Below are 46331 nucleotides of genomic sequence, written 5' to 3'. Positions count from 1 at the left end.
ACCCGGGCTCGACCCTGACGATCGAGGAGCAGCAGTGGGAGGGCCTGGTGGAGCGCCTCACCACCTCGCTGTCCAGCGAGTCCGAGACGCCCGACGTCGTCGAGATCGGCAACACCCAGGCGCCGACGTTCACCTCGGCGGGCGCGTTCTCCGACCTGACCGACGAGCTCGACGACCTCGGCGGCGACGACCTGCTGCCGGGCTTCGTCGAGGGCGCGACGGTGGACGGCAAGACGTACGCCGTCCCGTACTACGCGGGCTCGAAGTACATCTTCTACCGCAAGGACCTCTTCGAGAAGGCGGGCCTGTCGGTCCCGACGACCATGGACGAGTTCGTCCAGGACGCCATCGCCCTCAAGGAGGCCAACCGCGAGCCGGCCAACTTCTCCGGCTTCTGGTTCCCCGGCCAGGACTGGCGCAACGGCGTGGCCTTCGTCTGGGACGCCGGTGGTGACCTCGCGGTCGAGGACGGCGGGGAGTGGCAGGGACACCTCTCGGCGCCCGAGTCGGTCGCCGGGCTCGAGACCGTCCAGACCTTGATGGAGCAGGCGTCCGGTGCGGCCAAGGACGGCAACGAGGAGAACCCGCAGACCCCGTTCTGTGCCGGCGAGGTCGGCATGATGTCGACTCCCGGCTGGGTGAAGGGGCTCATCGAGGACCCCGACTCCGGCTGCCCGGACATGATGGCCAACGTCGGCGTCTTCGCCCTCCCGGGTACCGACGGCCAGCCGGCTCCGGTGCTGCTCGGCGGCTCGGACATCGCGATCTCGGCCAAGTCGAAGAACCAGGACCTCGCCAGGGACGTCGTCGGCCTGATGCTCAGCGACGACTACCAGAAGCTCCTGGCCGCGGCCGGGCTCACCCCGGCAAAGGAGTCGCTGTCCAGCGAGCTGGGCACCGACGAGTTCGCCCAGGCCACGATCGCGGCGGCGTCCAACGCCAAGCTCACCCCGGCCGCGCCGGGCTGGGCCACGGTGGAGGGTTCGCGGGTGCTCGAGGACCTGTTCGTCGACATCGCCAAGGGCGGCGACGTCGAGGAGCTGGCCAAGGCCGCCGACGAGAAGATCACCGAGCAGCTCAGCCAGGGCTGAGCCACGACGTCGCTGCAGCTCCGTCACTGCACGACACAGATCGGCCGGGGCGGCGTCCCGGTGGAACCGACGCCGCCCCGGCCGCTCCATGCCCGACGATGATCGGACCCCGGGCAGTGCAGGACGCAACAGGCTCGAGAGGAGGAGGGGGTGAGTACGACGACCAGCGCACCGACCACCGCGCCCCCGGACATCGGGGTCCCCGCCGAGCGGCCGCCCCGGAGCCGCGGCGCCGGCGGGCTGCCGTACGCGCTCGCGCTCCCGGCGGCGTTCCTGCTCGCGCTCTCGCTCGGCTACCCGCTGGTGCGCCAGGTGGTGCTCTCCTTCCACGAGTACGGCCTGGCCCAGCAGTTCGGCCGCCCGGCCGACTTCGTCGGCCTCGACAACTACGAGGCCCTGGTCACCGACAGCTACCTGTGGAAGGTGCTGGTCCGCACCATCGTCTTCTGCCTGGTCAACGCGGCCGTGACAATGGTGCTGGGCATGGCCGTAGCGCTCCTGATGCGGCTGATGTCGGGTCCGGTCCGGGTCCTGGTGCAGGCCGGGCTGCTCCTGGCCTGGGCGATGCCGGTCGTGGCCTCGCTGACGGTGTGGCAGTGGCTCTTCGACACCCAGTACGGCGTCGTCAACTGGACGCTGACCCGCCTGGGCGCCGACTACGAGGGACACGCGTGGCTGCTGGAGCCACTGTCGTTCTTCTTCGTCGCCACGGTGATCGTGGTCTGGATGAGCGTCCCGTTCGTGGCCTTCACCGGCTACGCCGCGCTCACCCAGGTCAGCGAGGACCTCACCGAGGCCGCCGAGCTCGACGGCGCCGGCGCCTGGCAGCGGCTGCGCCACGTCGTACTCCCCGCGATCCGCCCGGTCCTGCTGATCATGGGGCTGCTGCAGATCATCTGGGACCTGCGCGTCTTCACCCAGATCTACGTGCTCCAGCAGGCCGGCGGCGTCACTCGCGACACCAACCTGCTCGGCACCTACATCTACCGGCTCGGGATCGGCGGCGGCGACTTCGGTACGGCGGCCGCGGTCGCGATGTTCATGCTCGCGCTCACCGTGATCCTGACCGCGCCGTACGTCGTCACCATGCTCCGGGCCGAGGAGGACTGACCCATGCCGCGACCACCCGCGCGATCGGCCCGGATCGGCGCCAACCTGGCCGGACTGGTGATCTTCCTGCTCTGCACGTTCCCGGTGTACTGGATGGTCAACACCTCGCTCCTGCCGCGCCGCGAGATCATCGCGCCGGACCCGACCTGGCTCCCGCTGGGCGGCTCGCTCGACAACTACCGCCGGGTGCTCTCCGGGGGGCGGTTCTTCGACGCGCTCTGGATGAGCCTCGGCGTGACGGTCGCGACGGTCGCCATCTCCCTGGTCTTCGCGTTCTTCGCGGCGCTCGCGGTGACGAGGTTCCGCTTCCCGGGCCGCATGGGGTTCATCGTCGCCCTGCTGCTGATCCAGATGATCCCGGTCGAGGGGCTGTTCATCAGCCAGTACAAGATGCTGGAGGGGTTCCATCTCCTCAACACGGTCGCCGGGCTCACCCTGGTCTACGTCGCCACCGTGCTCCCGTTCACGGTCTGGACGCTGCGCGGCTTCGTGGCCGGGGTGCCCTACGAGCTCGAGGAGGCCGCGATGATCGACGGCTGCTCGCGGCTCCAGGCCTTCCGCAAGGTGACCTTCCCATTGCTGGCGCCCGGGCTGGTCGCGACCGGCGTCTTCGGCTTCATCCAGGCGTGGAACGAGTTCACCCTCGCGGTCGTCGTGATGACGCGCGAGGACAAGAAGACGCTGCCGGTGTGGCTGGCCGGCTTCCTCGACGTCAACCGCGGCATCGACTGGGGCGGCGTGATGGCCGGCTCCACGCTGATCGCCATCCCGGTGATCGTGTTCTTCCTCCTGGTGCAGGGCCGCATGGTCTCCGGGCTCACCTCCGGGGCGGTGAAGGGGTGACGCCCCTCATGACGCTGGAGTCCACCGCCCTGCGCGTCCTGCTGCCGTCGTTCGCCGGCACGAGGCTGCCCGCCGAGGTCGAGCCGCTGCTGGAGGAGGGGCTGGGCGGGCTGTGCCTGTTCGGGTCCAACACCGCGGACGGGCCGGACGCGCTGGCGGCGTACACCGCCGCGGTGCGCTCGGTCTCGCCCGGTGCCGTCATCGCGATCGACGAGGAGGGCGGCGACGTCACCCGGCTGCACGTCACCGACGGCAGCCCGGTGCTCGGGCCGCTGGCCCTCGGCGAGGCCGACGACCTCGCGCTGACCCGGTCGGTGGGCCGCGCGATCGGCCTCGAGCTCGCGGCGGTGGGCATCAACCTCGACCTGGGGCCGGTCGCCGACGTCAACTCCAACCCGGACAACCCGGTCATCGGCACCCGCAGCTTCGGCTCGTCGGCGCCCGCCGTGGCCGCGCACGTGGCGGCCTGGACGATCGGCCTGCAGTCCGCGGGGGTCGCCGCCTGCGCCAAGCACTTCCCGGGCCACGGGGACACCGGCGAGGACAGCCATCTCGCCCTGCCGGCGCTCGACGCCGGCCTGGCGACGCTGGCCGAGCGGGAGCTGGTGCCCTTCGCGGCCGCCGTCGAGGCCGGTACGGCGGCGGTGATGACCTCGCACATCGTCGTGCGGGCCTTCGACCCCGAGCTCCCGGCGACGCTGAGCGCGCCGGTGGTGGGGCTGCTCCGCGGCCGGCTCGGGTTCCGGGGCGTCGTCGTCAGCGACGCCCTCGACATGGCCGGCGCCTCCGCGACCCGCGGGATCCCGGAGGCGGCGGTGCTCGCGGTCGCCGCGGGCGCGGACCTGCTGTGCATCGGCGCCGACAACTCCGTCGAGCAGGTGCGCGAGCTCCAGTGCGCGCTGGTCGAGGCGGTGCGCTCGGGCCGTCTCTCCGAGGAGCGACTGGACGACGCCGCCAAGGCCGTGTCCGCACTGGCCGTCACCTCGGTTCACGAAGAGCTCGACAGTCGAGCATTCTCCGAAGCCCTGGCAGCAGGCGCTGCACGCGCCGTGACCGTCGCCGGCGCGCTGCCCTCGCTCGCGGGAGCGCGGGTGGTCCGCGTCGACTCGCGCCCCAACATCGCCGTCGGCCAGACGTCCTGGGGGCTGCCCGCCGACCACGTCCTCGCGCCGGGCACCACCGACCTGCCGCCCGGGCCGCTGGTCCTCCAGGTCCGCGACGCGCACCGGCAGCCCGACGTGCTCGCCACCCTGGCCGGCGCCCCGGCCGGCTCCGTCGTGGTCGAGTGGGGCTGGCCGGCCGACCGGCGCACCGACGACCTGCCGACCATCCACGCACGCGGCTGGTCCCGCCCCGGCGCGGTGGCGGTGGCCGACGTACTCAGGAAGGCAGGCTTGAACCAGTGACCGGCACCATCGGCCTCGACATCGGGGCCACGAAGACTCTCGGCGTGCTGGTCGACGCCGACGGCCGGGTGCTGGAGCAGGTCCGGGAGGCGACCGAGCCCGGACCCGACGGCGTGGTTCGGACCGTCGAGCTCGTGGTGGCCCACCTCGGCGCCGCCACCGACGGTGCCCCGGCCACCTCGGTCGGCCTCGGCATCCCGGGGCTGGTCGACGTCGAGCGCGGGGCGGTCAAGCACGCGGTGAACCTCGGCGTCGACGGCGACTGGGTGCCGCTGCGGGCCGAGCTCGAGGCCCGGCTCGGGGTGCGCGTCGCGGTCGAGAACGACGTCAACGTCGCCACGCTCGGTGCGGTGGCGCTCAGCGGGATCCAGGACCTCGTCTACCTCTCGATCGGCACCGGCCTCGCCGCGGGCCTCGTGCTCGACGGTGTGCTCCGCCGGGGCGCGACCGGTGCGGCCGGCGAGATCGGCCACGTCCCCATCGACCCTCACGGCGCGGTCTGCCAGTGCGGCCAGCGCGGCTGCCTGGAGACCGTCGCGTCCGGCCGCGCGCTGGAGGAGGCCTGGCCGTCGGGCGAGGTCCCCCCCGCCCAGGCGCTCTTCGCGGCCGCAGCCGCGGGGGACGCGCGGGCCGTCGAGGTGCGCGGCCGGTTCGCGGCCGGCGTGGCCGACGCCGTTCGCACCCTCTGCCTGTCGGTCGACCCGGCCACGATCGTGCTCGGGGGTGGCGTGGCCCACCTCGGTCCGCCGCTGGTGGAGGCGGTGTCGGACGCGCTGCGCGCCCAGGCCGCGACGTCGCCGTTCCTGGCCTCGCTCGACCTCGCCGCCCGGATCAGGGTCGTGCCCGTCGACCAGCCGGTTGCGGCGATCGGAGCGGCCCTGTTGGGTCGTCAATGATGGAACGGCCATGGAAGTAGTCCCCCTCTCCTCGGCCGACGCGGTGGCGGCGCTGGCCGCCGACACGATCGAGGCGCTCGTCCGCAGCCGGCCGGCGTGCGTGCTCGGGGTGGCCACGGGGTCCACGCCGGTCCCGACGTACGCCGAGCTCGTCGCTCGGCACCGGGCCGGCACCGGCCCGTCGTACGGCGAGGTGCGGGCCTTCCTCCTCGACGAGTACGTCGGTCTCCCGGCCGGCCACCCGCAGTCCTACCGCGCCACCATCGCCCGTGAGCTGACCGACGACCTCGGCATCGCGGCCGAGCGCGTGCACGGTCCGGACCCGACCGACCCGGCGACCGCAGGCGCGTCCTACGAGCAGGCGCTGCTCGACGCCGGCGGGGTCGACCTGCAGGTGCTCGGCATCGGCTCGGACGGGCACCTCGCGTTCAACGAGCCCGGCTCCTCGCTCGCCTCGGCCACCCGGATCAAGACCCTCACCGAGACCACCCGGCGGGACAACGCGCGCTTCTTCGGCTCCGTGGACGACGTCCCCCGCCACGTGCTCACGCAGGGGCTCGGCACCATCCTGCGCGCCCGCCACCTGCTGTTCATCGCCACCGGCAGCGGCAAGGCCGACGCTGTCGCCGCGGCGGTCGAGGGCCCTCTCACCGCCTCCTGCCCGGCCTCGATCCTCCAGCTGCATCCGCACGCCACGGTGCTCCTCGACCCCGACGCCGCCGCCGGCCTCGCCCGGCTCGACCACTACCGCGAGGTCTACGCCGCGAAGCCGGACTGGCAGGGGCTGTAGCCGCCCGGCCGGGGAATCCGGCCCCCGAGGTCAGCCCCTCAGGTAGGCGAGCACCGCGGAGACCCGGCGGTCGGACGCAGGATCGAGGTCGAGCTTGGCGAAGATGTTGCCGACGTGCTTGCGGACCGCGGCCTCGCTGACCACCAGCTCCTCCGCGATCGAGCCGTTGGTGCGACCCTCGGCCATCAGCGCCAGCACCTCGCGCTCGCGGTCGGTGAGCGAGCCGAGCGGGCCGTCGGCGCGGCGCCGACCGAGCAGCTGGCGGACCACCTCGGGGTCGACCACGGTCTCGCCGGCTGCCACCCGGTCCACCGAGGCGAGGAACTCGCGGACGTGTCCGACCCGGTCCTTGAGCAGGTAGCCGATCCCGGCGGAGCCGGCTGTCGCCTCGAGCAGCTCGGGGACGTAGGCCTCCGCGACGTACGCCGAGAGCACCATGATCGCGATGGCCGGGTGCTCGGCACGGATCCGGGCGGCCGCGCGCAGCCCCTCGTCGGTGTGCGTCGGTGGCATCCGGATGTCGGTGACGACCAGGTCCGGCTGGTGCCGCGCGGTGAAGGCCAGCAGCGCATCCGCGTCCTCGACCGCCGCCACGACCTCGTGGCCGGCCCGCTCGAGGATGCCGACCAGCCCCTCGCGGAGCAGCGCCGCGTCCTCGGCGAGGACGATCCTCAGACCGGGCACTCCATCCTCACCTCCGTCGGCCCGCCGGGCGGGCTGGTCACCCGCAGCGTGCCACCGAGCGCGTCCAGCCGGACGGCCAGCCCCGCCAGCCCGGTGCCGGCCCCGGCGGCCGTGGCCCCTCCGACGCCGTCGTCGTCGACGGTGAGGACGAATGTCGAGTCCCGCACCCAGCCGTGCACGCCGGCCCGGCGCGCCCGGGAGTGCCGGGCCACGTTGGTGAGCGCCTCGCTGACCACGAAGTACGCCGCCTGCTCGACCGGTGCCGGCAGCCGCTCGGCCAGCGTGATGTCGACCGACACCGGCACGGGGGAGCGGTCGGCCAGCTCGTGCACCGCGGCGGCCAGCCCGTGGTCGACCAGCACCCGCGGGTGGATGCCGCGGATCGTGCTGCGCAGGTCGGCCAGCGCCTCCTCCGCCTGCCGGTGCGCGTCCTGGACCGCGACCAGACCGGGGCCGTCCGGCACGTCGAGCTCGGCCCGGCCCAGGGTCATGGTGAGCGCCACCAGCCGTTGCTGCACCCCGTCGTGCAGGTCCCGCTCGATCCGGCGCCGCTCGGTCTCGAAGGCGTCGACCAGGTCGACCCGCGACCGGCGCAGGTTCGCGACCTCCGCGACCAGCTGCGCCTCGCGCGGGTCCAGCAGCAGCCGCGCCAGGGCCCCCTGCGCGACGGCGGCCAGCGTGAGGGCGTACGCCGCGACCACGCAGAGCGCGACACCGACCAGGGCCGCCAGCCACGCCTCTGAGCCCGGGTCGACGTGCCAGCCGAGCATCACCAGGTCGCCGGTCTCGGCCAGGACCGGAGCGAGCACCAGCGTGACGGGCACGGTCACCAGGAAGACCAGCACCAGGAAGTCCAGCGGGAACAGCACGACGGCCAACAGGAAGGCATAGCCGACCTCGGGCCACGACATCGGCAGCCGCCGCCGCGCCTGCCGGCGCTCGCGCCTGGTGAGGGCCGAGGCGGGGCGGGACTGGACGAGCCCCAGCCGCCGGCGTTCGAGAGTGCCGAGCTGGCGGACCAGCGCGAGCAGCAGGACGACGAGCGGGATGCCGACCAGGAGGCTCGTGAGCAGGTAGGCCAGCGACCGCCACGGCCAGCGCGAGCGGAGGAAGCGCGCCGGGTGCCCGCGCAGGGCCGACCACGCGTCCATGACGTCGAGGCTAGGTGGCCTCGGGCGCAGATGGGGTAGCGCACGCGCTACCACCGGTGTCGCGCCGGGACCAGTGAGCGGGCCGCCGATCGCCGGTGTGCTGGATGGCATGACCACCACCGACGTCCTCGCCCCTCCCGTCGCGGTCACCCTCGACGGCGTCTCCCGCACCTACCGGTCGCGCGCCGGCGACGTGCACGCCCTGCGCGGCGTGACCCACACCTTCCTGCGCGGCACCTTCACCGCCGTGATGGGGCCGTCCGGCTCCGGCAAGACCACGCTCCTCCAGGTCGCCGCCGGCCTCGACCGGCCCACCGCCGGCGAGGTCGTGGTCGGCGACGTGCCCATCGGCCGGCTCAAGGAGACCGAGCTGACCAAGCTGCGGCGTACGTCGATGGCCTTCGTGTTCCAGGCCTACAACCTGCTCGACGCGCTGACGGCCTACGAGAACGTCGCCCTCCCCGCCCGGCTGGCCGGCCTGCGGGTCGACCGCGGTGCGGTGATGGACGCGCTGCGCCAGGTCGGGCTCGAGGAGAAGGCGAAGCGGCGTCCGCCGGAACTCTCCGGCGGTCAGCAGCAGCGCGTCGCGATCGCCCGGGCGCTGCACCTGCGGCCCGACGTGCTCTACGCCGACGAGCCGACCGGCGCGCTGGACCGCGCGTCGGGACGCCGGGTCCTCGAGCTGATGCGGAAGGCGTCGGACGAGAGCGGCCACACCGTCGTGATGGTCACCCACGACCCGCTCGCGGCGTCGTACGCGCACACCACGCTGTTCCTCGAGGACGGGCGGGTCGTGGGCCGGCTGGACCGAGCCGACGCCGCCACCATCGCGGCCACGATGAGCGAGCTCGAGCGATGATGCTGAAGCTCAGCCGGCAGACAGTCCGGCACTCGTGGCAGCCGTACGTCGGGGCGCTGGTCGCGCTCGTCTTCGGCATCGCCCTGCTGTCGGTGGCCGTCACCGTCGGCGGGGCGGTCGACACCACTGGCCACCGGGCCGGCCTCTCGGTCGAGGAGCGCGCCCAGCTGTCGGACCTGGCGTCGCTGTTCGGCCTCATGTCCGGCGTCGCGCTGTTCATGGCGATCTTCGTGGTCGGCAGCACCTTCGGCTTCGTCGTCGCCACCCGGCGCCGCCAACTCGGGCTGCTGAGGCTGGTCGGTGCGACGCCGCGGCAGGTGCGCCGGATGGTGCTGGGCGAGTCGGCGGTGGTCGCGGTGGTGGCCGCCGTGGTCGGGTCACTGGTCGGCATGCTGGCGGCGCCGGCCTTCCTGGAGGTGATGCGGTGGAAGGGGCTGCTGACCGTCGACCTCGACCTGCCCGCCCCCTGGCTGGCGTGGACGATCGCGGCGCCCATCGGGATCGCGGTCGCGCTGCTCGGCGCCTGGCGGTCGTCCAAGCGGGCCTCGCGGGTCTCGCCGGTCGCGGTGTTCCAGGAGGCCGGGCTGGAGCGGCGCCGGCCGGGCCTGTGGCAGCTCGTCATCGGCGTGCTCTGCCTCGGCGGCACGGTCGCGGCACTGGTCCTGGCGCACGCGCTGGACCCCGTCTTCGCACTGGTCATGTCGATCCTGGTGCCGGAGGTGGCGGTGATCGGCCTCTACTGCCTCGGCGGCTGGATCTTCCCCGGGCTGGCGGGGCTGGTGGCGCGTCCCTTCGTGCGCCGCGACGTCTCGGCCCGGCTCGCGCGCGACCACGTCCGGACCGCGGTCCGCACCCCGGTCGCGCTGGCCGCGCCGATCCTCGCGATCTCCGCGGTGGCCGGCTCGATGATCCTGGCGCTCAGCTTCACCGCCGACTGGGTGACCGCGCTCGACCGCGAGCAGCTCGCGACGCCGTACGTCGTCGAGACCAACGGCGACGCATCGGTCGGCGACCGGCTGGCCGACGTACCCCTGGCCGACCCGCGGGTCTCGGTCGTCCTCCCGGTGGGCGCCGAGCACGACCTGCAGGACGTGGACGTGGTCGACCCGGCGACCGCACCCGAGGCGCGGACCATGAAGGTGGTCAAGGGCGACCTCTCCGAGCTCGACCACGGCGTGGTCATCACCAGGGGTTGGTCCAGCGACTCCGGCGTGCACCTCGGTGACAAGCTGCTGGGCGCGCGCGTGGTGGCGGTCGTGCAGGACGCGCCCGACCTCTACTCCGACGTCATCGTGCCGCCGTCGCTGGTGCCCCAGAAGCTTCGTGACACGACGCCCCAGGAGTGGTTCGTCGACCCCGGGAGCGACGACCTCGCGGGGCTGCTGGAGGGCACCGACGCGGACGTGCTCACCAAGGACGCCTGGCTCGACCAGGTGGACCAGCAGACCAGGGAGAACAACAACCTCGGGCTGTGGATCCTGCTCGGACCGGCGGGGCTCTACGCCGCCATCGCGATCGTGAACTCGGTCCTGGTCGGTGCCTCCCAGCGCCGCGCGCAGCTGCGCACCATCGCCCTGCTCGGCGCCACCCGCGACCAGCTGCGCCGGATGGCCCTCTGGGAGGCCGGACTGGTCGGCGCGGCCGCGCTGCTCGTGGGCGGGGTCGTCACCGCCGTCGTCGGCTGGACCGTCCGGTCGGCGACCGCGGGCGACGTAGCGAACCAGCCCCTCACCTTCCCCTGGCTGCCGCTCAGCGCGATCGTCGCCACGTGCGTCGGCCTGACCCTGGTGGCGGCGTACGTCGGCAGCCGCCGATCCGGGGGATAGTGGCAGACGTTCCCAACGCGGATGAGCGTGAGGCCGGTGAGAAAGGTCTGGGACTATCCCTCAGGCCAGCGCCAGGGTGAGCGCCAGGACGGTGTCGGGGTCCTCGAGCCGGTCGCCGTAGACGTCGCGGAGCTGGCCCATCCGGTAGCGGACGGTCTGCGGGTGCACGAACAGCGCCTTGGCCATGTCGTCGCGGCGGCCCTGGTGGAGCAGCCAGGCGCGGAGGGTGTCGGCGAGCTTCTCGCGCGCGCTCGGCTTGAGGTCGTCGAGCGGGGCCAGCGCCCGGGCGCGCAGGTCGGCCAGTGCCGCCTCGTCGGCGTGCAGCACCAGCCGCGGGAGCTCCGCCTCGGTGTCGACCCCGACGCCGAGCTCGCGGGCGCGCAGGGCACGGTCGACCGAGCGGCGTACGTCGAGCCAGGGGACCGCCGGCCCGGCGATCGAGCCACGGTCCTTCAGGGTCCGGAGCAGGGCGGGCCGCCGCCGCGCGTGCGCGTCGGGCACCAGCAGCAGGGTGCCCGCGTCGAGGCCGGGCACCTCGGTGGCCTGCAGGGTGGCTGCCGACACGGCCGCCAGCACCGGGCGCACCTGCGCGTCCGGCACCAGGACGGCGGTGAGCGTGGTCGGCGGCGCCCAGCCGGCCCGCTCGGCGGCCTCGACGACGTCCTCGTCGGACGCGCCGTCCAGCAGCAGCTCGGCGATCCGCTCGAGCAGCCGCTGGCGCACCCGGCCGGTGGTCTCGGTCTCGTCGGTGTGCCCCGCGACGGCGGAGGCGGACAGCTCGTCGATGTAGGCGAAGACCAGCTCGGCGAAGTCGGCCAGGACGTTCGCGGGCAGCCCGTTGCGCACCGCGATCTCGGACAGCTCGTGCCACGACACCCGGGCCCCGATCCGGAACGCCCCGAGCAGCGCGTCGGTGGTGCGGCCGCTGCGCGCCTCGCCGCGCCCGAGCTGGTAGCTGCCCTCGACCGCCGGTGCCGTGGGCGTGCGGAGGTCGGCGGTGCGGCCGCGGCTGGCCAGGGTCAGGAAGCCGCCGAGCGCCAGCTGGACGGCGTTGCGGATGGTCGTGCCCATCGGGCCCGAGAACGCGTCGCGGTAGCTGGGTACCTCCTCGACGATCGCCGCGACGACGTCGTCGGCGACGCGGGAGAGCTGGCCGCGCATCTCCTCCAGGGCCGAGGCGGGGAGCTCGAGCCCCTGGGCGGCGGTGCGGACGGGGGTGGCCTGAGGCGTGCTACGCATCGGAAATTGTCTCCTGCGAACAAAACAAGCGCGGTGGTTCACGTCCACAGGACATGAATACTCGCCCACGATACAGGAGTCTTGACCCATGGCATCGATTTCCGCCTCCGGGCCCGCCCGCGGCTTCTCCGCGGGGTCGTCCCTGCGGAACGCGATGCGCCGGGTGGCGGAGGCCGCGGTCACGCCGCTGGAGCTCGGCGACGTCCTCGACGTCTTCCACCCGCTGCGCGGTGGCCGCGCCGGGCTCCAGGGCCGGATCGTCTCGGTCACGCCCGAGACCGCCGAGTCCGCGACCATCCTGGTCAGGCCCGGTCGCGACTGGGCCGGGCACGTGCCGGGCCAGTACGTCCGCGTCGGTGTGGACGTCGACGGCGTACGCCTCTGGCGCACCTACTCGCTGACCCACGGGCCGCGCCGCGACCGCAACCTGAGCTTCACGGTGAAGGCCATCCCGGGCGGCGTGGTGTCCAACCACCTCGTGCACCGGGCCCGCGCCGGCCAGATGATCCAGCTCGAGCAGGCCGAGGGCGAGTTCGTGCTGCCGGTGCCGATCCCGCGCAAGCTGCTGATGGTCACCGCCGGCTCCGGCATCACGCCGGTCATCGGCATGCTCCGCAACCTGTTCTCGCGCCGGGTGCCGGTCGACACCGACATCACCCTCGTGCACGTCAACCAGAGCGAGTCCTCGGCGCTGTTCCGCGACGAGCTCCGCGCGCACTCCACGGCGGGGCACCTTGCCCTCGTGGAGCGGTACGACGACTGCCACGGCATCCTCGACGTCGACCACCTCGACGAGCTCGTCCCCGACCTCGACGAGCGGCTCACCTACGCCTGCGGGCCGGCCGGGCTGCTCGACGCGCTGGAGAAGCACCACGCCGACCGTGGCCTCTCGCTGACGACCGAGCGGTTCCGCCCGGTCCTGGTCGAGGCGGGCGAGGGTGGCAGCGTCACCTTCTCCGACGGTCGCGAGGTCGAGGCCGACGGTGCGACCCCGATCCTCGACGTCGCGGAGAACGCCGGCGTCCTCATGCCCAGCGGCTGCCGGATGGGCATCTGCATGGGCTGCGTCGTCCCGATGCGCTCGGGCGCGGTCCGCGACCTGCGCAACGGCGCCGTCACCACCGCGATCCCCGGTGAGACCGGACCCGAGGGGGTCCCCATCCAGACCTGCATCAACGCTGCCGCCGGCGAGTGCCACCTCGATGAGGGCCGAGCGAAGCGAGGAGGTTGAGGAGGTCGCGCAGCGACCGTCTCGAAACCACCGCAACGAGGAGACTGACCAGACCCGATGACCACGATCACCAAGAAGCCCGACAACCCGATCGCCCACCTCACGCCCGAGGACATCGAGCAGCTCGGCTACGAGCTCGACGCGATCCGGCAGGACGTCCTCGACGACCGGGGCGACCGCGACGCGGCCTACATCCGCCGCGTGATCGCCGTGCAGCGCCGGCTGGAGCTCGGCTCGCGTGCGGTGCTGCTCGGCTCCGCGCTGCCGCCGCTGTGGGTGCTCGGCACCATCGGCCTCTCGATCTCCAAGATCCTCGAGAACATGGAGGTCGGGCACAACGTCCTGCACGGCCAGTGGGACTGGATGCGCGACCCCAAGATCCACTCCACGACGTGGGAGTGGGACATGGCCAGCCCGGCGGAGCAGTGGCAGCACTCCCACAACGAGGTGCACCACAACTTCACCAACATCGTCGGCAAGGACAACGACCTCGGCTACGGCATCATGCGCGTCGACGAGGACCAGCGCTGGGTGCCGGCGTACCTGCTGCAGCCGCTCTGGAACTTCGTCAACGCCTGCTTCTTCGAGTACGGCATCGCGGCCTACGACCTCGAGCTGGGCCGCAACCTGCGCATCCCCAAGGACAGGCGCCCGGCCGAGTTCCAGCGCAACGTGAAGAAGGTGCTCGGCAAGATCCGCCGGCAGGCCACCAAGGACTACGTCGTCAACCCGGCGCTGGCCCTGCCCTTCGGCGGCTTCCTCCCGACCCTCGCCGCGAACTTCGTCGCGAACCTCGTGCGCAACCTCTGGTCGCACTCGGTGATCATGTGCGGCCACTTCCCCGAGGGCGTCGAGACCTTCGAGCTGGCGGCCATCCCCGACGACGAGACGCGCGGAGAGTGGTACGTCCGCCAGATGCTCGGGTCGGCCAACATCTCCGGCTCGCCGTTGCTGCACCTGATGACCGGCAACCTGTCGCACCAGGTCGAGCACCACCTCTTCCCGGACCTGCCGTCGAACCGCTACCAGGAGATCGCGCCCCGGGTGCGGGCGCTGTTCGACAAGTACGACCTCAACTACTGCAGCCGCCCGATGCCCCAGCAGGTCTACTCGGCCTGGCACAAGGTGGTCCGGCTCTCGCTGCCCAACGGCTGGCTGGCGACGACCGACCGGTCCAACCTCGCCTCGCAGCTCAAGCTGCTCTGGGCGATGTCGACCAAGGGCCCCAAGGTGCGCCGTGCCGCCCAGGCGCGGTTGGACCAGCAGGCGCGGAAGCTGGCCACGGCCTGAGTTTCGTCGGCTGGCCGACGAAACTCCTCCCGGGCGTCCTACTCGCCGACCCCCACCGCAACCAGGAACACCAGCACGATCGTCGCGACCGCGAACAGGCCGTGCAGATACACCACGGCCGTGGGGATCGCCTGCTCCGCGAGCTGCGCGCCGGACTGGTTGCGGTCCTTGTACCAGCGGAGGAAGAGGACGTCGCCGCCGGCGGCCACCACGACGAGCAGCACGAACGCCACCCAGGCCAGTGCGTCGGAGTCCACGACGAGGTAGATGATCCACAGCACGAGGCCGGTGGCCGCGAGCAGGAAGTGGCCGAACACGAGCGGGGGCGGGAACCGGGTCCCCGCCGGATGACCGGTCGCACCGGCAACATCGGCGCCCGCCGTGGCCGTCGCGGGAGCCGTCGCGGTGCGGACACCCCCGGCACGGACCCACGTCGCAAGCATGAAGAATCCCAGCCCGGCGGTGACCACCCAGGTCACCAGAGCTATGACAGCCATGCTGTCTCCTTTCGTCAGTCGCGGGTGACCAGGCCAGGCGCTTGGTCGGTCTCGGCGGCCACGCGGACGCCGTACCGGAAGGTGAGCTCGCCGCCCAGCATCCCGGACACGCCGATCCCGACCAGCCCGAGGATGGCGAGCACCAGCGCTCCGGTGCTGGTGCGGTCGGGGTGGCCGAGGCGGAGCAGCAGCGCGCCGAGGAACAGCCCGGTCGCCACGAGGTTCAGCGTCATGTGCAGCAGCGCGAGCCGGTGGGCCCGAGTGCCGCTGGGAATGCCCAGGAAGTCAAGGAACCCGACCGCGGCCGCGAGCACCGCTCCGAGCAGGCCGATGGCGAGCAGCCAGGTCGCACCCAGGGCCAGGGCTGCCGTGTGGTCGGTTAGCCGGGCGCCGACATCGAGGACGACGCTGGAGACCCAGGCACCGATCGGGATCGTCACCAGCACGGGGTGGAACGGGTGCCCGTAGGGCCCGGCCAGCAGGGCGGAGACCGGCTGCTTGGCCGGCAGCTGGGCCGGTTCGGTCACGACGACCTCCTACGGGTGTGACGCGGAACAGCAGTACCCGGATAACGCGATTCGAGCCGGTCCGGTTCACTCGTCGCCGGTGAGGTTGAACGCCTGCAGCTTTCGGCCGGTCAGCCACACGCCGCCGGCCATCACGACCGCGAGGGCGATCAGGGCGTAGGAGAGCGGCAGGTCGTCGACCAGGTCCAGCGAGGCGATCCGGTCGACCACCTCGGCAGACCAGCGGGTGACGCTGAGCCAGCGGATCCCGTCGAGCAGGCCGCCGAGCAGCCCCTCCCAGATCAGCAGGTAGACCAGGCCGAAGACCACCGCGTGCCGGGTGAGCACCGAGAGCCAGGCGAAGACCGCGCAGTACGCCGTACCGGCGAGGAGCGCGGCGACCGCGAAGCCCACGGCGACCGACGGTGACGAGGGGAGCAGCACGAACCCCGCGACCAGCATCGGCACGGCGCCGAAGGCCACCACGCAGGCCAGCGCGACGAGCAGCTTCGAGGCCACGATCGTGTAGCGCGACACCGGCTTGGCCAGCAGGTAGGCGATCGAGCCGTCGTCGATCTCGGCGGCCAGGAGCCCGGACGTCGAGAGCAGGGCCACGAGGGGTACGACGACCACCAGCCCGAGGCCGTAGAGCACGCTCTCGGTCGCATCGACGTCCTGGCCGGCCAGGCCGCGGACGAGCGCGGCGAGGCCGATCAGGATGACCGGCAGCGCGAACAGGAGGATGCCGCGCCAGCGGCCGAAGATGCTCCGGGCGCCGATGCGCACGACCGTCGGGGAGAGCATCGTCATGACGACACCAGGTAGGCGAAGACGCTCTCGAGCGACTCGTCGGTCGGGGTCACCTCGTGCAACGAGACGTCGTGGTCGCGGGCCAGCCGCGGGAGCACCTCGCTGAACCGCCCGAAGTCGGCGGCCTCCACCTCGATGCCGCCCTCGGACCGCAGCCGGGCGCCGCGTACGGAGGCGTCGCCCAGGAGGGCCGAGGCGAGAAGCCGGTCGTCCGACGTACGCAGCACGAACCGGTTCGGCCGGTCGGTCATCAGCCGCCGGATCGCGCCGAAGTCGCCGGACGCGGCGTGCCGGCCCGAGACGACCACCTCGATCTGGCGGGCCACCTGCTCGACCTCCTCGAGGATGTGCGAGCTGAACAGCACCGTGCGGCTCTCGCTGCCCCACTGCCGCAGGAGCTCCATGAGGTGGATCCGCTGCCTCGGGTCCATGCCGTTGAACGGCTCGTCGAGCAGCAGCACCGCCGGGTCGTGGACCAGCGCGGAGGCCATCTTGACCCGCTGTCGCATGCCCTTGGAGTAGGTCGAGATGGGCCGGTCCTGCGCCTCGGTCATCTCGATGACGGCCAGGGCGCGCTGGGCGGCCGCGCCCGCATCGGCCAGCCCGTGCAGCTCGGCCATGGCGACGACGAACTGCCGCCCGGTCAGGAAGTCGTAGAGCGCCTCGCGCTCCGGCACCAGCCCGACCTTCCGGTAGACGTCCTCGTTGCGCCACAGCGGCTCGCCGTCCAAGGTGACCGTGCCGGTCGACGGCGCGAGGAAGCCCGACATCATCGCGATCAGCGTCGACTTGCCGGCGCCGTTGGGGCCGAGCAGCCCGGTCACCCCGGGCCCGATCGTCATCGAGACGTCGTTGACCGCGACGACGTTGCGGAACCACCGCGAGACGTGGTCGATCGTGATGGTGCTCATGGCGACACCCGCCGGTAGCGCGCGATCAGGGCGCCGATCGAGGCCAGCACCGTGAGGACCGTGACCAGGAGGTAGAGCAGCCCCATCCCGGCGCCCTCGGGCGGCGTGGCCGTGGCGGCCCGGACGTCGAAGAGGTAGTGCTGCACTCCGTTGACCAGGGTGTACGGCGAGAAGAGCCCGGCCACCTCGCCGACCGAGTCGTTGCCGGTGCCCAGGGCGATGCCCTGGATCGCGGCCACGACCGTGTAGCTCACCAGCAGCACCACGATCACCGCCGCGACCGCCATCCCGCGCCGCGTGGTCAACGCCGCCACCAGGGCGGCGAGCCCGGAGAGCAGCGCGGCGAGCAGCGCCGCCCCCACGATGCCGCCCAGGAACCGCAGGGTCTCGCGGCCGAGCGGCAGGTCCGCCAGGATCCCGCCGACGTACATCAGCAGAAGCGGGGACCCGACCAGGATGAACGTCCCCGCCGTCAGCGAGGCCAGCCGGACCAGCACGTAGACGGGTCGCCGCATGGGCCGGGCCAGGTAGAGCGTGATCGTGCGGAACCGCAGGTCGCGGGAGATGAGCGCCGGCGCCTGGGAGGCGACGAAGACCGAGATCAGCACCTGCGTGGTGATGGGGTAGGTCGAGTAGCTCACGATCTGCGAGTCCAGGTCGAGGATGTCGCGGGCCTGCACCAACACGCCGACCAGGATCAGCGCGGGCAGCAGCATCACGCCGATCAGCCCCATCGGCAGCACCTTCGAGCGGCCGGAGCGGCCCAGGCCGTAGGTGTTGCGGAGCCCGGTCAGGAAGAACGACCACGCCACCGGCCGCTCGCCGAGCCGCGGTCCGCCGTACGGGCGGTAGCCGAGGTCGTGGATGACGCCGGCGGGCCGCTGCGCCGCGGCGCCAGACGGTGCGGTCTCAGACTGGGAGGACACTGCCGGCACCTCCCTCGCGGAAGACGTCCTCGATGCGCTGGTGCCGCTCCTGCATCCGCACCAGGCCGAGGCCGAGGTCGGCGGTGAGGTCGCGTACGACGTCCGGGGTGTGCTCGTCCTTGACCACGACCTCGATCAGCCCGCCGCCCTCGGGCCGCGCGGTGAGGCCGGCGTCGACCAGCGCCTGGCCGAGCAGCCGCTCGGCGTCCGGCTTGCCCTGGACCTCGACCACCAGGCTGCCGGTCGCGTGCAGGAAGTCGGTGGTGGCCGACGCGCGGAGCAGTCGCCCGCTGTCCAGCACGACCACGTGGTCGCTGACGCGCTCGAGCTCGCCGAGCAGGTGCGAGGTGACGAGGACCGCGATGCCGAACTCGTGGCCGACCTTCCGCACCAGCGCCAGCATGTCGTCGCGGCTCGAGGGGTCGAGCCCGTTGGTCGGCTCGTCCAGCAGCACCAGCCGCGGGTCGTGGACCAGCGCCTGGGCCAGCTTCGCGCGCTGCTTCATGCCGGTCGAGTAGCCGCCCATCGGCCGGTAGCGCTCCTCGGCCAGCCCCACGTGGCGCAGCACGTCGGCGGCCCGCTCGCGCGCCGAGGCGTAGGGCAGCCCGGACATCTGGCCCATGTGGACCACGAAGTCGCTGGCCGAGACGTCGGCCGGCAGGCAGTCGTGCTCGGGCATGTAGCCGACCAGCGCCCGGATCGCGGCACCCTCGGTGGCCACGTCGTGGCCGAGCACCCGCGCCGTACCGCTCGTCGCGTCGACCAGCCCGAGGAGGATCTTGATCAGCGTGGACTTCCCCGCACCGTTGGCGCCGACCAGCCCGGTGACGCCGTCGTTGACGGTCACGTCGAGGGCATCGAGCGCGGTGACGGACGGGTACCGCTTGGTCAGCTCAGCGGTCTCGATCACGGCCACCGCATCAACCTAGACGGCATCCGGGCCGCGGTCGTCGTACTCAGGGCTGTGTCTGCGCGTCTTTGGTCGCGGTCCCCTGCGGACTCGCCCTCTAGGGTCGGACCATGTTCCGACAGGTCGTCGCGGCCGGGTACGGCGGACCCGAGCAGCTCGCGGTGCGCGAGCACGACCCCGGGCAGCCCGGAGAGGGCCAGGCACTGGTCGAGGTGCGGGCCGTCGGCGTGAACGCCTGGGACGTGAAGAGCTACAGCGGCGACGTCGGCGACGACCCGGGCAAGCTGCCGATCCTGCTCGGCGGTGAGTGCGCCGGCATCGTGCTCGACGGTGACCTCGACGAGGGCGCCGAGGTGATCGTGCACCCGGTCAGCGGGGCCTACGCCGACCGGGTTGTCGCCAAGGTGACCAGCTGCGTACCCAAGCCGGACGGCATGTCCTGGGAGGAGGCGGCCGGGCTGATGCTGACCGGCACCGCCGCGGCGCACCTGGTCGCCGCGACCGGCGTGGGCGACGGCGACACGGTGCTGCTCAACGGCGCTGCGGGCGGGGTCGGGCTCTACGCCGCGCAGCTGGCCCGGCACCGCGGCGCGCGGGTGCTCGGCACCGCTCTCCCCGGCGACCACGCCGTGCTCCGGGAGATGGGCGTCGAGCCGTTCGACTTCCGCGAGGACGTCGAGGCATGGGTGCGCCAGCAGGCGCCGGGCGGCGTGGACGCGGTGCTCGACGCGGTGGGTGCGCCGCCGGTCCTGGACCTCTCACTGGCCGTCGTGAACGACCGCGCCCGCGTCGCCACCTTGATCCCGAGCCCGGCCGCCGCCGAGCGTGGCATCACCCAGCTCGGCTTCGGCGAGGGCGCCGACCCGGGCACCGAGCTCCGCGCCGCCGCCCGGTTCGACCTGGTCGAGGGGGTGCGCGAGGGCTGGCTGCGGGTCGTCGTCGCCGGGACCTTCCCGCTGGACCGCGCCGCCGACGCCCACCGCGCGATGGTCTCCGACCACGGCGCCGGGAAGCTCGTCCTCGTGCCGTGACGCCGCCGGGATAGTCCGTGACGTAATGGAGCGTCGAACACCGTTCTCCACAGCCACTTCGTCACGGACTATCCCGCCTGTGGCGCCATGGGCTCGCAGGGCTCGAGCGCCGCGGCCGCTCGACGCAGGCCGGAGGCGAGGTGGGCGCGCACCGGGTGAGTCCATCGGGGCGGGGGATCGGGGACGACCGGTGCGTCCGGTCGGGCGCTGTTGACGTGGGTGAGCGTGAGGCCGAGGGCGAGCCGTGCGGCAACAGGTGCGTCGTTCATGACCTCAACGCTAGGAAGGTCCGGCGGCGTCCGGAATGGTCGATGAACGGCGTTGGGGGCGCCCGGCCTCTTGTTCGCAACGCAGATCAGGGACACGCTTTGCAGATGGCCAAGGCGCTCGACCAGACCGACTGGCTGATCCTCGCCGAGCTCCAAAAGGACGGGCGGCTGTCCTACAACCAGCTCGGCAAGCGGGTGAACCTCTCCTCACCCGCCGTCGCGGAGCGGGTCCGCCGCCTGGAGGAGGCAGGCGTGATCACCGGCTACCGCGCGGACGTCGACCCGGGGCAGGTCGGGCTGCCGCTGACGGCGTTCCTCCAACTGCGCTGCGAGACCGGGCACTGCCTGCTCAAGAACACCTCGGCCGACGACTTCCCGGAGGTCGTCGAGGTGCACAAGCTGAGCGGGTCGTTCTGCACGATGCTCAAGGTCCGGGCGGCCTCGATGGCCCACCTCGAGGGGCTCATCGAGCGGCTGGGCGAGCACCGCGACATGAACTCCCACGTCGTGCTCTCGACGCAGTACGACCACCGCACCGTCGAGCCGCCACCCGAGCTGCCGGCGCGGCCGGTCAGCGAGCCGGAGGGCTGGGCGCGACGCTGACCCGGGCCTCCGCCCGGTGGTCCAGGGTGCTACTGGAGGTAGCCCTCCACCGTCGAGGCGTCCCGCTCCGCCTCGGCGGACGGGTCCTGGCCGGCCTCGCGGCGGGCGCTGCGGCGGCGCAGCAGGTCCCAGGTCTGGTCGAGCTGGACCTCGACCTGCCGGAGCCGAGCCTGTTCGCGGTCGTCCAGCCCCTGGCCGGCATGCCGCTCGCGGAGCTCGTGCTCCTCCTCGACCAGCGCGTTGATCCGCTCGTGCAGAGCGTCGTCGTCAGCCATCTGGTACCTCCGGGTCGTCCCCTATGAGACTAGGACCTAAGTTGGGGCGATGGGCAGTGCTCGAGCGGCGGGGGCTCGGTCGTCGAGCGGGGCGCTCCCACCTACCGCGCTCGAGGGCGAGGAGCTCGTCTTCCGGCTGAGCGACCCAGAGCACGACCACGCCGAGGTGAAGGTCTGGTGCGACCTGCAGCTGGGCATCGAGCTGGACATGGCGAGGGTCGAGGGCGGCTGGGAGCTGCGGCTGCCGCTGCCCGACCTCGACTGCCTGGAGTACCTCTTCGAGGTCGACCGCGAGATGTCTCCCGACCCGGGCAACCCCGAGCTGGTCGAGGGCGCGTTCGGGCCGCACTCGTGGCTCGCGATGCCCGGCTACCAGCCGCCGGCCTGGCTCCACGAGCCGTCGCGGCCCGGCGACCGACACCAGCTCTCCGTCGGTGACGTCGACGTCGAGGTCTGGGAGCCGGCCGAGCACGCGGGCGAGCCGTTGCCGCTGTTGCTGGTGCACGACGGCCCCGAGATGGACAAGTACGGCGGCGTGGTGCGCTACGCCGCCACCCGGCCCCCGCTGCGGGTCGCGCTCCTCAACCCCGGCCCGTGGCGGGACAAGCGGTACGCCGCCAGCTCGGCGTACGCCGCCACGCTCGTCGGCGAGGTGCTGCCCGCGGTCACCGACGCGTTCGCGACCTCCGCCCGTCCGGTGCTGCTCGGCCAGAGCCTGGGCGCGCTCGCGGCGCTGCACGCGGCGTGGACCACGCCTGGGACGTTCGCCGGCCTGATGCTGCAGTCCGGGTCCTTCTTCACCCCTCGGCTGGACCCGCAGGAGTCGGGCTACTCCCACTTCGCGCAGGTCGCCGGCTTCGTGGCCACGATCCTGGACGCACAGAAGGCCGCGGACCGCCTCGAGGTGACGATGACCTGCGGCACCGCAGAGGAGAACCTCGCCAACAACCTCCTCATGCGCGATCAGCTGCGCGAGGTCGGGCTCAACGTCGCGTGGGGCGAGGTGAGACAGGGCCACACGTGGACCTGCTGGCGCGACAGCCTGCACCCGCACCTCGGTGAGCTGCTGACCCGGGCGTGGGGCTGACAGCGCGGTTCTCGCAGCCCCCGGGCGACACGCCCTAGGGTCGGCAGATGGAGCGCTACCAGGTCGAGCTCGACGCCCCGGAGCTCGGCCGGGCCGGCACGGTCATCCGCTACGGCCACTGGGGCCGGCCGGTCGTGGTCTTCCCGAGCGAGCAGGGTCGCGCGTGGGACTACGAGAACAACGGGATGGTCGCCGCCGTGGCCGACCTGGTCGACGCCGGTCGCTGCAAGCTCTACTGCGTCGACTCCTTCGACGACCGGACATGGTCCGACTCGAGCATCCCGCTCGAGGAACGTGCCCGGCGGCACGGCGCCTACGCGAGCTGGATCCTCGAGCGGGTGGTGCCGTTCATCGGTCAGGACAGCCCGGGCGCAGCGGACGCCGTCGTGACCGGGTGCTCGATGGGCGCCTACCACGCGCTGCAGTTCGCGCTCACCCGCGCCGACCTGTTCCCCGTCGCGCTGTGCCAGAGCGGCAACTACGACCCGTCGGTGTGGAGCGGCTGGGGCGAGCGCGGCGAGGCGGCGTACTTCACCAACCCGGCCGACTACGTCGCACACCTGCACGGCGACCACCTCGACTGGCTGCGCGGCCGGGTCTTCGTCGTCCTCGTGGTCGGCGAGGGCCCGTGGGAGACCCACCCCACCGGCTCGCTGCCCTCGGCCCGGCACCTCGACGGCCTGCTGGCCGAGAAGGGCATCCCGCACGAGCTCGACGTCTGGGGCCACGACTCCGCGCACGACTGGGACTGGTGGCAGAAGCAGATCGCCCACCACCTGCCGCGCTTCGTCTGAGGACGGAACGAGCTCTAGTGACTGATCCCTGGGTGCCCGCGCGCGCCTACCGGATCGCGTCTCGCCGTCAAGGATCGCCTTCGCCCGTCCAATACCTGGAGCCGTCTACTTCTGTGGCGACCCATCCGCTTCTGTTGCGAGATCTCGGCACAGAAGCTCAGGGGTCCCCGGATATCCGGTGACCCTCCGTGGGTGCCCGCGCGCGGCCGCCCACCCACAGGTCCATCAGAAGGGTCGGAGAGCGGCGGCGATCAGCGCGCTGTCGCGACCTGCCAGCCCGGGTCGCGGCCGATGAAGCCGAGCATGCGCGTCTGCGCGTCGGCATCGTCGGGCACGGGCACCTTGGGGCCGTACTGGCCGGACTCGCGCAACAGGTCGTCGATCGGCTCCATGCCGGTGAGCAGCACGGCGCACAGCTCGGGGTCGAGCGTGTCGTCCTGGGACGTGGCCCGGGCCAGGTCCCAGGTGTGCATGAACACGTCGGTGGTGTAGAAGCGGTCGATCGCCTGGGCCAGTGGCATGGAGCCCGTGTGCGGGTTCGCGAACCCCGAGTCGGCCGCCGCTGGGTCGTCGAGGAGCTCCTGGACCGCGCGCTGGTGGGCGTTCCACGCAGCCGCCGGCTGCTCGGCCGGCGGCGGGACGTCCGGCAGCCGGACGTCGGAGCCGGACGCCACGAAGCCCCGCAGCCAGTCGACCAGGTGCGCGACGACGTCCGTGGCGGTCCAGCCCGGCACCGGGGCCGGTGCCGACCAGTCCCGGACGCCGTGCACGCGCCGGGCGAAGTCGCCGGCGATCAGCTCGTGCCGGCGGGCGGGGGCCGCCGACACGAGCTCAGAGGGTGCCATCGGAGAGCATCCGGTCGATCGCGGCGTACCCGTCGTTGACGCCGACCTCCATGCCGCTGCGAAGCCACGCGTCGCGGCCCTCGAACGAGTCGCAGAGCGAGAAGGCGTGGAGGCGGGTGCGGCCGTCGCCGAGCTCCTCGAAGGTGATCGTCTCCAGAGCGACGTCGTCGGGCATGCCCTCCCAGGTGAACGTCTGGACGATGCGGTCGGGACGGACGGTGTGGAAGCAGCCGCGGAAGGAGTGCTCGTCGTCGCCGAATCGGAACGCGCCGCCGTCGGTCGCGTCCCACCGGTCGATGGCCACCGTGCTGCCCGCCGGCCCGACCCAGCGGGCGTAGAGCTCGGGGTCGGTGTGGGCGCGGAACAGCTGCTCGGGGGTCGCGGCGAAGTCCCGCCAGATGTGGATCGCGGGGACCGCCGGATCGGCCTCGATCACGGCCTGGTCGTAGCGGGTGTCGGTCGGTGCGGTTGTCATGATGCGGTTTCCTCCATCGGGGTCTTGGTCTCGTCCAGCTCGGCGAGGACGGCGTCCAGGCGCTGGTAGCGCTCCTCCGCACGTTGGCGGTAGCGCTCTATCCACGCGGTCATCAGGTCGAACACCTCTGCTTCCAGGTGCACCGGACGCCGCTGGGCGTCGCGAGTGCGGGTCACCAGGCCGGCGTCCTCCAGCACCTTGAGATGCTTGGAGACCGCCTGCATGCTCACGGCGTACGGCGCGGCCAGCTCGCCGACGGTGGCGTCGGCGTCGGTCAGCCGGGCCACCATGTCGCGCCGCGTCGGGTCGGCCAGGGCGGCGAAGACCCGCGAGAGCTGGTCGGACATCGGTCGTCCCTTCTCAACTATCTGGTTGAGGACCAACCTAGCCAGCCGTCGGCACATTGTCAACCAATTGGTTGAGAACGCTGGTGAGGGTGGGGCGTCGACCCCGGCCACAGGCTCGGGCCCATGGCTGCTCCCACCGCGACGCAGGTTCTGCTAGGACGGATCCATGGGAGTCCCCGGCAACCCGCCACCGCCCGGCCTGGCCGAGACCGAGCTGTTCGCGGTCGACGCTTACTGCACAGAGTTCGACGCCACGGTCACCGAGGTGGACCGCGAGGGCGGCCGCGTCGCGCTGGCGCGGACGGCGTTCTATCCCGTGGGCGGCGGCCAGCCCAGTGACGTCGGAACGCTGCAGACCAGCGAGGGGACGTTCTTCGTGACGGGCGTACGCCGCGAGCGCGGCACCATCTGGCACACGATCGACGGCGAGCTCCCGGAGGTCGGCACCGAGGTGCAGGGAAGCATCGACTGGACCCGGCGGCACCAGCTGATGCGCACCCACACCGCGCTGCACGTCCTGTGCGGGGTGATCTGGGCCGACTACGGCATCCCCGTCACCGGCGGCAACATGGAGCCACTGAAGGGCCGGCTCGACTTCCCGTTCCCTGCCATGTCGGCGGACCTCGGCGCCGCCGTCGAGCGGCGGATCAACGAGGAGGTCGCCAAGGCGCACGAGATCGTCGTCGACTTCCTGCCCCGCAGCGTGGCCGACACCGACCCGGCGCTGATCCGGACGGCGGCCAACCTGATCCCGCAGGAGATCGACCCGCTCCGGGTGATCGACATCGTCGGTCTCGACCGGCAGGCCGACGGCGGCACGCACGTGTTGTCGACGGCGGAGGTCGGCGGCGTACGCGTGGTGGGCACGGAGAGCAAGGGCAAGGACAACAAGCGGATCCGCATCGAGGTCGTCGACTCCCCCGGTGACCCTGTCGAAGGGGGAGTGGCATGAGCAAGGACCACCTGATCGGGCTGCTGCTGGGCGCCGAGGAGGACTGGCCGCGGGCGTTCGAGGAGGTCCTGCGCCGGGTCGGTCCGCTCGAGGTCGAGGGCGAGACGCACACGGTGTCCTCCGAGCGGCTCACCATCGAGCCGTTCCGGCTCGACGACCCGGTGCGCACCGAGCTGGTCATCGACCGGCTCGCGCACTGGTACTACCACCCGCGCGAGTGGCTGAAGAAGGCCGCGCTGGTCAACGGCACTTACCTGCTCAACAGCCCGTTCACGTTCCAGTCGATGGAGAAGCACAGCGCCTACTGCGCGCTGGTGCGGATGGGCTTCAAGGTCCCGCCGACCATTTTGGTGCCGTACAAGAACCCGGTCGACAACGTCCGCTGGGCCTACACCTCGGAGAAGTACAACCAGTCCTTCGACCTCGACGCGATCGCCCAGGAGCTCGGCTACCCGCTGTACATGAAGCCGTTCGACGGCGGCGCCTGGCGCGGTGTCTCCCGGATCGAGGACCGCGGCGACCTGCACCGCGCCTACGACGAGTCGGGCGAGATGCTGATGCACCTGCAGGCCACCGTCGACTACGACCACTTCGCCCGGGCCCTCTCGATCGGGCCGGAGACGATGGTGATGGACTTCCGACCCGACCAGCCGATGCATCAGCGGTACGCCGTCAACCACGGCTTCCTCTCCGAGTCGGCCGGCAAGCAGACCGTGGCGACCTCGCGGATCGTCAACGCGTTCTTCCGGTGGGAGTTCAACTCCTGCGAGATGCTCGTGGTCGGCGACGACGTCCACCCGATCGACTACGCGAACGCCTGCCCTGACGTCGCGGTGACCTCGCTGCACTACTACTTCCCGTGGGCGATCACGGCGCTGGTGCGCTGGTCGACCTACAGCGTGGTGAACCGGCGGCGGGGCAAGGTCGACCTCGAGACCAGCCGCTACTTCGAGATCGCCGACGACGGCTCGCTGTCCTACGAGGAGAAGCTCGACCGCTACCTCGCCCTCGCCGACGAGCACTTCGAGACCGAGCGCTACTGGGACTGGTGCGGCAAGCACCTCGGCCACCTGCCCGAGGCGGTGCTCGAGTGGGTCACCGGCGACGACTTCGACCGGCTGCTGCGCGACACCGTCCAGGCGACGTACCCGCCCCACGAGCAGGAGCAGTTCCTCGCCCACTTCCGGGGCCTGGTGGGCCTGTGGGCGAGCGAGCAGATCGGAGTGGGATCGGGGTCGCCGGGATAGTCCGTGACGAAGTGGTTGTGGAGAACGGTGTTCGTAGAGCCGAATCGTCACGGACTATCGCGGCGTCGGGAACCTGTACGTCGTCTGCCCGTGCTCGTCTCCGAAGACCAGCACCTTGTCCGGCGGCACCCGGAAGACGGCGGCGCCGCCGCCGGTGCCGTCGCCCTGGTGGGTGACCTCGAAGAACCGGCCGTCGCGGACCTCCCAGCGCCAGTCGCCGGCGTACTTGCGCTCCCACTCGTCGGCCAGTGACCGCAGCAGCGCGGGGTCGTCGACGCGGGTCGCGACGCCCTCGACCGCGATGTCCTTGCCCCGGGCCCAGCCGCCGGCGCCGAGGGGTCCCGCGGTGACGACGACGTGCGGGTCGTGCTCGAGGTTGCGCATCTTCTGCTCGGCGTCACCGGTGCAGAAGTAGAAGGCGCCGTCGTGCCAGGCGCCGCACAGCGGTACGGCGTGCGGCCGGCCGTCGCGGCGCACGGTCACGAGCCAGTAGAGCTGGGCCGCGGCGAGCCGGGCGTCGATGTCGCTCCACTCGGGAGCGGTGGCGGAGGCGTCGCCGTACAACGGGCTGATCGTGCCTGAGGTCATGCTTGTCTCGACCTCCCGAGGGTGGCGGAATCATCGCCTGCGGGTAGGCCTCGTGCCGTGCTTGTGGCACCTCGACAGGACATGCTGGTGCCGTGCGGTTCACCGAGCGGGAGCTGACCGTGGCCCTGGAGGGCGCGGCCAAGGCGATGCTGGCGGCTCAGGACAAGAGCGTGCGCAAGGGCCGGCGTACGGCGGACGACGCGTGGGCAGAGCTCGGGAAGTACCAGCGGTTCCAGCTCCTCGACGGCCTCGGCGACCAGCTGCTGCCGGTCCTCGTCGCGCTGCCCGATGTCGAGGTGGCGCCGGGCACCCGTCCGACCTTCACCGACGACCAGGTGACCGCCGCCGTCGAGGAGCGGCTGGGCGACGTCCGTGGCATCAAGCGCCGGGTCCTCCTGCAGGCGCGCGTCGCCCTGGTCAAGATCGCCCTGCAGAGCCTGCCCCCGCGCGCCGACCCGGACGCCCTGATCGTCCCCGACCACCTCTGACCGGCGGCCTCGGCGGGATAGTCCCAGACCTTTCCAACAGTCGTTCCGCGCAAGTCGTGTTGAAAAGGTCTGGGACTATCCCGCAAGGGCGGCGTCCACCACCTTCTTGGCCTCGGCCTGCACCTCGGCGAGGTGGTCGGGGCCTTTGAACGACTCGGCGTAGATCTTGTAGACGTCCTCGGTGCCGGACGGGCGAGCGGCGAACCAGGCCGATTCGGTGACCACCTTGAGGCCGCCGATCTTCGCGTGGTTGCCGGGCGCCTCGGTCAGCTTCGCGGTGATCTGCTCGCCGGCGAGCGTGGTGGCGGCGACGTCGTCGGCGGAGAGGGCGCCGAGCCTGGCCTTCTGCTCCCGCGTGGCGGGCGCGTCGATGCGGGCGTACGCCGGGTCGCCGTGCTCGGCGACCAGGTCGGCGTAGTGCTGGCTCGGGGTGCGGCCGGTCCTGGCGAGGATCTCGGAGGCGAGCAGGGCGAGGATGATGCCGTCCTTGTCGGTGGTCCACGTCGTGCCGTCCATCCGCAGGAACGACGCCCCCGCGGACTCCTCGCCGCCGAAGCCGAACGACCCGTCGATCAGCCCGGGCACGAACCACTTGAACCCGACCGGCACCTCCACCAGCGGCTTGCCGAGGGCAGCCGCGACCCGGTCGATCATCGAGCTCGAGACCAGCGTCTTGCCGATCTGCGCGCCCGACGGCCAGCCGGGCCGGCCGCCGCCGAAGAGGTACTGGATCGCGACGGCCAGGTAGTGGTTGGGGTTCATCAGCCCCGCGTCCGGCGTCACGATGCCGTGCCGGTCGGAGTCGGCGTCGTTGCCGGTCGCGACCTGGTAGCTGTCCTTCTGGGCCACCAGCGACGCCATCGCGGACGGCGACGAGCAGTCCATCCGGATCTTCCCGTCCCAGTCCAGCGTCATGAACCGCCAGGTTGCGTCGACCAGCGGGTTGACCACGGTGAGGTCGAGGCCGTGCCGGGTGGCGATCTCGGCCCAGTAGTCGACCGATGCGCCGCCCAACGGGTCCGCGCCGATCCGCACGCCGGCGTCCTTGACCGCCGCAAGGTCCACCGCGGCGGGGAGGTCGTCGACGTAGGTCCCCAGGAAGTCGTACGACGAAGCAGCGGCCCGCGCCTTGGCGAACTGCGTACGTCGTACGCCGTCCAGCCCCGCCCGGATCAGCTCGTTGGCGCGCGTGGCGATCACCGAGGTGGCGTCGGTGTCGGCCGGACCGCCGTGCGGAGGGTTGTACTTGAAGCCGCCGTCCGTCGGCGGGTTGTGCGAGGGCGTCACGACGATCCCGTCGGCCAGCCCGCCCTGCCCGCCGGCCAGGGACTTGCCCCGGTTGGCCCGGATGATCGCGTGCGAGACCGCCGGGGTCGGCGTGTAGCCGTCCCTGCTGTCGACCAGCACGGTCACGTCGTTGGCGACCAGCACCTCGAGCGCCGTCGCCCAGGCCGGCTCGGACAGCCCGTGGGGGTCGCGGCCGATGAACAGCGGCCCGTCGTACCCCTGCTGCTTGCGGTAGTCGCAGATCGCCTGGGTGGTGGCCGCGATGTGCCACTCGTTGAACGCGGTGTCGAGCGAGGAGCCGCGGTGGCCGCTGGTGCCGAACACCACCTGCTGCTCGGCCACGTCGGGGTCGGGGACCTGCGTGTAGTACGCCGTGACGAGGTGCGGCAGGTCCACGAGGTCCTGGGGCTGGGCTGGCTGTCCTGCGCGCGGGTCGGGCATGGAGCCATCATGCCGCCGGGTCGAGCCAGCCGCGCAGCGCGGTGGCCAGGGCGACCGGGGCGTCGTAGTGCACGAGGTGACCGGCGTCCGGCACCTCGCTCAGCACCGCGCCGGGCACGAGCGCGGCGAGCCGGCGGCCGGTCTCGAGCGGTATCCAGGTGTCCTCGGCGCCCCAGACGATCCGGACGGGGAGGTCGAGCCCGGTGAGCCCGCGTTCGTTCTGCTCGATCAGGTCGAGGTCGTAGTCCTCGATCTGCCGGTAGAACGCGGGTTGACCCTCGGGGCCCAACCACGGCTCGACCAGGGCGTCCAGCTCGCCGGCCGGGAGGCCGCGATGGGTCGCGTTCCCCACATAGGCGCGCACGATCGCCTCGTGGACGTAGCCGGGCAGCTGCGCGAGGAGACCCGGGTTGTCCTGCACGAACCGGAAGAACCGCGACCCACTGGGCGCGATCGCGACCACGTCGACCAGGAACAGGGAGGCGTACGCCGCCCCCTCGACCAGGTGCGCGCGCAGCGCGACCAGCCCGCCGAGGTCGTGGGCCACCACCTGGGGTCGGTCGAGCCCCCAGTGGTCGAGCAGCGCGCGGAGCACCCTCGCGTGGACACCGGCGTGCACGTCGTGGCTCGGGTCCTTCGAGGAGCGCCCATAGCCGGGCAGGTCCCAGAGGTGGACGGTGAACCGGTCGGCGAGCGCCTCGGCGTACGGCGCCCAGACGCGCGACGACCAGGGGGTGCCGTGGCAGAAGACCACCGGCGGCCCGCTGCCGGCCCGGCCGCAGGCGATGCGGCGGCCCTCCCACTCGAAGGTGTCGGCGAGCTCCATGCCGCGATCATGCCCGGGCGGGGACCGAGGTTATCGAGATCCGGGGCCACGCGCGGCAGAAACGGCCAGCTGGGCCCGAACTCGGGGTCGGGCGCTGGACCAGCACAGCCGAGTGCGGACGACTCCGCACGTGAACCGGTCCCGGTCGGGTGTCATCGTCCCCATGGCCCTGCTCGACCTCGCTGCGACTGCTGATGTGCGACTGTCGCCGGCGCCGGTCGGGCAGGGCCGGTCCAGCGCTCGGCACGCGCCGTCCCGGGCTGCCCAACCGGACCCGGGTCAGCCGAGCCTGGCCGGCGTCCTGCGACGGCTCGGGACCAACCTGCTGGTCGCCTGCGTGGTGCCGGCGGTCGTCTTCTACTCGCTGTTCGTCGCCTTCGGGATCTGGCCGGCGATCCTCTCCGCCCTGGCCTGGTCCTACGGCGCGACGGCGTACCGCGCGCTGACCCGGCGCCGGGCCTCCGGGCTCCTCCTCCTCACCGCCGCGGTGCTCAGCGTGCGGACGGTGATCGCGCTCCTCTCGCACAGCACATTCGTCTACTTCATCCAGCCGGTGCTCACCGATGCCCTGATCGGGACCGCGTTCCTCCTCTCGGTCTTCACCGCGCGGCCGGTGGTCGCCCGCCTGGCCGGCGACTTCTACCCGCTGACCGACGAGCAGCGGGCTCGGCCCGCGCTGCAGCGGCTGTTCCGGCGGCTCACCCTGCTGTGGGCGCTGGCGCTGCTGGCCAAGGCGGCGGCGATGTTCGCGCTGCTGCAGACCCAGCCGCTGGGGACGTTCCTGCTGGCCAAGAGCATCTCGATCCCGCTCACCAACGCGACCTGCATCGTGGTGACCGTCCTGGCCGCCACCGCGACGGCGCGACGCGAGGGGCTGCTGCCCCGGCGGACCGCGATACTTCCCGCATGGGCATTGAGGACTTCCCGCGCCACCAGCTGACCTTCGGCCCGAGCCCGGTCCATCCGCTGCCACGGCTGAGCGCCCATCTCGGCGGCGCCGAGATCTGGGCCAAGCGCGAGGACTGCAACTCCGGCCTCGCCTACGGCGGCAACAAGACCCGCAAGCTGGAGTACCTCGTCCCCGAGGCCCTGGCCTCGGGCGCGGACACCTTGGTCTCGATCGGCGGCCACCAGTCCAACCACACCCGCCAGGTCGCCGCGGTGGCCGCCCACCTCGGGCTCGGGTGCGTCCTGGTCCAGGAGAACTGGGTGCCGGACTGGACCGACCCGCTCAGCACCCAGGTCGGCAACATCCTGCTGAGCCGGGTCATGGGCGCGGAGGTGCGGCTGGACCCGGCGGGCTTCGACATCGGCTTCCGCGACTCGTGGCGGCAGGCGCTCGAGGACGTCGAGAAGGCGGGCGGAACGCCGTACGCCATCCCGGCCGGCGCATCCGACCACCGGCTCGGCGGGCTCGGCTTCGCCAACTGGGCCTTCGAGGTGGCCCGGCAGGAGGAGGAGCTCGGCGTCTTCTTCGACACGATCGTGGTCTGCACCGTCACCGGCTCGACCCATGCCGGGATGATCGCCGGGTTCGCGGCGCTCGAGGAGGCGGGCGGGCGGCCGAGACGGGTGCTCGGCATCGACGCCTCGGCCACCCTCGACCAGACCCGCGAGCAGGTCGCGCGGATCGCACGGGACACCGCGGAGCTGATCGGCCTGGGCCGCGACCTGCGCGACGACGAGATCACCGTGCTGGAGGGCTGGGCGGGTGACAGGTACGGCATCCCGGTGCAGTCCACGCTCGACGCCATCCGGCTCACCGGTCAGCTCGAGGGAGTCATTCTCGACACCGTCTACGAGGGCAAGTCGATGGCCGGCCTGGTCGACCTGGTCCGCAACGGCGACATCGCGAAGGACTCGACCGTGCTCTACGCGCACCTGGGCGGGCAGCCCGCTCTGAACGCCTACGCCGCGCTGTTCCCCGAGACGGAGCGCGTCGGGTAGCTACGAGCTAGATGACCAATTCCAAGGGCTCGCACGCTACGCGACGCTCAGCATCCACCGTGGCGGCGTTGCGGACGCTCGTTGGACGACCACGTACGACATCGCGCCCGCGCCTTGCCAGCGCGGCGCTGAGCGCCGCTCGCTTGCACGATCCCTTGGAATCAGTCTCTAGCGCTTGCCGGGCGGTGCCGCGGGCGCGCTCCGCGGGTCCAGCTGGGCGGCCGAGCTCGCGGTCGACGCAGACGTCGATCGCGCGGCGTTGGGTGTTGCGCAGCTCGCAGCGCTCGATGCTGGGCGTGGCCGCCGCCAAGCCTCGCCCGAAGGAGATCGATCCGGAGCTCGAAGGCTCCGACGAGGTGGTGGTCTACCTCGACTGACGCCACGACGCCACCGAGTGCGGCATGCTGCCGCCCGTGGGGTTCGTGGTGGCGCTCGCGCTGCTGGTGGCGGGGTGGCTCGCGGTGGGGCCGTGGGTCCTCGTCGCCCTCGTGGCGGCGGTCGTCGTCCCGGCCAGCCGGCGGTGGATGCGACCGAACCGCTGGGTCCTCGGCGGGGTGGGCGCCGTGGTCGTCCTCGCGGTGGCTGCGGTCCTGGTGATCCCGGACGGGCGGCTGCCGATCCCGCCCGGTGGCGGTCTGCTGGTGACGTCGTCGTACGACGGCCACGCGGTCCGGGCCCAGCCGATCGTGATGAGCGTGGCGCAGCACCCGGGGCTGGCCGACAACGGCCGGAGCTCGATGCACGACGACTCCTGGGCCACCGACAGCTACCAAGGTCCGGGTCCGCTCGGGAAGGACCCCCAGGTGACGTCTGCGTGGTACGGCATCGAGGAGTGCGCCACCATCGCCTTCGACGAGGACGGTCGCCTGGTGGCCCTGTGCGGCGACCGCACCGGGCCGGTCATGCACGTCCTCGACCCGCAGACGATGCGGCCCCTCGAGACCTTGCGGCTGCCGGACCGGGAGAAGTCCGACAAGAAGCCGTGGGAGGACCTGTGCGGCGGGGCCTACTTCTACCTCGACGCGCAGGGGCGCGCGATCGTCGCGACCACGGACCGCCAGGTGTGGACCGTGGACAGCCAGGACCTGACCGTGGTCGACAAGACCGACCTCGGGGACGTCGTACCCGACGACGACTGCCTGGTCGCGCTGATGGCGGACTGGGAGGGCAACACCTGGTACGTCACCCAGGACGGCCGGGTCGGTGTCGTCGGCGGCACCGGTGACCCGACACCGCTGCACCTGGACGAGGAGATCGCCAACTCGATCGCCGCCGACTACACCGGCGTCTACCTCGTCACCACCGACGCGCTGGTGAAGGTCGCGCTGGACCGGCACCGGCAGCCGAGGGTGGTCTGGCAGACGGCGTACGACAACGGCTCGGGGAAGAAGCCCGGCCAGCTCAGCGCGGGCAGCGGGACGACGCCGACCGTGCTCCCGAGCGGCCTGGTCGCGATCACCGACAACGCCGACCCGCGGATGCACGTGCAGTTCTACGACACGACCGACGGGCGGATGGTCTGCGAGGCCGCGGTCTTCGACAAGGGCGAGAGCGCGAGTGACAACTCGCTCGTCGCGGTCGGCGACTCCAGCGTCGTGGTGGAGAACAACTACGGCTATCAGGCGCCGTGGACCACCCTGCTCGGCCGCGCGACCCCCGGCGGGCTCGCCCGGGTGGACGCCGATCCCCTGTCCGGCCGGTGCACCGTCGGCTGGCGGTCCGACGAGGTCGCGCCGACCTCGGTCGCGAAGGTCTCGCTGGCGACCGGCCTCGTCTACGCCTACACCACCAAGCCCTCCTGGTGGGGCGTCACCGCGTGGTACCTCACCGCGATCGACGCGCGCACGGGCCGGACGGCCTTCTCCGTGCGTACCGGGACCGGGACGTTGTTCAACAACCACTACTCCGCGGTCACCCTCGGGCCGGACGGGTCGGCGTACGTCGCCACCCTCGCCGGCATGGTCCGTGTGCGCGACCGGAGCGGGTGACGGGGCGACCTCACGAGTCGAGGGCGCCCGGGTCGTCGGGCACGTCGACGGCGTGCTCGCGCAGCGCCTCGAGCGGGATGATGCCCAGCACCGCCTCGTTGGTCGAGGCCAGCACCACCGGGGCGGCCGCGCCGTCCTGGTAGGCCCGCGCCCAGTTGTGGGCCGTCACGCACCACCGGTCGCCGGGCACGAGCCCGGGGAACGAGAAGGCCGGGATCGGCGTGCTCAGGTCGTTGCCGATCGAGCGCTGGTGCTCGAGGAACTCCGCGGTGACCACGGCGCAGATGGTGTGGCTGCCGCGGTCCTCGGGCCCGGTCGAGCAGCACCCGTCACGGTAGAACCCGGTCATCGGGTCGATGCCGCACGGCTCGAGCTCCCCGCCCACCACGTTGCGCTCGGTCACGTCCCGAGCATCGCACCACGTCCATCGCGACGCCGAGTCGGCAGTAGCGCCGACTCGGCGTGGGCGGGAATCGGTGCGGGATCGGGCGGGACGCCGAGGGCACGACACCGGGACGGCAGGGAATGGAGCCTCGACGCCATGACCACCATGACCACCGTGACCACCACCGCACCGCCGTGGTCGCCGCCGGGTTCGTCGCGGCCCCGCTGCTCAGGCTTCCGAAGGACGAGTTCGACCTGCCGCCGGTGCGGGGCTGACGAGACGGTATGACTGGGACGTGTTCTCCGTCCGCCCTGCGACTCCCGGCGATGCCGGCCGGGTGGCCGAGGTCTGGCAGGCAGCGTGGTACGACGCGCACCGCGGCCGCGTGCCGGAGGCGCTGATCGAGGCCCGCGACCCGGCGTACTTCCGGTCGCGGACCGCCGAGCTCGTCGACCTCACCACGGTCGCCGTCGACGGCGAGGAGCTCCTCGGGGTGCTCATCGTCGACGACGACGAGCTCGTGCAGATCATGGTCGGTGCCACGGCCCGTGACCGCGGCGTCGGTGCGGCCCTGCTCGCCGAGGCCGAGCGCCAGGTCGCCGCGGCCGGCCACGACGAGATCTGGCTGGCCGTCGTCCCCGGCAACACGACCGCGCGCAGGTTCTACGAGAGCCGCGGTTGGGTCGACCGCGGGGACGAGACGTACGACGCGGTCACCCTGGACGGCGGGACCGTGGCCGTGCCGGTCCGCCGGTACGTCAGAGGTCTGGGTTGAAGCGGTCCAGCTTGAGCCGCTCGATCTCGGCGGAGACGTTCCGGGTCGGTCGGGCCGATCGGCTCCGGCTCGCTGTCACCGCAGCTCGGTGAGCCGCTCCTCGGTGTTCGTCGCGCTCATCGCAGCCTCCGCGTGTCGTTGGCGCCCGTGGCGCAGCTCGTCCCGACCCGCGGTTGACCACGGCCCGGTCGAGGTAGGCGATCGCGGCCTGTGGGTCACGCAGCTGGTGCCACCGCCGGTAGAGCGCGGCGAACGCCTCCTGGACGATGTCCTCAGCGGTCAGTCGGTCGTCGACGAGGAGTGCGGCCAGCCCGACCGGGCGCCGGTGGTGGGCTCAGACGTCCGAGTGCCGCCACGGTTGACCTTGAGGGTCGAGAAAGTTCTCACAGCGTCACCAGCGCCGTGATGCCGAGGAGTACGCCGGTCAGGTAGGTGCCCAACGCAGCCGCGTCCCGGACCGGTCCGTGCGCCGCAAGGGTCTTGCTCGTCAGCATCCCGAAGGCGTGCAGCGACCGAGCGGCCAGCGCGGCGACGGCCAGGGCGTTCAGCCACCACCCGGAGGTGAGCGCGTCGCAGACGACGAGCAGCACCGCGAGCGTGGGGACGTACTCGGCGGCGTTGCCGTGTGCGCGCTGGGCGATGAACAACCGGTCGGCAGGGTCGGTGGGCATCTGGTTGCCGGTCGCGCCGCGGATGGCGCGGTGCCGTGTCACGTTGGCGCCGAGCAGGAAGAGCAGGATGCCCATCAACGCGATGCAGACGACGGGGGTGGTGGTCATGACAGCAGCTCCTTCCGGGCGGGCGTGTGGTTCAGCAGGCGGCGCACCGTCACGCCGCTGAGGTCGGAGCCGAGCAGGGCGTCGGTCTTGTGCATGCCGCCCGGACACGTGACGTTGACCTCGATCAGCCGTCCGTCGATCACGTCGAGGCCTGCCACCGCGATGCCGTGCGCGACCAGCAGCGGAGCCAACGCGGCCTCGATCCGGCGGTCGTCGTCGTCCACGGTCGCGGGCGCCACCGGCGGACCGATCCGGAAGTCGTCCTCCGACGGGCTCCGGAGCACCGCGCCGATGATCTCGCCGTCGACGAGGAAGAGCCGCTTGTTGCCGGCGGCCACCGCGGGCAGGTACTCCTGCACGATCACGTGCCGGCCACCCGCGGTGGCGGACTCGGCCAGCGCGCGGCAGCAGCGACCCTGCTCCAGCAGCCACACGTCGGTGCCGGCAAAGCCGTCCACCGGCTTCACCACCGCGGCGCCGTACGCCGCCACGAAGGCCTCGATCTCGGCCGGTGCGCTCGTGACCAGGGTGGCCGGGCAGAGCTCGGGCATCCGGAGGGCGACCAGCTTCTCGTGCAGGCTGCGCACGCCCGCGGGCTGGTTGACGACGCGCGCGCCCGCAGCCGCGGCCAGGTCGAGCAGGTAGGTCGTGTGCAGGTAGCGCGCGTCCACCGGCGGGTCGATCCGCAGCCAGACCAGCTCACACGTCCCGGCCACGTCGAGGGTGGCGCGTCCGGTCTCGTCGAACCACGTCGGCTCGATGCGCCACCGGTGGTCGTCCCCGCGGTGCTGGGGTCGCGGCCTGATCCACCGGGCGCGGGCCCGCAGGCGACCCTCCGACACCCCCAGGTCCAGCGGCTCGCACGCCCAGACCTCCATGCCCTCGGTCTGGCAGGCAACCATCAGGCCGACCGACGCGTCGATGTCCGCCGACAGCCCGGCCAGGGGGTCGGTGACGAAGAGCGTCCTCATGCGACCGCTCGTTCCGCCGGTGCCGCGAGGTCGCCCGCGGCAGCCGCCTCCCACAGCTCGCCGAGCCGGCCAGCTTCGGGCTCCAGCTCCGCGAGCGTCCGCGCCCGCGCCGCGTCGTCGTACATCAGCGCGGAGAGGGTGTCGACGACCTCACCGAGCCGGTCGTCGGGCTGGACGTCGAGGAACCGCACCTCGAGGTAGCGGCCCCGCGGGCGCACCGGCGGGAACAGCGTGGAGAGGTGTTCGTCGGGGTGGGTGAACGCAGTGGCTCGGCGCGCGAACTCGGCGTACGCCGTGACCGGGCAGGCACCGCGGAGGAGCCGGTCGTCGAACGCGGTGCGGTCGGGGTCGACGGCGAGCCAGGTCGCGAGCCGCGAGCCGTCGCCCGTCGTCCGGGCGAACGCGCCGGCCAGGCGGGGCCCGGCCAGGTTGAGCACCCGCCACTGCTCGAGCCCGGCGCGCCCCGGCCACCAGTCCAGGCAGATCTGGGTCGAGGCCGTGCAGCGCATCATCCGCCGGCCCGCTGGGCCGATCGTGTCGAAGTGCGCCTGCATCGCGACGTACCTCGGTGAGACCAGCTGGAGCGGCACCTCGTCCGCACTCCGCCGGTCGACCGCGGACGCGTCGAGCTCGATCCCCGCCCGCCCGAGGTCGGCGCGCAGCCTCGAGAGTGTCCTCCGCAGCCGCCCGACCACGACGGCCGCGGGCCCGCACGGCTGGTTCAGCTCCACCTGGCCGCCGGGCTCGAAGGCCAGAGCGGTGGCGGTGGCGGCGCGGACCCGCTCGATCGGCACGGGGGCTCCGGTCGCTGCGTCGCGGACGAGCAGCTCGTGCTCGATCCCGACCCGCGCGGTCCGAGCCGTCCCGGGAGCCGGGAAGAGCCGGGCTACTGCGTTCATGACCGCTCCTGATATCGTAAGGTTACCTGTCGAATAATGTAAGGAAACCTGACGAGTGTCAAGAGAGAAACCGGACCGGAAGCCGTTGATCGCGATCGTGCACAACCTCGACCGTGCGTTCGCGGCGCACATGGTGCGCGCCGCCCACACCCTGGGGCGCACCGAGCTGAAGCCGTCGCACAACTTCGTGTTCGGAGTCCTCGGTGACGACGGCGACCGGTCCGCCGACATGGCGGCCCGGGCGGGGATCACCCGCCAGTCGATGGGCGAGGCGGTCCGCGAGCTCGTCGACCTCGGCGTCCTCGAGATGGTCCCCGACCCGCGCGACCGGCGGGCCAAGATCGTGCGCTACACCGACGAGGGGAAGGCGTTCGCCGGTCAGGGGTTCCGGCACCTCAGAGATCTCGAGTCACGGTTCGAGGAGGAGTTCGGAGCGGACTACGAGGCGACCCGCACCGTGCTCGAGCGGGTGACCAGCATCCTCGCGGAGCTCGACGAGGAGCTCGACGCGGGGCGCGCCCCCGGTCAGGGGTAGCTGATCCCGGTCACCTTCTCGCTCAACCCCCACAGCCGGCGCTGGGCGTCCTCGTCGTTGGAGAGCCGGGTCGACGTCACCACCTGCGGCGCACCGTGCATCTCACCGAGGCTGCCCGGGCCGACGTACGTCGCGCCGGGCAGCTCCGCGGTCGCGGCCATCAGCACCGGCCAGGCGCCGCGCGCGGCGGACTGGGAGAGGGCCTTGACGGTGGCGTCGAGGATCGTGGCGAGGCCGCCGCGGGACCTGCCGTAGTGCCCGTTGGCCGCGAGGTGGGTGCCGGCGAAGCCCGGGTGCGCCGCCAGCGCCCGGAGCGGCAGCTCCTTGGCCCGGGCCCGGCGGTCGAGCTCGTAGGTGAACAGCAGGTTGGCCAGCTTGGACTGCCCGTAGACCTGCCACGTGGCGTAGCGCCCTCGGTGGCGGTGCGGGTCGCCCAGCGGGGCGTGGCGCGCGACCCGGTGCATGTTGGACGAGACCGTCACCACGCGGCCGTCCTTGCTGCCCAGCAGCTGCGGCAGCAGCAGCCCGGTGAGCAGGAAGGGCCCGAAGTGGTTGGTGGCCAGCTGCAGGTCGAGCCCGTCGGGGGTGACCGTGCGCGGGGTGCCCATCACGCCCGCGTTGTTGACCAGCAGGTCGAGCGGGCCGTACGCCGTCGCTGCCGCCGCCGCGCGGCGTACCGAGCCGAGGTCGGCGAGATCCACCTCCATGAGCTCGAGCTCGGCGGCCGGTATCTCTGACCGGATCGTCGCTGAGGTCTCGGACAGCCGCTCCGGGGCGCGGCCGGCCAGCACCACACGGGCCCCTCGCCGAACGAGCTCGAGCGCCGTGTGGTGGCCGAGCCCGCCCAGGGTCGTGCCCGTGACCAGCGCGGTGCGTCCGGCCTGGTCGGGGATGTCGGCGAGCTCCCAGGCCCCGCCCTTCATGGGGTGGTGGCGAGGCTGGCGAGCACCTGCTCGCCGAGTGCCCGGTCACCGGCCACGCTCACCCGGCCGGGCTCGGCCTGGCAGCGACCTCCGGCCAGCCGGATGAACGACTCGCGGTCCATGCGCAGCGTCACCGTGGCGTCGGCCGGCACCGGGACCCGCTGGCCGCGGCCGTTGTCGTCGATCTCGAAGGCGAACGGCTCGCTGCCTTCCATGTCCAGGACCAGGCTGGTGCCGGTGGGGGCGCCGACCTTCTTGCCGAGGACGTAGCCCAGGCTCTCCGCGAGGTAGTCGGCCGTGTGCCGGGCCGCGGCGGAGTCCATGTTGCCGGGACGGCCCACCGCGCGGCGTACGTCCTGCTCGTGCATCCACACGTCGAGCGGCCGGTTGCGCAGCAGGGTCCGCCAGCTCCACGGGACGCCGCCGAAGATCACCGCCGGCTTCGCGTCACCGTCGGTCGGCGGGTCGGCGAGGAGCGTGGTGTGCCGCTTGGTGGTCACCTCGCGGATCTCGTTGATGATCGCGTCGGGGCTGGCCTCGCGGCGGTTGACCACCCCGATCTCGGTGTACATGCCCATCACGCCCCGCACGTGCGCCGGCTCGCCGATGTCGGCGGTCTCCTCGGGGTTGCCGGCCAGGACGCTCTCGAGGTGCGCGGTGTGGCCGGCGCAGGCCCTGACGTCCCAGCCGGCCAGGTCCGTGGGAGCGGTCCACTCCTCCTCGCCCAGCTCCTCGAGCAGGTCGAGGAAGTCGTTGACCGCCTGCCACCAGATCCCGACGTACCCGGCGAGCTCCGCCCGGTCGTCGGTCCCCGCGCTGCTGCTCATGCACGGAAGCCTAGGGTGTCGCGCGGTCATCCGGCCCGGCTCGGTCCGGGAGCTCGGCTCCGGTCGCGGGTCGGCGAGCTCGACGTCCGCCCGTCCTCGCTGGCTGCGGTGCTGACGGGTGCGGTCGACGGTCCGAGGCTGCCCGTGCTGAGCGAGGGTTTCGGGACGCACGCGACACTGGACGGGTGACTGCACGCGTCCGAGCCCCCGAGCTCCGCGGGCGAGGCTGGCTGAACACCGGCGGGGCGGCGTACTCCATCGCCGACCTGCGCGGCCGCTTCGTCCTGCTCGACTTCTGGACCTTCTGCTGCGTGAACTGCCTGCACGCCATCGAGGAGCTGCGGCCGGTCGAGGAGAAGTACGCCGACGAGCTGGTCGTGGTCGGCGTGCACTCGCCGAAGTTCGTGCACGAGGCCGACCCGGAGGCGCTGAGGGCCGCGGTCGAGCGGTACGCCGTCGACCACCCGGTGCTCGACGACCCCGAGCTCATCACCTGGCAGGCCTACACCGCGCGGGCCTGGCCGACGCTGGTGCTGGTCGACCCGGAGGGCTACGTCGTCGCGCAGTACGCCGGCGAGGGACACGCGCACGCGATCGACCGGTTGCTCGCCGAGCTGGTCGAGGTGCACCGGGCCGGTGGGACGCTGCAGCCGGGCGACTCGCCGTACATCCCGCCAGCGGTGGAGCCGACCACGCTGCGGTTCCCGGCCGACGCGGTGCCGCTCGAGGGCGACCGGGTCCTCGTCGCCGACGCCGGCCACGACCGGGTCGTCGAGCTCGACACGGACGGGGCCGAGCTGCGTTCGTGGGGTGGCTTCAAGGAGCCCAACGGGCTGTGCGTCGTCGAGGGCACGGCGTACGTCGCGGACACCGTCCACCACCAGCTCAAGGGCATCGACCTGGCCTCCGGGGACGTGACGGTGCTGGCCGGTTCGGGTGAGCAGTGGATGCAGGGCGACTCCACCGACCGGCTGAGCAGCCCGTGGGCGGTGGCCTGGTGGCGGGAGCGGGTCTGGATCGCGATGGCCGGGATCCACCAGCTCTGGACCTACGACCCGGCCACCGGCTCGGTCGAGGTCGCGGCGGGCACCACCAACGAGGGGCTCGTCGACGGACCGCTCGAGGAGGCGTGGTTCGCGCAGACCTCCGGGCTGGCCGCCGTGGGTGATCGGCTGTGGCTCGCGGACTCCGAGACGTCCTCGCTCCGCTACGTCGAGGACGGGCAGGTGCACACCGCGGTGGGACAGGGGCTGTTCGACTTCGGCTTCCGCGACGGCCCCGGCGACCAGGCGCTGCTCCAGCACCCCCTCGGCGTGACCGTGCTCCCCGACGGGAGCGTGGCGGTCTGCGACACCTACAACGGCGCGGTCCGCCGCTACGACCCCGTGGCCGACGAGGTCACCACAGTGGCCAACGGCCTGGCCGAGCCCTCGGCGGCGTACGTCGACGGCGAGCAGCTCGTGGTCGTCGAGTCGAACGCCCACCGGCTCACCCGCGTGCCCCTCGGTGCGGCGGCCACCAGGACCGCGGGGTTCAGCCACACGACTCAGCGGCCCGTCACCGACGTGGCGGCCGGGCTGGAGCTGGTCGTCGCGTTCACGCCGCCGCCGGGACAGAAGGTCGACGATCGGTTCGGTCCACCGTCCCAGCTGGTCGTCGAGGCCACGCCGCCGGCGCTGCTGCGCAAGGGCGAGGGGCGGGGCACCGAGCTCTCCCGGACCCTCGTCCTCGACCCGGAGGTCGGTGAGGGTGTCCTGCACGTCGCCGCGCGGGCGGCCTCGTGCGATATCGATGGAGAGAACGCCGCCTGCCACATCCACCAGCAGGACTGGGGCCTCCCGATCCGCGTCGTGGCCGGCGCCGAACCCGTGCTCACCCTGCCTCTGGGCGCCGTGTCGGTCGCGTCAGAGTCACCGGATATCCGGTGACCCCTGCGCTTCTGTACCGAGATCTCGGCACAGAAGCGGATGGGTCGCCACAGAACCCACGGCCCCGCTCCTGCCTCGTGGTGTCGGGGTGGTGAACGAAGGTTCCGGCCCCATGTCGGCCCTCGAGATGCGGTGCATATCCGCCGGGCCCGGCCTTTGCCGAGGATTTCAGGCCCCGAGGCCAGATCTTCCTCCGCAAACCCCTCCGATCAGTCACCAGAGCCCACTTTGGCGTCGCTCGACGTCAGCCGAGCGCCAGCATCAGCGCTATCCCGAGCATGGTCAGCCCGATCAGTACGTCGAGCACCTGCCAGGCACGGGGGAGCGCCAGCAGGGGTGAGGCGAACCGGGCCCCGAAGCCGAGCGCGGAGAACCACAGCACCGATGCCAGGGTCGCGCCGGCCGCGAACCACCAGCGGCCGGGGTGCCCGTGGGTGTTGGCGATCGACCCGACCAGCAGCACCGTGTCGAGGTAGACGTGCGGGTTCAGCCACGTCAGCGCGGTCGCCCGCAGGGCCGCCGACCTCCGTGACATCGGCTCCGGGGCAGCCGCGGCGAGCCCCGACGTGTGCCGGGCGCGGCGCAGCGTCGTGAAGCCGTACCACGTCAGGAACCCGACACCCAGCCACCGCACGACGTCGATCACCCAGCCGGCCCGCTCGACGATAGTGCCGATGCCCGCGACCCCGGCGGCGATCAGCACTAGGTCCGAGACCGCGCAGATGGCGACCACCACGCCCACGTGCTCGCGGGCCAGCCCCTGCCGGAGCACGAAGGCGTTCTGCGCGCCGATCGCGACGATCAGCGACAGGCCGGTCAGCAGGCCGGCGACAGCGGCGTCGAGCACATGGCCACGCTAGGGGCGGGGGCTCAGATGAGGCCAACGCAGGTTTCGAACGATTCATTAGCATTGCTTCATGCGCTACAACCAGGCCGCTGTCGAGGCGCTGGTCGCGATCGTCGATCACGGCACTTTCGACGCCGCCGCCCGGGCGCTGCACGTGACGCCGAGTGCCGTCAGCCAGCGGGTGCGCGCGCTCGAGCGGGAGGTCGGGCAGGTCGTCGTACGCCGCGGCAGCCCGTGCGTCCCGACCGAGGTCGGCACCGCGCTCGTGCGGCTCGGCCGCCAGGCGCGGCTCCTCGACGACGAGGCCCGGGCGGCGCTCGAGGAGCACGGGGGCCGGGTCGAGGTCACCGCGGGCGTCAACGCCGACTCGCTCGCCACATGGTTCCGCGAGGTGCTGGCCGAGGTCGGCGAGTCGCGCGAGCTGACGCTGAGGCTGGTGGTCGAGGACCAGGCCTACTCCGCCGAGCTGCTCCGCAGCGGTGAGGCGCTGGCAGCCGTGACCAGCGACCCGCAACCGGTGCAGGGCTGCCGCTCGGAGCACCTGGGCTTCCTGCGCTACCGTCCCGCGGCGACGCCGGCGCTGGCCGAGCGGTTCCGCAGGGGGCGAGGCACCGACTGGCAGCGGATGCCGGTCGTCGTCTTCAACGCCAAGGACGAGCTCCAGCACGACGTGCTCCGCGACCGCGGCGTGACCGCACCCGACGTGGTGCACCTCGTGCCCACCAGCGCCGACTTCCACGAGGCGGTCCGCCTCGGCCTGGGCTGGGGGATGCTCCCCGAGCCGCAGCTGCTGCCAGATCTCGAGGCCGGCCGGCTGGTCACGCTGGGCGGCCGCACCCACCAGGACGTCCACCTCTATTGGCAGCGCTGGCGGATCGACTCGGCGGCGCTGGAGACCCTCACCGGCGTCGTACGCCGGGCCGCGGCGGGCACCCTTCGGTAACGAATGACACGAAGCGGTTGCGACTCTGCAACGCACCTGTCGGGGCGGGACGGCCCGGTCCTAGCGTCGCTGGCCATGCGGATCCGCGTCCTGCTCGTCGCCGCGCTGCCCGCCCTGCTGGCCCTGACGGGCTGCTCGGGTGACGACGGCGGCCACGCCGCCGAGGCGAGGACGACGTCGGGATCGTCGGCGAGCGCGTCGGCCAGTCCGTCGGCGAGCACGCCGGCGCCGGTGCGGCTGCCCGGTGGCAAGGACGACCTCGACGTGGAGGCGAGCAGCCACCTCTCGCCCGAGGGGTTCGCCCCCGACCTGCAGCTCGACCTGCAGTACTCCGGGATCGTCGGCTGGACCAGCGTGCACCGGGGTGCGGACGCCTTCGACCTCGGCCTGCCTGCCGACAAGGGAGACGGCCCGCTGGTGGCGGTGGCCTTCGTGGTGCCGCCGCAGGCCTCGGCAGCGGAGGCGCTCGCCGCGGTGCGCGACAGTGCCCACCGGGCCGGCGCGCAGGTCCGCGACATCACCGGCCCGTTCGGGGACCTCGGCGCGGGAGCCGGCGTCGACCTCGTGGGCGGCGAGGGCCAGGTGGTGACGAGCAGCGAGGGTGGCATCGCCCTCGACGCCGTGCAGGGCGGGCGGCTCCAGGTCTTCGCCACCGACCAGGGCGGGTCACCACTCGTGATCGCCGTCTTCGCACCCGAGACCGGGGCGTGGCCGCAGGTCAAGGACGTGATGGCCGGCCTCTCCGGAGCCGTCACATTCGCCGAGTGACCGACCCCAGGGCTGACGAACGCCCCGCCGGCAGGCCGGCGGGGCGTCCCTCGCGCAGAGGGCGCGAGTCCTAGAACGCGTCCTCGGACAGGTCCATCAGCGACAGGTCGGTGGACCGGGCGATGGCGAGCTCGGCGCTGATCCTCGGCAGGTTGTGCTGGGCGAAGAACTGGGCCGCCGCGACCTTGCCCTCGTAGAAGGCCCGGTCCTTGGCGCCGACGGACCCGGCGTCGCCGCCCAGCTTCTGCAGCGCCACCTCTGCCTGGCGCAGGAGGAGCCACGCGCAGACCACGTCACCGAGCACCATCAGCAGCCGGGTGGTGTTGAGCCCGACCTTGTAGATGTTGCGCAGGTCGCCGGTCTCCGAGGACGGGTCCGCGGACATCAGGTCGTTGATCATGTGGCCGACCAGTGCGTTGGCGTCCTCGAGCGCCTGGGCGAGCAGCCCCCGCTCGACCTTCAGCCGGCCGTTGCCGCCCTCGCTGTCGATGAACGACTGGATCTGCGTGGCCAGGTGGCCCAGCGCCGCGCCCTGGTCCTTGACGATCTTGCGGAAGAAGAAGTCCTGGCCCTGGATCGCCGTGGTGCCCTCGTAGAGGGTGTCGATCTTGGCGTCGCGGACGTACTGCTCGAGCGGATACTCCTGCAGGAAGCCGGACCCACCGAGCGTCTGGAGCGACTCGGTCCCGAGCAGCACCCAGGAGCGCTCCGAGCCGTAGCCCTTGACGATCGGGAGCAGCAGGTCGTTGACGCGCTCGGCGAGCTCGTCCTTCTCCCCGTTGAACTCCGCGATCTGCACCCGGTCCTGCCAGGAGGCGGTGTAGAGCACGAGCGCGCGCATCGCCTCGGCGTACGACTTCTGGGTCATCAGCGACCGGCGTACGTCGGGGTGGTGGGTGATCGTCACGCGCGGCGCGGTCTTGTCCGACGCCTGGGTCAGGTCGGCGCCCTGCACGCGCTCCTTGGCGTACTCGAGGGCGTTCAGGTAGCCGGTGGACAGCGTGGCGATGGCCTTGGTGCCGACCATCATCCGGGCGTTCTCGATGACCTGGAACATCTGCGCGATGCCGTCGTGCACCTCGCCGAGCAGCCAGCCCTTGGCGGGCTCGCCACCGCCGACGGACGGGTCGCCGAAGGTCACCTCGCAGGTGTTGGAGACCTTGATGCCCATCTTGTGCTCGACGTTGGTGACGTAGACCCCGTTGCGTTCGCCGGTCAGCTCACCGGTCTCGAGGTCGAAGTGGTGCTTGGGCACGATGAACATTGAGAGGCCCTTGGTGCCGGG

General features: G+C 72.3%; 51 protein-coding genes and 1 pseudogene. 26 read left to right on the top strand and 26 right to left on the bottom strand.

Features of this window, described 5'->3' with window-relative positions; translation table 11 throughout:
* From VFV89_RS23390 to VFV89_RS23365, 6 genes are all read left to right on the top strand, one after another.
* Positions 1–1091 (top strand): extracellular solute-binding protein (locus VFV89_RS23390; RefSeq protein ID WP_329708398.1); only part of this gene is annotated, 1091 nt, incomplete at its 5' end.
* A 150-nt stretch (positions 1092–1241) separates the two neighbouring features.
* Complete coding sequence (locus VFV89_RS23385; protein WP_329708397.1) at positions 1242–2201, top strand: sugar ABC transporter permease; 960 nt, start codon at positions 1242–1244, stop codon at positions 2199–2201.
* Positions 2202–2204: 3 nt separating this feature from the next.
* Complete coding sequence (locus VFV89_RS23380) at positions 2205–3044, top strand: carbohydrate ABC transporter permease (RefSeq protein WP_329708396.1); 840 nt, start codon at positions 2205–2207, stop codon at positions 3042–3044.
* Between the two features lie 8 nt (positions 3045–3052).
* Entirely contained in the window at positions 3053–4450 is a 1398-nt protein-coding gene (locus VFV89_RS23375; protein WP_329708395.1) for a glycoside hydrolase family 3 N-terminal domain-containing protein, read from the top strand.
* Entirely contained in the window at positions 4447–5346 is a 900-nt protein-coding gene (locus tag VFV89_RS23370) for an ROK family protein (protein ID WP_329708394.1), read from the top strand. The genes VFV89_RS23375 and VFV89_RS23370 overlap by 4 nt, the downstream gene beginning before the upstream one ends.
* Positions 5347–5356: 10 nt before the next feature.
* A complete protein-coding gene (locus VFV89_RS23365) occupies positions 5357–6136 on the top strand; it encodes a glucosamine-6-phosphate deaminase (protein WP_329708393.1) in 780 nt (259 codons plus the stop codon).
* A 30-nt stretch (positions 6137–6166) separates the two neighbouring features.
* On the opposite strand, the gene VFV89_RS23360 is transcribed toward VFV89_RS23365, so the two are convergent.
* Complete coding sequence (locus VFV89_RS23360) at positions 6167–6811, bottom strand: response regulator transcription factor (protein ID WP_329708399.1); 645 nt, start codon at positions 6809–6811, stop codon at positions 6167–6169.
* Positions 6808–7971, bottom strand: a complete 1164-nt coding sequence (locus VFV89_RS23355; RefSeq protein WP_329708392.1) for a sensor histidine kinase — start codon at positions 7969–7971, stop codon at positions 6808–6810. The genes VFV89_RS23360 and VFV89_RS23355 overlap by 4 nt, the downstream gene beginning before the upstream one ends.
* Positions 7972–8080: 109 nt before the next feature.
* On the opposite strand from VFV89_RS23355, the gene VFV89_RS23350 reads away from it, so the two are divergent.
* Together VFV89_RS23350 and VFV89_RS23345 are read left to right on the top strand one after the other, a co-directional pair.
* The gene (locus VFV89_RS23350) at positions 8081–8830 is read left to right on the top strand and encodes an ABC transporter ATP-binding protein (RefSeq protein WP_329708391.1); all 750 of its coding nucleotides are present in this window, start codon (positions 8081–8083) and stop codon (positions 8828–8830) included.
* Positions 8827–10656, top strand: a complete 1830-nt coding sequence (locus tag VFV89_RS23345) for an FtsX-like permease family protein (RefSeq protein ID WP_329708390.1) — start codon at positions 8827–8829, stop codon at positions 10654–10656. Before VFV89_RS23350 ends, VFV89_RS23345 begins: the two co-directional genes overlap by 4 nt.
* 60 nt (positions 10657–10716) lie before the next feature.
* Here VFV89_RS23345 and VFV89_RS23340 read toward each other — a convergent pair whose 3' ends face one another.
* Positions 10717–11895: a helix-turn-helix domain-containing protein gene (locus VFV89_RS23340; RefSeq protein ID WP_329708389.1), complete on the bottom strand. Its 1179-nt coding sequence runs from the start codon at positions 11893–11895 to the stop codon at positions 10717–10719.
* Between the two features lie 88 nt (positions 11896–11983).
* On the opposite strand from VFV89_RS23340, the gene VFV89_RS23335 reads away from it, so the two are divergent.
* Both VFV89_RS23335 and VFV89_RS23330 read left to right on the top strand, forming a co-directional pair.
* Complete coding sequence (locus VFV89_RS23335) at positions 11984–13126, top strand: iron-sulfur cluster-binding domain-containing protein (protein WP_329708388.1); 1143 nt, start codon at positions 11984–11986, stop codon at positions 13124–13126.
* Between the two features lie 57 nt (positions 13127–13183).
* The gene (locus VFV89_RS23330) at positions 13184–14416 is read left to right on the top strand and encodes an acyl-CoA desaturase (RefSeq protein WP_329708387.1); all 1233 of its coding nucleotides are present in this window, start codon (positions 13184–13186) and stop codon (positions 14414–14416) included.
* Positions 14417–14454: 38 nt separating this feature from the next.
* On the opposite strand, the gene VFV89_RS23325 is transcribed toward VFV89_RS23330, so the two are convergent.
* The 6 genes from VFV89_RS23325 to VFV89_RS23300 form a co-directional block, all read right to left on the bottom strand.
* Positions 14455–14913: a hypothetical protein gene (locus VFV89_RS23325; RefSeq protein WP_329708386.1), complete on the bottom strand. Its 459-nt coding sequence runs from the start codon at positions 14911–14913 to the stop codon at positions 14455–14457.
* A 14-nt stretch (positions 14914–14927) separates the two neighbouring features.
* Complete coding sequence (locus VFV89_RS23320) at positions 14928–15440, bottom strand: DUF2231 domain-containing protein (protein WP_329708385.1); 513 nt, start codon at positions 15438–15440, stop codon at positions 14928–14930.
* Between the two features lie 66 nt (positions 15441–15506).
* On the bottom strand, positions 15507–16229 hold the full coding sequence (locus VFV89_RS23315) for an ABC transporter permease (protein ID WP_329708384.1): 723 nt from the start codon (positions 16227–16229) through the stop codon (positions 15507–15509).
* The gene (locus VFV89_RS23310; protein WP_329708383.1) at positions 16226–17140 is read right to left on the bottom strand and encodes an ABC transporter ATP-binding protein; all 915 of its coding nucleotides are present in this window, start codon (positions 17138–17140) and stop codon (positions 16226–16228) included. The genes VFV89_RS23315 and VFV89_RS23310 overlap by 4 nt, the downstream gene beginning before the upstream one ends.
* Positions 17137–18066, bottom strand: a complete 930-nt coding sequence (locus VFV89_RS23305) for an ABC transporter permease (protein ID WP_329708382.1) — start codon at positions 18064–18066, stop codon at positions 17137–17139. Before VFV89_RS23305 ends, VFV89_RS23310 begins: the two co-directional genes overlap by 4 nt.
* Positions 18050–18982: an ABC transporter ATP-binding protein gene (locus VFV89_RS23300; protein WP_329708381.1), complete on the bottom strand. Its 933-nt coding sequence runs from the start codon at positions 18980–18982 to the stop codon at positions 18050–18052. The genes VFV89_RS23305 and VFV89_RS23300 overlap by 17 nt, the downstream gene beginning before the upstream one ends.
* Before the next feature lie 104 nt (positions 18983–19086).
* Here VFV89_RS23300 and VFV89_RS23295 point away from each other — a divergent pair, with 104 nt between their 5' ends.
* A complete protein-coding gene (locus tag VFV89_RS23295) occupies positions 19087–20007 on the top strand; it encodes an NADP-dependent oxidoreductase (protein WP_329708380.1) in 921 nt (306 codons plus the stop codon).
* A 68-nt stretch (positions 20008–20075) separates the two neighbouring features.
* On the opposite strand, the gene VFV89_RS23290 is transcribed toward VFV89_RS23295, so the two are convergent.
* Positions 20076–20276 carry a hypothetical protein gene (locus VFV89_RS23290; protein WP_329708379.1) on the bottom strand — a complete coding sequence of 67 codons (201 nt, stop codon included), beginning with the start codon at positions 20274–20276 and terminating at the stop codon, positions 20076–20078.
* A 105-nt stretch (positions 20277–20381) separates the two neighbouring features.
* Between VFV89_RS23290 and VFV89_RS23285 the strand changes: the two genes are divergently transcribed.
* On the top strand, positions 20382–20879 hold the full coding sequence (locus tag VFV89_RS23285) for an Lrp/AsnC family transcriptional regulator (protein WP_329708378.1): 498 nt from the start codon (positions 20382–20384) through the stop codon (positions 20877–20879).
* A 29-nt stretch (positions 20880–20908) separates the two neighbouring features.
* On the opposite strand, the gene VFV89_RS23280 is transcribed toward VFV89_RS23285, so the two are convergent.
* Positions 20909–21154, bottom strand: a complete 246-nt coding sequence (locus VFV89_RS23280; protein ID WP_329708377.1) for a DUF2630 family protein — start codon at positions 21152–21154, stop codon at positions 20909–20911.
* A gap of 49 nt (positions 21155–21203) precedes the next feature.
* Between VFV89_RS23280 and VFV89_RS23275 the strand changes: the two genes are divergently transcribed.
* A complete protein-coding gene (locus tag VFV89_RS23275) occupies positions 21204–22241 on the top strand; it encodes an alpha/beta hydrolase (RefSeq protein ID WP_329708376.1) in 1038 nt (345 codons plus the stop codon).
* A 47-nt stretch (positions 22242–22288) separates the two neighbouring features.
* A complete protein-coding gene (locus tag VFV89_RS23270; protein WP_329708375.1) occupies positions 22289–23035 on the top strand; it encodes an esterase family protein in 747 nt (248 codons plus the stop codon).
* 251 nt (positions 23036–23286) lie between these two features.
* Here VFV89_RS23270 and VFV89_RS23265 read toward each other — a convergent pair whose 3' ends face one another.
* Genes VFV89_RS23265 through VFV89_RS23255 form a run of 3 tightly spaced genes read right to left on the bottom strand, consistent with a single transcriptional unit; the run spans position 23287 to position 24702 of the window.
* Complete coding sequence (locus VFV89_RS23265) at positions 23287–23880, bottom strand: TIGR03086 family metal-binding protein (RefSeq protein WP_329708374.1); 594 nt, start codon at positions 23878–23880, stop codon at positions 23287–23289.
* Positions 23867–24355: an SRPBCC domain-containing protein gene (locus VFV89_RS23260; protein WP_329708373.1), complete on the bottom strand. Its 489-nt coding sequence runs from the start codon at positions 24353–24355 to the stop codon at positions 23867–23869. The genes VFV89_RS23265 and VFV89_RS23260 overlap by 14 nt, the downstream gene beginning before the upstream one ends.
* Entirely contained in the window at positions 24352–24702 is a 351-nt protein-coding gene (locus VFV89_RS23255; RefSeq protein WP_329708372.1) for a metalloregulator ArsR/SmtB family transcription factor, read from the bottom strand. The genes VFV89_RS23260 and VFV89_RS23255 overlap by 4 nt, the downstream gene beginning before the upstream one ends.
* Before the next feature lie 166 nt (positions 24703–24868).
* Between VFV89_RS23255 and VFV89_RS23250 the strand changes: the two genes are divergently transcribed.
* Together VFV89_RS23250 and VFV89_RS23245 are read left to right on the top strand one after the other, a co-directional pair.
* Positions 24869–25654, top strand: a complete 786-nt coding sequence (locus tag VFV89_RS23250) for an alanyl-tRNA editing protein (protein ID WP_329708371.1) — start codon at positions 24869–24871, stop codon at positions 25652–25654.
* Positions 25651–26901 (top strand): hypothetical protein, encoded by a 1251-nt coding sequence (locus VFV89_RS23245; RefSeq protein ID WP_329708370.1) that lies wholly within the window; start codon positions 25651–25653, stop codon positions 26899–26901. Before VFV89_RS23250 ends, VFV89_RS23245 begins: the two co-directional genes overlap by 4 nt.
* Positions 26902–26955: 54 nt before the next feature.
* Here VFV89_RS23245 and VFV89_RS23240 read toward each other — a convergent pair whose 3' ends face one another.
* Positions 26956–27489 carry a pyridoxamine 5'-phosphate oxidase family protein gene (locus VFV89_RS23240; RefSeq protein WP_329708369.1) on the bottom strand — a complete coding sequence of 178 codons (534 nt, stop codon included), beginning with the start codon at positions 27487–27489 and terminating at the stop codon, positions 26956–26958.
* Between the two features lie 92 nt (positions 27490–27581).
* Here VFV89_RS23240 and VFV89_RS23235 point away from each other — a divergent pair, with 92 nt between their 5' ends.
* Positions 27582–27977: a hypothetical protein gene (locus VFV89_RS23235; protein ID WP_329708368.1), complete on the top strand. Its 396-nt coding sequence runs from the start codon at positions 27582–27584 to the stop codon at positions 27975–27977.
* A gap of 75 nt (positions 27978–28052) precedes the next feature.
* Here the strand turns inward: VFV89_RS23235 and pgm are convergent, their stop codons facing one another.
* Positions 28053–29705: a phosphoglucomutase (alpha-D-glucose-1,6-bisphosphate-dependent) gene (gene pgm, locus VFV89_RS23230; protein ID WP_329708367.1), complete on the bottom strand. Its 1653-nt coding sequence runs from the start codon at positions 29703–29705 to the stop codon at positions 28053–28055.
* A gap of 7 nt (positions 29706–29712) precedes the next feature.
* Positions 29713–30531 carry an alpha/beta hydrolase gene (locus VFV89_RS23225; protein ID WP_329708366.1) on the bottom strand — a complete coding sequence of 273 codons (819 nt, stop codon included), beginning with the start codon at positions 30529–30531 and terminating at the stop codon, positions 29713–29715.
* Between the two features lie 163 nt (positions 30532–30694).
* On the opposite strand from VFV89_RS23225, the gene VFV89_RS23220 reads away from it, so the two are divergent.
* From VFV89_RS23220 to VFV89_RS23210, 3 genes are all read left to right on the top strand, one after another.
* Positions 30695–31471: a VC0807 family protein gene (locus VFV89_RS23220; RefSeq protein WP_329708365.1), complete on the top strand. Its 777-nt coding sequence runs from the start codon at positions 30695–30697 to the stop codon at positions 31469–31471.
* The gene (locus tag VFV89_RS23215) at positions 31438–32478 is read left to right on the top strand and encodes a 1-aminocyclopropane-1-carboxylate deaminase (protein ID WP_329708364.1); all 1041 of its coding nucleotides are present in this window, start codon (positions 31438–31440) and stop codon (positions 32476–32478) included. Before VFV89_RS23220 ends, VFV89_RS23215 begins: the two co-directional genes overlap by 34 nt.
* A gap of 401 nt (positions 32479–32879) precedes the next feature.
* The gene (locus VFV89_RS23210; protein ID WP_329708363.1) at positions 32880–34466 is read left to right on the top strand and encodes a hypothetical protein; all 1587 of its coding nucleotides are present in this window, start codon (positions 32880–32882) and stop codon (positions 34464–34466) included.
* Between the two features lie 10 nt (positions 34467–34476).
* Here VFV89_RS23210 and VFV89_RS23205 read toward each other — a convergent pair whose 3' ends face one another.
* Positions 34477–34869: a DUF2237 domain-containing protein gene (locus tag VFV89_RS23205; protein WP_329708362.1), complete on the bottom strand. Its 393-nt coding sequence runs from the start codon at positions 34867–34869 to the stop codon at positions 34477–34479.
* 122 nt (positions 34870–34991) lie between these two features.
* Between VFV89_RS23205 and VFV89_RS23200 the strand changes: the two genes are divergently transcribed.
* Together VFV89_RS23200 and VFV89_RS23195 are read left to right on the top strand one after the other, a co-directional pair.
* Positions 34992–35126: a hypothetical protein gene (locus VFV89_RS23200; RefSeq protein WP_329708361.1), complete on the top strand. Its 135-nt coding sequence runs from the start codon at positions 34992–34994 to the stop codon at positions 35124–35126.
* A gap of 20 nt (positions 35127–35146) precedes the next feature.
* Positions 35147–35626, top strand: a complete 480-nt coding sequence (locus VFV89_RS23195; protein WP_329708360.1) for a GNAT family N-acetyltransferase — start codon at positions 35147–35149, stop codon at positions 35624–35626.
* Here the strand turns inward: VFV89_RS23195 and VFV89_RS23190 are convergent.
* From VFV89_RS23190 to VFV89_RS23175, 4 genes and pseudogenes are all read right to left on the bottom strand, one after another.
* A pseudogene (locus VFV89_RS23190) lies at positions 35610–35945 on the bottom strand (sigma factor); the annotation flags it as partial. The gene VFV89_RS23195 and the pseudogene VFV89_RS23190 sit on opposite strands and share 17 nt — an antisense overlap.
* 64 nt (positions 35946–36009) lie before the next feature.
* A complete protein-coding gene (locus VFV89_RS23185) occupies positions 36010–36405 on the bottom strand; it encodes an MAPEG family protein (protein ID WP_329708359.1) in 396 nt (131 codons plus the stop codon).
* Complete coding sequence (locus tag VFV89_RS23180; protein WP_329708358.1) at positions 36402–37376, bottom strand: hypothetical protein; 975 nt, start codon at positions 37374–37376, stop codon at positions 36402–36404. Before VFV89_RS23180 ends, VFV89_RS23185 begins: the two co-directional genes overlap by 4 nt.
* Positions 37373–38275, bottom strand: coding sequence for a glutamate-cysteine ligase family protein (locus VFV89_RS23175; RefSeq protein ID WP_329708357.1), 903 nt, complete (start codon positions 38273–38275; stop codon positions 37373–37375). Before VFV89_RS23175 ends, VFV89_RS23180 begins: the two co-directional genes overlap by 4 nt.
* A gap of 55 nt (positions 38276–38330) precedes the next feature.
* On the opposite strand from VFV89_RS23175, the gene VFV89_RS23170 reads away from it, so the two are divergent.
* A complete protein-coding gene (locus VFV89_RS23170) occupies positions 38331–38810 on the top strand; it encodes a MarR family winged helix-turn-helix transcriptional regulator (RefSeq protein WP_329708356.1) in 480 nt (159 codons plus the stop codon).
* Here the strand turns inward: VFV89_RS23170 and VFV89_RS23165 are convergent.
* Positions 38801–39733 carry an oxidoreductase gene (locus VFV89_RS23165; protein ID WP_329708355.1) on the bottom strand — a complete coding sequence of 311 codons (933 nt, stop codon included), beginning with the start codon at positions 39731–39733 and terminating at the stop codon, positions 38801–38803. The two genes, VFV89_RS23170 and VFV89_RS23165, sit on opposite strands and share 10 nt — an antisense overlap.
* Entirely contained in the window at positions 39730–40560 is an 831-nt protein-coding gene (locus tag VFV89_RS23160; protein WP_329708354.1) for a maleylpyruvate isomerase family mycothiol-dependent enzyme, read from the bottom strand. The genes VFV89_RS23165 and VFV89_RS23160 overlap by 4 nt, the downstream gene beginning before the upstream one ends.
* A 185-nt stretch (positions 40561–40745) precedes the next feature.
* Here VFV89_RS23160 and VFV89_RS23155 point away from each other — a divergent pair, with 185 nt between their 5' ends.
* Positions 40746–42488, top strand: coding sequence for an NHL domain-containing thioredoxin family protein (locus VFV89_RS23155; RefSeq protein WP_329708353.1), 1743 nt, complete (start codon positions 40746–40748; stop codon positions 42486–42488).
* 244 nt (positions 42489–42732) lie between these two features.
* On the opposite strand, the gene VFV89_RS23150 is transcribed toward VFV89_RS23155, so the two are convergent.
* A complete protein-coding gene (locus tag VFV89_RS23150; RefSeq protein ID WP_329708352.1) occupies positions 42733–43335 on the bottom strand; it encodes a LysE/ArgO family amino acid transporter in 603 nt (200 codons plus the stop codon).
* A 70-nt stretch (positions 43336–43405) separates the two neighbouring features.
* Here VFV89_RS23150 and VFV89_RS23145 point away from each other — a divergent pair, with 70 nt between their 5' ends.
* Positions 43406–44278, top strand: a complete 873-nt coding sequence (locus VFV89_RS23145) for a LysR family transcriptional regulator ArgP (RefSeq protein WP_329708351.1) — start codon at positions 43406–43408, stop codon at positions 44276–44278.
* Between the two features lie 75 nt (positions 44279–44353).
* Positions 44354–45046: a hypothetical protein gene (locus tag VFV89_RS23140; RefSeq protein ID WP_329708350.1), complete on the top strand. Its 693-nt coding sequence runs from the start codon at positions 44354–44356 to the stop codon at positions 45044–45046.
* A 70-nt stretch (positions 45047–45116) separates the two neighbouring features.
* On the opposite strand, the gene VFV89_RS23135 is transcribed toward VFV89_RS23140, so the two are convergent.
* A partial coding sequence (locus VFV89_RS23135) for an acyl-CoA dehydrogenase (RefSeq protein WP_329708349.1) occupies positions 45117–46331 on the bottom strand: 1215 nt, incomplete at its 5' end.

This window comes from Nocardioides sp. (assembly GCF_036274455.1).
Taxonomy (GTDB): domain Bacteria; phylum Actinomycetota; class Actinomycetes; order Propionibacteriales; family Nocardioidaceae; genus Nocardioides.
This window is presented reverse-complemented; position numbering and strand designations above follow the sequence as displayed.

Bases quoted from the DNA above. Each gene is read 5' to 3' on its own strand.
- VFV89_RS23275 (WP_329708376.1), top strand. From the start codon at position 21,204: ATGGGCAGTGCTCGAGCGGCGGGGGCTCGGTCGTCGAGCGGGGCGCTC.
- VFV89_RS23240 (WP_329708369.1), bottom strand. From the start codon at position 27,489: ATGACCTCAGGCACGATCAGCCCGTTGTACGGCGACGCCTCCGCCACC.
- VFV89_RS23345 (WP_329708390.1), top strand. From the start codon at position 8,827: ATGATGCTGAAGCTCAGCCGGCAGACAGTCCGGCACTCGTGGCAGCCG.
- VFV89_RS23145 (WP_329708351.1), top strand. From the start codon at position 43,406: ATGCGCTACAACCAGGCCGCTGTCGAGGCGCTGGTCGCGATCGTCGAT.
- VFV89_RS23325 (WP_329708386.1), bottom strand. From the start codon at position 14,913: ATGGCTGTCATAGCTCTGGTGACCTGGGTGGTCACCGCCGGGCTGGGA.
- VFV89_RS23260 (WP_329708373.1), bottom strand. From the start codon at position 24,355: ATGACAACCGCACCGACCGACACCCGCTACGACCAGGCCGTGATCGAG.
- VFV89_RS23160 (WP_329708354.1), bottom strand. From the start codon at position 40,560: ATGAGCAGCAGCGCGGGGACCGACGACCGGGCGGAGCTCGCCGGGTAC.
- VFV89_RS23340 (WP_329708389.1), bottom strand. From the start codon at position 11,895: ATGCGTAGCACGCCTCAGGCCACCCCCGTCCGCACCGCCGCCCAGGGG.
- VFV89_RS23380 (WP_329708396.1), top strand. From the start codon at position 2,205: ATGCCGCGACCACCCGCGCGATCGGCCCGGATCGGCGCCAACCTGGCC.
- VFV89_RS23350 (WP_329708391.1), top strand. From the start codon at position 8,081: ATGACCACCACCGACGTCCTCGCCCCTCCCGTCGCGGTCACCCTCGAC.
- VFV89_RS23295 (WP_329708380.1), top strand. From the start codon at position 19,087: ATGTTCCGACAGGTCGTCGCGGCCGGGTACGGCGGACCCGAGCAGCTC.
- VFV89_RS23315 (WP_329708384.1), bottom strand. From the start codon at position 16,229: ATGACGATGCTCTCCCCGACGGTCGTGCGCATCGGCGCCCGGAGCATC.
- VFV89_RS23175 (WP_329708357.1), bottom strand. From the start codon at position 38,275: ATGAACGCAGTAGCCCGGCTCTTCCCGGCTCCCGGGACGGCTCGGACC.
- VFV89_RS23250 (WP_329708371.1), top strand. From the start codon at position 24,869: ATGGGAGTCCCCGGCAACCCGCCACCGCCCGGCCTGGCCGAGACCGAG.
- VFV89_RS23355 (WP_329708392.1), bottom strand. From the start codon at position 7,971: ATGGACGCGTGGTCGGCCCTGCGCGGGCACCCGGCGCGCTTCCTCCGC.
- pgm (WP_329708367.1), bottom strand. From the start codon at position 29,705: ATGCCCGACCCGCGCGCAGGACAGCCAGCCCAGCCCCAGGACCTCGTG.
- VFV89_RS23180 (WP_329708358.1), bottom strand. From the start codon at position 37,376: ATGAGGACGCTCTTCGTCACCGACCCCCTGGCCGGGCTGTCGGCGGAC.
- VFV89_RS23225 (WP_329708366.1), bottom strand. From the start codon at position 30,531: ATGGAGCTCGCCGACACCTTCGAGTGGGAGGGCCGCCGCATCGCCTGC.
- VFV89_RS23310 (WP_329708383.1), bottom strand. From the start codon at position 17,140: ATGAGCACCATCACGATCGACCACGTCTCGCGGTGGTTCCGCAACGTC.
- VFV89_RS23265 (WP_329708374.1), bottom strand. From the start codon at position 23,880: ATGGCACCCTCTGAGCTCGTGTCGGCGGCCCCCGCCCGCCGGCACGAG.
- VFV89_RS23290 (WP_329708379.1), bottom strand. From the start codon at position 20,276: ATGAACGACGCACCTGTTGCCGCACGGCTCGCCCTCGGCCTCACGCTC.
- VFV89_RS23165 (WP_329708355.1), bottom strand. From the start codon at position 39,733: ATGAAGGGCGGGGCCTGGGAGCTCGCCGACATCCCCGACCAGGCCGGA.
- VFV89_RS23285 (WP_329708378.1), top strand. From the start codon at position 20,382: ATGGCCAAGGCGCTCGACCAGACCGACTGGCTGATCCTCGCCGAGCTC.
- VFV89_RS23280 (WP_329708377.1), bottom strand. From the start codon at position 21,154: ATGGCTGACGACGACGCTCTGCACGAGCGGATCAACGCGCTGGTCGAG.
- VFV89_RS23255 (WP_329708372.1), bottom strand. From the start codon at position 24,702: ATGTCCGACCAGCTCTCGCGGGTCTTCGCCGCCCTGGCCGACCCGACG.
- VFV89_RS23140 (WP_329708350.1), top strand. From the start codon at position 44,354: ATGCGGATCCGCGTCCTGCTCGTCGCCGCGCTGCCCGCCCTGCTGGCC.
- VFV89_RS23220 (WP_329708365.1), top strand. From the start codon at position 30,695: ATGGCCCTGCTCGACCTCGCTGCGACTGCTGATGTGCGACTGTCGCCG.
- VFV89_RS23270 (WP_329708375.1), top strand. From the start codon at position 22,289: ATGGAGCGCTACCAGGTCGAGCTCGACGCCCCGGAGCTCGGCCGGGCC.
- VFV89_RS23200 (WP_329708361.1), top strand. From the start codon at position 34,992: ATGGAGCCTCGACGCCATGACCACCATGACCACCGTGACCACCACCGC.
- VFV89_RS23375 (WP_329708395.1), top strand. From the start codon at position 3,053: ATGACGCTGGAGTCCACCGCCCTGCGCGTCCTGCTGCCGTCGTTCGCC.
- VFV89_RS23245 (WP_329708370.1), top strand. From the start codon at position 25,651: ATGAGCAAGGACCACCTGATCGGGCTGCTGCTGGGCGCCGAGGAGGAC.
- VFV89_RS23215 (WP_329708364.1), top strand. From the start codon at position 31,438: ATGGGCATTGAGGACTTCCCGCGCCACCAGCTGACCTTCGGCCCGAGC.
- VFV89_RS23185 (WP_329708359.1), bottom strand. From the start codon at position 36,405: ATGACCACCACCCCCGTCGTCTGCATCGCGTTGATGGGCATCCTGCTC.
- VFV89_RS23335 (WP_329708388.1), top strand. From the start codon at position 11,984: ATGGCATCGATTTCCGCCTCCGGGCCCGCCCGCGGCTTCTCCGCGGGG.
- VFV89_RS23330 (WP_329708387.1), top strand. From the start codon at position 13,184: ATGACCACGATCACCAAGAAGCCCGACAACCCGATCGCCCACCTCACG.
- VFV89_RS23210 (WP_329708363.1), top strand. From the start codon at position 32,880: ATGCTGCCGCCCGTGGGGTTCGTGGTGGCGCTCGCGCTGCTGGTGGCG.
- VFV89_RS23365 (WP_329708393.1), top strand. From the start codon at position 5,357: ATGGAAGTAGTCCCCCTCTCCTCGGCCGACGCGGTGGCGGCGCTGGCC.